55 protein-coding genes and 1 pseudogene (1 of these 56 cut by a window edge) are annotated in these 56385 nt (G+C 64.9%); 43 read left to right on the top strand and 13 right to left on the bottom strand.

Annotation, left to right across the window (positions count from 1 at the left end; translation table 11 throughout):
* The 4 genes from MKI86_RS03515 to MKI86_RS23785 form a co-directional block, all read left to right on the top strand.
* Positions 1-554, top strand: partial view of a peptidoglycan-binding domain-containing protein gene (locus MKI86_RS03515; RefSeq protein ID WP_241597263.1) — the 3' portion only. Its footprint begins 166 nt before the window's first position; only the last 554 of its 720 coding nucleotides appear in the window; its start codon lies beyond the left edge, outside the window; the stop codon is at positions 552-554.
* Between the two features lie 116 nt (positions 555-670).
* Positions 671-2113 (top strand): methyl-accepting chemotaxis protein, encoded by a 1443-nt coding sequence (locus MKI86_RS03510; protein WP_241597260.1) that lies wholly within the window; start codon positions 671-673, stop codon positions 2111-2113.
* A gap of 83 nt (positions 2114-2196) precedes the next feature.
* On the top strand, positions 2197-2568 hold the full coding sequence (locus tag MKI86_RS03505; protein ID WP_241597257.1) for a DUF1491 family protein: 372 nt from the start codon (positions 2197-2199) through the stop codon (positions 2566-2568).
* Positions 2569-2662: 94 nt separating this feature from the next.
* Complete coding sequence (locus MKI86_RS23785; RefSeq protein WP_256465724.1) at positions 2663-2794, top strand: hypothetical protein; 132 nt, start codon at positions 2663-2665, stop codon at positions 2792-2794.
* Positions 2795-2801: 7 nt separating this feature from the next.
* Here MKI86_RS23785 and MKI86_RS03500 read toward each other — a convergent pair whose 3' ends face one another.
* The gene (locus MKI86_RS03500; RefSeq protein WP_241597254.1) at positions 2802-3779 is read right to left on the bottom strand and encodes a hypothetical protein; all 978 of its coding nucleotides are present in this window, start codon (positions 3777-3779) and stop codon (positions 2802-2804) included.
* Positions 3780-4154: 375 nt separating this feature from the next.
* On the opposite strand from MKI86_RS03500, the gene MKI86_RS03495 reads away from it, so the two are divergent.
* Complete coding sequence (locus MKI86_RS03495) at positions 4155-4385, top strand: DUF4260 family protein (RefSeq protein WP_241597251.1); 231 nt, start codon at positions 4155-4157, stop codon at positions 4383-4385.
* 394 nt (positions 4386-4779) lie between these two features.
* Complete coding sequence (locus tag MKI86_RS03490) at positions 4780-4968, top strand: hypothetical protein (protein WP_241597249.1); 189 nt, start codon at positions 4780-4782, stop codon at positions 4966-4968.
* A gap of 45 nt (positions 4969-5013) precedes the next feature.
* Here MKI86_RS03490 and MKI86_RS03485 read toward each other — a convergent pair whose 3' ends face one another.
* From MKI86_RS03485 to MKI86_RS03475, 3 genes are read right to left on the bottom strand one after another with little or no spacing between them, the layout of a single operon-like run.
* On the bottom strand, positions 5014-5565 hold the full coding sequence (locus MKI86_RS03485; protein ID WP_241597246.1) for a DUF1254 domain-containing protein: 552 nt from the start codon (positions 5563-5565) through the stop codon (positions 5014-5016).
* Complete coding sequence (locus tag MKI86_RS03480) at positions 5558-6151, bottom strand: DUF1214 domain-containing protein (protein ID WP_241597243.1); 594 nt, start codon at positions 6149-6151, stop codon at positions 5558-5560. Before MKI86_RS03480 ends, MKI86_RS03485 begins: the two co-directional genes overlap by 8 nt.
* A gap of 29 nt (positions 6152-6180) precedes the next feature.
* Entirely contained in the window at positions 6181-8364 is a 2184-nt protein-coding gene (locus MKI86_RS03475) for a transglycosylase domain-containing protein (RefSeq protein ID WP_241597240.1), read from the bottom strand.
* 175 nt (positions 8365-8539) lie between these two features.
* Between MKI86_RS03475 and MKI86_RS03470 the strand changes: the two genes are divergently transcribed.
* From MKI86_RS03470 to MKI86_RS03315, 32 genes and pseudogenes are all read left to right on the top strand, one after another.
* Positions 8540-9025 carry a YcgN family cysteine cluster protein gene (locus tag MKI86_RS03470; protein ID WP_241597237.1) on the top strand — a complete coding sequence of 162 codons (486 nt, stop codon included), beginning with the start codon at positions 8540-8542 and terminating at the stop codon, positions 9023-9025.
* Between the two features lie 228 nt (positions 9026-9253).
* The gene (locus MKI86_RS03465) at positions 9254-9805 is read left to right on the top strand and encodes a hypothetical protein (protein WP_241597234.1); all 552 of its coding nucleotides are present in this window, start codon (positions 9254-9256) and stop codon (positions 9803-9805) included.
* Between the two features lie 73 nt (positions 9806-9878).
* On the top strand, positions 9879-11390 hold the full coding sequence (locus tag MKI86_RS03460; protein ID WP_241597849.1) for a DNA-packaging protein: 1512 nt from the start codon (positions 9879-9881) through the stop codon (positions 11388-11390).
* A 2-nt stretch (positions 11391-11392) separates the two neighbouring features.
* Entirely contained in the window at positions 11393-12004 is a 612-nt protein-coding gene (locus MKI86_RS03455) for a glycoside hydrolase family 19 protein (RefSeq protein WP_241597231.1), read from the top strand.
* Positions 12005-12052: 48 nt separating this feature from the next.
* On the top strand, positions 12053-13207 hold the full coding sequence (locus MKI86_RS03450) for a phage portal protein (RefSeq protein ID WP_241597228.1): 1155 nt from the start codon (positions 12053-12055) through the stop codon (positions 13205-13207).
* 257 nt (positions 13208-13464) lie between these two features.
* Positions 13465-13773 (top strand): DUF6107 family protein, encoded by a 309-nt coding sequence (locus tag MKI86_RS03445; RefSeq protein ID WP_241597836.1) that lies wholly within the window; start codon positions 13465-13467, stop codon positions 13771-13773.
* 114 nt (positions 13774-13887) lie between these two features.
* Positions 13888-14448: an HK97 family phage prohead protease gene (locus MKI86_RS03440; RefSeq protein ID WP_241597225.1), complete on the top strand. Its 561-nt coding sequence runs from the start codon at positions 13888-13890 to the stop codon at positions 14446-14448.
* Between the two features lie 17 nt (positions 14449-14465).
* Positions 14466-15716, top strand: a complete 1251-nt coding sequence (locus tag MKI86_RS03435; RefSeq protein ID WP_241597223.1) for a phage major capsid protein — start codon at positions 14466-14468, stop codon at positions 15714-15716.
* Between the two features lie 179 nt (positions 15717-15895).
* Positions 15896-16465, top strand: a complete 570-nt coding sequence (locus tag MKI86_RS03430) for a head-tail connector protein (protein WP_241597220.1) — start codon at positions 15896-15898, stop codon at positions 16463-16465.
* Complete coding sequence (locus tag MKI86_RS03425; protein ID WP_241597217.1) at positions 16465-16797, top strand: phage head closure protein; 333 nt, start codon at positions 16465-16467, stop codon at positions 16795-16797. The genes MKI86_RS03430 and MKI86_RS03425 overlap by 1 nt, the downstream gene beginning before the upstream one ends.
* The gene (locus MKI86_RS03420) at positions 16794-17201 is read left to right on the top strand and encodes a DUF3168 domain-containing protein (RefSeq protein WP_241597214.1); all 408 of its coding nucleotides are present in this window, start codon (positions 16794-16796) and stop codon (positions 17199-17201) included. The genes MKI86_RS03425 and MKI86_RS03420 overlap by 4 nt, the downstream gene beginning before the upstream one ends.
* A 26-nt stretch (positions 17202-17227) precedes the next feature.
* Positions 17228-17635: a phage major tail protein, TP901-1 family gene (locus tag MKI86_RS03415; RefSeq protein ID WP_241597211.1), complete on the top strand. Its 408-nt coding sequence runs from the start codon at positions 17228-17230 to the stop codon at positions 17633-17635.
* A complete protein-coding gene (locus MKI86_RS03410; protein WP_241597208.1) occupies positions 17635-17973 on the top strand; it encodes a gene transfer agent family protein in 339 nt (112 codons plus the stop codon). Before MKI86_RS03415 ends, MKI86_RS03410 begins: the two co-directional genes overlap by 1 nt.
* Entirely contained in the window at positions 17970-18191 is a 222-nt protein-coding gene (locus MKI86_RS03405; RefSeq protein ID WP_134647563.1) for a rcc01693 family protein, read from the top strand. Before MKI86_RS03410 ends, MKI86_RS03405 begins: the two co-directional genes overlap by 4 nt.
* 3 nt (positions 18192-18194) lie before the next feature.
* Complete coding sequence (locus MKI86_RS03400; RefSeq protein ID WP_241597206.1) at positions 18195-18743, top strand: phage tail tape measure protein; 549 nt, start codon at positions 18195-18197, stop codon at positions 18741-18743.
* 205 nt (positions 18744-18948) lie between these two features.
* Complete coding sequence (locus tag MKI86_RS03395; RefSeq protein WP_241597203.1) at positions 18949-19584, top strand: DUF2460 domain-containing protein; 636 nt, start codon at positions 18949-18951, stop codon at positions 19582-19584.
* The gene (locus tag MKI86_RS03390) at positions 19581-20465 is read left to right on the top strand and encodes a phage/gene transfer agent baseplate hub protein (RefSeq protein WP_241597200.1); all 885 of its coding nucleotides are present in this window, start codon (positions 19581-19583) and stop codon (positions 20463-20465) included. Before MKI86_RS03395 ends, MKI86_RS03390 begins: the two co-directional genes overlap by 4 nt.
* Positions 20458-20898, top strand: coding sequence for an NlpC/P60 family protein (locus MKI86_RS03385; RefSeq protein WP_241597197.1), 441 nt, complete (start codon positions 20458-20460; stop codon positions 20896-20898). The genes MKI86_RS03390 and MKI86_RS03385 overlap by 8 nt, the downstream gene beginning before the upstream one ends.
* Positions 20899-20901: 3 nt before the next feature.
* A pseudogene (locus MKI86_RS23950) lies at positions 20902-24691 on the top strand (baseplate multidomain protein megatron).
* Between the two features lie 9 nt (positions 24692-24700).
* The gene (locus MKI86_RS03375; RefSeq protein WP_134647551.1) at positions 24701-24907 is read left to right on the top strand and encodes a hypothetical protein; all 207 of its coding nucleotides are present in this window, start codon (positions 24701-24703) and stop codon (positions 24905-24907) included.
* Positions 24908-25000: 93 nt separating this feature from the next.
* Entirely contained in the window at positions 25001-25252 is a 252-nt protein-coding gene (locus MKI86_RS03370) for a hypothetical protein (RefSeq protein ID WP_241597194.1), read from the top strand.
* Between the two features lie 52 nt (positions 25253-25304).
* Positions 25305-25976 carry a response regulator transcription factor gene (locus MKI86_RS03365; RefSeq protein ID WP_119258894.1) on the top strand — a complete coding sequence of 224 codons (672 nt, stop codon included), beginning with the start codon at positions 25305-25307 and terminating at the stop codon, positions 25974-25976.
* Complete coding sequence (locus MKI86_RS03360; protein WP_241597191.1) at positions 25966-27384, top strand: ATP-binding protein; 1419 nt, start codon at positions 25966-25968, stop codon at positions 27382-27384. The genes MKI86_RS03365 and MKI86_RS03360 overlap by 11 nt, the downstream gene beginning before the upstream one ends.
* A 101-nt stretch (positions 27385-27485) precedes the next feature.
* Positions 27486-27920 carry an RT0821/Lpp0805 family surface protein gene (locus MKI86_RS03355; RefSeq protein ID WP_241597188.1) on the top strand — a complete coding sequence of 145 codons (435 nt, stop codon included), beginning with the start codon at positions 27486-27488 and terminating at the stop codon, positions 27918-27920.
* 93 nt (positions 27921-28013) lie between these two features.
* Positions 28014-29153 (top strand): c-type cytochrome biogenesis protein CcmI, encoded by a 1140-nt coding sequence (gene ccmI / locus MKI86_RS03350; RefSeq protein WP_241597185.1) that lies wholly within the window; start codon positions 28014-28016, stop codon positions 29151-29153.
* On the top strand, positions 29150-29599 hold the full coding sequence (gene ccmE / locus MKI86_RS03345; protein WP_241597183.1) for a cytochrome c maturation protein CcmE: 450 nt from the start codon (positions 29150-29152) through the stop codon (positions 29597-29599). Before ccmI ends, ccmE begins: the two co-directional genes overlap by 4 nt.
* Entirely contained in the window at positions 29596-31581 is a 1986-nt protein-coding gene (locus MKI86_RS03340) for a heme lyase CcmF/NrfE family subunit (RefSeq protein ID WP_241597180.1), read from the top strand. Before ccmE ends, MKI86_RS03340 begins: the two co-directional genes overlap by 4 nt.
* Positions 31578-32036: a cytochrome c-type biogenesis protein gene (locus MKI86_RS03335; protein ID WP_241597178.1), complete on the top strand. Its 459-nt coding sequence runs from the start codon at positions 31578-31580 to the stop codon at positions 32034-32036. The genes MKI86_RS03340 and MKI86_RS03335 overlap by 4 nt, the downstream gene beginning before the upstream one ends.
* A 122-nt stretch (positions 32037-32158) precedes the next feature.
* Entirely contained in the window at positions 32159-33724 is a 1566-nt protein-coding gene (locus tag MKI86_RS03330) for a Do family serine endopeptidase (RefSeq protein WP_241597176.1), read from the top strand.
* 115 nt (positions 33725-33839) lie between these two features.
* Entirely contained in the window at positions 33840-34523 is a 684-nt protein-coding gene (locus MKI86_RS03325) for a response regulator transcription factor (RefSeq protein ID WP_134647530.1), read from the top strand.
* A gap of 4 nt (positions 34524-34527) precedes the next feature.
* The gene (locus tag MKI86_RS03320) at positions 34528-35952 is read left to right on the top strand and encodes an ATP-binding protein (RefSeq protein WP_241597173.1); all 1425 of its coding nucleotides are present in this window, start codon (positions 34528-34530) and stop codon (positions 35950-35952) included.
* A 31-nt stretch (positions 35953-35983) separates the two neighbouring features.
* Entirely contained in the window at positions 35984-38935 is a 2952-nt protein-coding gene (locus MKI86_RS03315) for a bifunctional [glutamine synthetase] adenylyltransferase/[glutamine synthetase]-adenylyl-L-tyrosine phosphorylase (protein ID WP_241597170.1), read from the top strand.
* A 10-nt stretch (positions 38936-38945) separates the two neighbouring features.
* Here the strand turns inward: MKI86_RS03315 and MKI86_RS03310 are convergent, their stop codons facing one another.
* Both MKI86_RS03310 and MKI86_RS03305 read right to left on the bottom strand, forming a co-directional pair.
* The gene (locus MKI86_RS03310) at positions 38946-41303 is read right to left on the bottom strand and encodes a PAS domain-containing sensor histidine kinase (protein ID WP_241597167.1); all 2358 of its coding nucleotides are present in this window, start codon (positions 41301-41303) and stop codon (positions 38946-38948) included.
* 143 nt (positions 41304-41446) lie between these two features.
* Positions 41447-42160: a helix-turn-helix transcriptional regulator gene (locus tag MKI86_RS03305; protein WP_241597158.1), complete on the bottom strand. Its 714-nt coding sequence runs from the start codon at positions 42158-42160 to the stop codon at positions 41447-41449.
* Between the two features lie 74 nt (positions 42161-42234).
* Between MKI86_RS03305 and MKI86_RS03300 the strand changes: the two genes are divergently transcribed.
* A complete protein-coding gene (locus MKI86_RS03300) occupies positions 42235-42603 on the top strand; it encodes a VOC family protein (RefSeq protein ID WP_241597155.1) in 369 nt (122 codons plus the stop codon).
* Positions 42604-42612: 9 nt separating this feature from the next.
* Here the strand turns inward: MKI86_RS03300 and pepN are convergent, their stop codons facing one another.
* On the bottom strand, positions 42613-45261 hold the full coding sequence (pepN, locus tag MKI86_RS03295) for an aminopeptidase N (protein ID WP_241597152.1): 2649 nt from the start codon (positions 45259-45261) through the stop codon (positions 42613-42615).
* A 346-nt stretch (positions 45262-45607) separates the two neighbouring features.
* Here pepN and MKI86_RS03290 point away from each other — a divergent pair, with 346 nt between their 5' ends.
* Positions 45608-46546, top strand: a complete 939-nt coding sequence (locus MKI86_RS03290; RefSeq protein WP_241597149.1) for a DMT family transporter — start codon at positions 45608-45610, stop codon at positions 46544-46546.
* Here MKI86_RS03290 and MKI86_RS03285 read toward each other — a convergent pair.
* The 6 genes from MKI86_RS03285 to MKI86_RS03260 form a co-directional block, all read right to left on the bottom strand.
* A complete protein-coding gene (locus tag MKI86_RS03285; RefSeq protein ID WP_241597146.1) occupies positions 46537-47823 on the bottom strand; it encodes an MFS transporter in 1287 nt (428 codons plus the stop codon). The genes MKI86_RS03290 and MKI86_RS03285 overlap by 10 nt on opposite strands.
* Positions 47824-48181: 358 nt before the next feature.
* On the bottom strand, positions 48182-48325 hold the full coding sequence (locus MKI86_RS03280) for a hypothetical protein (RefSeq protein ID WP_160870912.1): 144 nt from the start codon (positions 48323-48325) through the stop codon (positions 48182-48184).
* Positions 48326-48377: 52 nt separating this feature from the next.
* A complete protein-coding gene (locus MKI86_RS03275) occupies positions 48378-48554 on the bottom strand; it encodes a hypothetical protein (RefSeq protein WP_241597143.1) in 177 nt (58 codons plus the stop codon).
* 212 nt (positions 48555-48766) lie between these two features.
* On the bottom strand, positions 48767-49627 hold the full coding sequence (locus tag MKI86_RS03270; RefSeq protein WP_241597140.1) for a uracil-DNA glycosylase: 861 nt from the start codon (positions 49625-49627) through the stop codon (positions 48767-48769).
* Between the two features lie 44 nt (positions 49628-49671).
* On the bottom strand, positions 49672-50964 hold the full coding sequence (locus tag MKI86_RS03265; RefSeq protein WP_241597137.1) for an Hsp70 family protein: 1293 nt from the start codon (positions 50962-50964) through the stop codon (positions 49672-49674).
* A 140-nt stretch (positions 50965-51104) separates the two neighbouring features.
* Positions 51105-51893, bottom strand: a complete 789-nt coding sequence (locus MKI86_RS03260) for an SDR family oxidoreductase (RefSeq protein WP_241597134.1) — start codon at positions 51891-51893, stop codon at positions 51105-51107.
* Positions 51894-52352: 459 nt separating this feature from the next.
* On the opposite strand from MKI86_RS03260, the gene MKI86_RS03255 reads away from it, so the two are divergent.
* From MKI86_RS03255 to MKI86_RS03245, 3 genes are all read left to right on the top strand, one after another.
* Positions 52353-54017 carry an electron transfer flavoprotein-ubiquinone oxidoreductase gene (locus tag MKI86_RS03255; protein WP_241597132.1) on the top strand — a complete coding sequence of 555 codons (1665 nt, stop codon included), beginning with the start codon at positions 52353-52355 and terminating at the stop codon, positions 54015-54017.
* Between the two features lie 254 nt (positions 54018-54271).
* The gene (locus MKI86_RS03250; protein ID WP_241597130.1) at positions 54272-54901 is read left to right on the top strand and encodes a L,D-transpeptidase; all 630 of its coding nucleotides are present in this window, start codon (positions 54272-54274) and stop codon (positions 54899-54901) included.
* A gap of 355 nt (positions 54902-55256) precedes the next feature.
* Entirely contained in the window at positions 55257-56255 is a 999-nt protein-coding gene (locus MKI86_RS03245) for an ABC transporter substrate-binding protein (RefSeq protein ID WP_241597128.1), read from the top strand.
* Positions 56256-56385: the final 130 nt, after the last annotated feature.

Here is a 56385-nt window from a genome sequence, read left to right as displayed (position 1 = left end):
CAGCCGCCTTCATCGTCGTCTTCTCCTTCGTTGCGGCCAATGCGCTGTGGTATCAGCCGGGCGGTCATCCGTCGCCGTTCCTGAAAACCCGTTCCGCCGACAATTCGCTGGGCTTCACCGCCACGCAGCCGGAGCCGAAGGACGTCACGACCTTCGTCATCGAGCGTGAGGGCGAGGAGGGCGACCTGCCCGAAGTGACCGGTGTCACACCCGCCGAGCGTCCGTTCGATGAGGTCGCCGCACTGGTGGAGAAGAGCTCCGCCGACGTGCCCGCCGCAAAGGACGAGGCCGATCCGGTTGCCGCCGCGATCCTGCGCGCCGAGGCGGATCCAGGCGTGACCTCGGCCGTGGCGAAGCCCGTTCCGAGCGAACTCGTCATGAAGATCCAGAAGGGGCTGAGCAACATCGCCTATGCCGATATCGCCGTGGACGGGCTGATCGGCGAGAAGACGCGCACCGCCATCCGACATTTCGAAAAGCACTATCGCCTGCCCGTGACGGGCGAGCCCAACGAGCAGGTGCTCGCCAAGCTCAAGGATATTGGCGCGCTCTGAGGGCGGATTAGACGAAAGTCTTAAGCCTACAATGTCCTGCCACGCCAGGTTGTCTTAAAGGAAGCGTTAACCCTATCCCCGGATGATTGCGCGATCATCGGGAGGATAGCCGAACCATGTCCAATGCCGCCTTGCGCGAAGAGACGCAGCTCTTTGAAGAGGAAACGCCGGCAGACGCGGCCGCGCTGCGCCGGGTCATCGGGGCGTTGGCGGGCGAGGCGTCAGACCTCGGCATGCATCTCGTCGACATTGCCGGGTCCATTCAGGACACCGCCGCGCAATCGCGTGAGCATGCCGCACTCTTCACCCGTCTTAACCAGTCGGCTACGGCGATTGCCGGCACCAATGGCGATATCGCCCGCGCCCTCGGCGAGACCGACGCGCTGGCCGGCAGTGCGCGCACGGTTCTGGGCGAGCAGGCGGCGCAGCTCGACGGCTCGATTGCTGCCATCGACCACATGGTGACCGCCTCCCACGAGATCGGCACGGAAATCTCCGCCTTTTCCGGCGCACTGGCCGATGTGGGACGGCTGGCGGACGCCATCGGCACCATCGCGCGCCAGACGAACCTTCTGGCCCTCAACGCAGCCATCGAGGCAGCCCGTGCCGGCGATGCCGGCAAGGGCTTCGCCGTGGTGGCCGCCGAGGTGCGTACGCTGTCGCTCCAGACCTCCGAGACCACCGCATCGATCCAGAAGACCTTGCAGGCCTTGCGCGCCCGCATCGACAAGCTGGAGGCGGCGGGCGAGGAGGCGCGTGTTTCCGCCGAGGATGTGAAGACGACGGCCGCCGAGGTGCAGGGATCGTTTTCGGGTGTCGAGCAGGTCATGTCGAAGATCCTCGACAGCGCCTCGTCGCTGGCCGCGACCGCCGGCGCGGTGGACCGGGAATGCAGCGAGTTCGCGCGTGCCATCGGCGCCGCCTCCACGGATATCATCCGCACCAACGAGGTCCTGCAGGGCGCGTCCGCCAAGGTGGGCGAGGTCGTGACGATTTCCGAACGCATCATCCAGGCCACGGCGCGGGCGGGCATCGATACGCCCGACAGTCCCTATATCCGCCTCGTGCAGCAGCTGGCCGACGAGGTCTCCGGCCGCTTCACCGCCGCCGTGCGCCAGGGCGAAATCGGCCTTGCGGCGCTGTTCGACCGCCAGTACCGGCCCATCCCCGGCACCGACCCCGTGCAGATGATGACCGCCTTCACGGACTTTACCGATAGGGTGCTGCCGGCGATCCAGGAGCCGATCGTGGCCGCAGATGCGCGCGTCGCCTTCTGCGCGGCAGTGGACGAGAACGGTTACCTGCCCACCCACAACCGCGCCTTCTCCGCGCCGCAGCGGCCGGACGATTCGGCCTGGAACACCGCCAACTGCCGCAACCGGCGCATCTTCGACGACCGCGTCGGCCTTTCGGCCGGCCGCAACACCGAACCTTTCCTCGTCCAGACCTACCGCCGCGACATGGGCGGCGGGCAATATGTGCTGATGAAGGACATTTCCGCCCCCATCACCGTCGACGGCCGCCATTGGGGCGGTCTGCGGCTGGCGATCCGGGTGTAGCGGGGCCGCGGGACGCGGCTTTACGGCTGACGTGTGGCGAGGGGCACCTTGCTCCACCTCACCGCGCCGTGTATGCCGCCGTGATGCGCGTTCGCACCGACATCTTCGTTTCCGCCCTGATGCGCCGGGTCTTCGCCCGCGGGGATTTCGCTGCCGTGGAGGTAAAGGGCGCTGAGGCGGCAGGCGCGGTCTTCGTGCGGCAGATGTTTCGCGACGGCACCGAGAGTCTGCACGCGCCGGCGCCGCAGAGCTTCTTCGACAGCGAAGAAAGCGACACGCGCCTGTTCGAGACGCGGCTGGAGCGCGTGGCGGCCCATGCGGTCGCCGAGGCGGTCGACCGGGAACGGCGCTTCGACAGCGATCTGTGGGTGGTGTCCGTCGAGACGGACGATCTCGCGGGCCTGATCGATTTTGCGGAAGACAGCCCGAAGGACGACGGTTTCTTCCGGCGTTAGGCTGCGCCTGTTCCAAAGGAAACAGCGGCGAACCGGCCGCCATGGGAAACAAGGTCACGCCGGTATGAGCCGGTGGTTCACCCTGGAGGACCCCATGTTCATCGTGCTGCCCGCTCTTGCACTGCTGATTTCGGTCATGTTCGTCGTGACGATGGTTGCGGCGCTTTCCGCCGGGCGGGATGACGCAGCGGTAATTCGCACACCGGGAAAACGCGGACTCTTCTGAGAAGCTGTCAACCGGCGGCGCGTTGCCGTCCCGTCTGAGAGGATTTGCCGTGGTTATCCAGCCCCTTCGCCTCCATGTCATCGGTATTGGCCGTCGCCGGAAGGCCGTCGCCATTCGTGTAGCTGTCTGCCCGCTGCCAGCTTTCGATGCGTCGCACCGCCTCGGCGGCATCTAGTGAGGCGAGCAGGGTGTCGGCCCCGCCATCGGCCAGGTGCGGATAGATCGTCGACAGCACGAACAGGCTGTCGGCTTCTGGCACGCGAAGCGCCAGCAATGTTTCGGCAAGCTGCCGCCCGGACACGTCGAGCAGGATGCGCTCGGACAGCCACTGGCTGGACGACAGCGCGTCGGCGAGCGTCACGGCGATCATGCCGACATCGCCGGTGCGCGCGAAGCGCACGAACAGCGACTGGTGAATCTCGGACGCCGGAAAGACGCGGATCGGTGCCTCGACGGCGGGTGTCGCGGCCCGCACGAGGGCGCGCAGCTCGTCGCGCATCTTTTCCTCGCGGTCGAGCCGTGCGGCTTCTTCCAGCGCGGCGTCGCGGTCCTTGCCGGTGCGGCGGCTGGCATGTTGCTGATGGGTGCCGACCAGCGCCTCGATGATGGCGGGGGAAAGATTATCGCGCCGCCCGATGGCGCGCGCATGTTCGGGGCCGGCGATGCGCAGGATGTGCTTGATCGTCGCATCGCTGAGCGTCTTCGCGCCCATGAGGAAGATCGCGGCAATGGCAATGGGCTGGCGGGCGATGAAGAGGGCGGTTTCCTCGGGGATCTGCGGGCAGCGCGACAGCGCCGCCACCGCCTGGCGCCGGGCCTCGTCGGAAGAAGCTATATAGAGCGGCTGGAAAAGCTCACCGAACTGGCGCAGGTCCGATTTCGACGGAAAGCGCAGGCTTTCGAAGCTGGAGACCGTGGCCATCAGAACGATGTCCTTCGGCCGCCCCGCCTGCGGTCTCTCCAGTTCGCGAAACCTGTCCGCCACGAAACACCTGTCATCCCCGGACCGGCAGCCCCTGGCCGGTCATACCGTCATTCACGAAAACCGAAGGAAAGAGGTCTGTCTGTTGCCGCGATGTGCATTTGGCGCAATCGTTTGAAAAACAATAGACTTTCCGAAAATAGCTCTCCTGCGAACGGCATTCGCCGCTCCCGCTTACTGTAGGTCCTTCATGATTAACGGACGGTAAAGGCAGCGTCCTCACCTGTGCACAATCGGGGCGGATGGCATCGCGGGTACAAGAGTGTGCCCGACGGCTGGGGTGGACGAGGACCGGCGGATAACAGCGCAACCGGCGCCGAACGTTGACATGACAGGTGGGGGCTGCTGGCACTTCTTATTCTGGCGCCGGATCTTTCGATGGTCGGCTATGCCTTCGGTCCCACGGCGGGCGCGGTGAGCTACAATATGGTACACAGCTATATTTTCGCCGCGGGCCTTGCGGCGCTCGGCTTAGTCTGGCCGCTTCTGCTTCCCGTCGCCTGCATATGGGCCGCCCATATCGGGATCGATCGGGCGCTTGGCTATGGCTTGAAGTCCGTCTCGGCCTTCAACGAAACCCATCTCGGCCCCATCGGCCGTCGCCGCTGAATGCGCCTGTAACCGCGGTAACTGCCATAATGCCGTGATCACGGTAGTGTTAACAGCGTGTTAACCAGACTGTCGTTAGTTTTGAGGATGTGGTTCGGTTCGTCTCCCGCAGGGGATGTGGTAGGTTCCGGCCATGGTGATGGTGGTGATCCCTCGGGATGCGCTGCCGTGCGTGGGAAAGGTGCGATGTTCCGGTTTCCGGTCGGTCGCCAGACACATTCCCGTGATGGGAAAACTTCTGGTCCCGTATCGCCGTTTTCTACCCGTATGCGACAGGCTCGATAGCAGGCTCATGTCGCATCCGGAGGACGGACCGGATGCACCGGCTCGAAAAACGGGCAGGGTGAGATTGTAGAGTACTTCATCCGTCTCGATTCTTCTTATGGAGGCGAGAATGGCAGACGTGGTACGATTGACGGAATGGGCAGGACGGACGCCAAGGCGCGATCATGTCCGGCCGGCGGAACCGGCACAGGTTCTTCTCTTCACGGGTGTGCGCTACGAGCGCCTTGCCCCCGTTTTGCCCGCGCCGCGCGGCAAGACGGCAAAACACGGCGGTCCCGACACGGCCCGTCGGACCTAGAGCGCGTCACGCGCCGAACGGTACGTGCGCCGGAAGCGCGCGTCCCTAGCGGTCGGCCGTGAACGGCTCGCAGCTTGCGCCCGCCAGAAGGGCGGCGGCCTCTTCCTGACGGCTGCGGGTCGGCACGAATGTCCGCAGCACCGCATAGCCTTCCTCTCCCCGCATCTCCACCAGAATGGACTGTTCCAGCTCCTGCGGCAGCGCCTTGCGGATCGCGATCAGCTGGACGGGCGTTGCGACCAGCGTATCGAGGGCGCCGCCGACAGAGGTGCGGTCGTTCATGCTGAACACCTCGTTGGAGGCGCTGTCATAGACAGCGAGCGACCAGAAGGGCACATCGCCTTCCGCGAAGAGACGGACGGGGCCGTTCTCCACCGAAAACGCGCAGACCGCCGTCAGCATGGACGGGTCGTCGTTGATCGGCAGCAGCGTGTTGCCGCTGCTGGCCAGCGGGAAGAAGCGGTTGGGCTCGTCGAAGGCTTGAACGCGGGTATAGGCATCGCGCCCGGTGAAGCTGGGCAGCGACAGGATGATGACGATGTGCAACAGGGCGGCCCCGACCAGCCCGATCACAATGGCATAGAGAAAGCTACGCATCCGCGCAGTCCAGCCGGTTGATGGCGGGCATGGCGAGGTCGATCACCCCGGAACTGCCGGCGGTGGGCGTGTCGAGCAGCGTCATGACGAGCAGGAAGGGCGCGCGCCCTTCCGGAATGGCCAGCCAATTGCCCGCAGACGCTGAGGACGAGATGCGGATGGAAAAGGCGCTGTCGGCACCGCGCAGCACGGACCAGGCGTTGACGCCGGTCGGCAGGCCATTTCCGGTGCCTTCGAGCGGATTGCCCGCGCTGTCGGCGGCATGCAGCGTCCACAGCCGTGCAGGCGGCGTCAGGCCCGCTATCTCGTAACGGCAGTTTTCCACCAGCGTGCGCTTCTCACTGTCGCGGGCGGCGGTGAAGGTCAGTCCCTCGGCGCTGCCGAGCAGAAGCTTGCCATCACGCGCGCGGTGCGCCTTGGCATAGGGATCGGCATCGATCGTCTGGGCATTGGGAAAGGCCGTCCACGGTCCAAGCGCGATCGCGCCGAAGCCGACCGTCGCGCGCAGCGCGTAGATCGAGCTCAGGATGCCGAACCCGAAGGCGACGGCGAGCGCTGTGGCGATGACGAGGGGTGTGCGAAACAAGACGATCGACCGTTGGAATCAGCTGCGGGTTACTCTGTCCGGTTCGCTCTAGGCAGGTCAAGCGCATCGTCGAGCGCGGCCACGCGGCCATCCGACTTGAGGGGCTTGGCCTCGGTGAACTGGCGGGCGACGTCTTTGAGGAGTTTCGTGACATCCGTGGACAGCGAACGCGGGCGAACGAGGGCGGGCAGGGCACTCTCGTCGGGATTGGTCTGCGCGACCTCCGTGGCCTGCTTGCCATCCGGCAGCGGATTTTCGATGCCTGGAATGGCGCGCAACTCGATGCCCTGGTGGGCATAGTCCATCAGGCGCTTGAAGGTCATGGCGGGCAGGGAGCCGCCGGTCATGTTGTTGGTCGACGTATAGTCGTCGTTGCCGAACCAGACGGCCGTCGTGTAGTTGCCGGTGAAGCCGACATACCAGGCGTCGCGATAGGCCTGTGTCGTACCCGTCTTGCCACCCGACACGATGCCGCGGTCGAGCGCGCCGCGCCGCGCCGTGCCGCTGACGGGAATGGTGACGAAGATGCGGTTCATCGAGGACGTCGCCTGATCCGACAGGATCTGCCGGGCGGGCAGCTCGTCACGGCCGAAATCATAGAGGATGTCGCCGTCGTAATTGATGATCTGGCTGATGCCATGGCGGCGCGCCAGCTTGCCGCCGGCCGGGAAGACGGCATAGGCCGTCGCCTGATCGAGCACCGTGACCTCGGTGGTGCCGAGCGGCATGGTCTTGTCGGTGCGCAGCGGCGTTTCCACGCCCATTTCCTTGGCGAGCGCGGCGATGCGCTTGGTGCCGAGCTTGTCCTTGGCGAGGCGGACCGGGACGGTATTGATGGACTTGGCCATTGCCGTCATCAGCGTGACGCGGCCGGCATAGCTGCGGCCGTAGTTCTGCGGCGACCAGCCGCCCCAGCTGATCGGCCCGTCGACGATGGTCGTTTCGGGCGTCATGCCGGCTTCCATGGCGGCGGCATAGGTATAGGCCTTGAAGGACGAGCCCGGCTGGCGCAACGCCCGGGTCGCACGGTTGAACTGGCTTTCGCCGTAATCGCGCCCGCCGACCATGGCGCGCACCGCGCCGCCGTTCTCCACCATCACCAACGCGCCCTGCTTGACGCGGTAGCTGTCGCCATACTGGCGAAGGCCGCTCTCCACCGCCTCTTCCGCGGCGGCCTGCAGACCCATGTCGATGGTGGTGCGCACGACCAGCGAATGCTGGGCGAAGGGCTTGGCAATGCGCTGCACCTCGTCGAAGGCCCAGTCGAGGAAGAAATCCGGTGCCGTCTTGTCCTTGCGGTCGATGACGGTGGCGGGATTGCGCCGCGCGGCGATCACCTGGCCCTCGGTCATCAGCCCGCCCTGAACGAGGTTGGTCAGCACCTCGTTGGCGCGGCCGCGCGCCGCCGGCAGGTTGACATGCGGCGCATAGCGCGCCGGCGCCTTGAACAGGCCCGCCAGCATGGCGGATTCGGCAAGGTTCACATCCGTGATGTTCTTGCCGAAATAGAACTGCGCCGCCGCCGCCGCGCCGAAGGTGCCGCCGCCCATATATGCACGGTCGAGATAAAGCCGCAGGATCTCCTTCTTGGAGAGATTTGCCTCCAGCCAGAGCGACAGGAAGGCTTCCTTGATCTTGCGCTCGAGCGTTCGCTCGTTGGTGAGGAAGAGGTTCTTGGCCAGCTGCTGGGTGAGCGTGGAGCCGCCCTGCACGACGCCGCCGGCGCGCGCGTTCTCGTTGAGCGCGCGGGCAAGGCCGAGGAAATCGATGCCGAAATGGCTGAAGAAGCGGCGGTCCTCCGTCGCCAGAACCGCCTTGATGAGGTGGTCGGGCAGCTCGTCGATCGGCACCGAATCCTCGTGGATGATGCCGCGATGGCCGATCTCGTTGCCGTAGCGATCAAGGAAAGTGACGGCGAAATCGCTCTGGGCGCGCCAGTTGCCCTTGGTCTCCTCGAAGGCGGGAAGGGCGAGCGCCAGAAGCAGCACGAAGCCGGCCGTGCCGAGGTTCATGCCTTCGCCAGCCAGCTCGAAAACCGCCTTCTTCCAGCCGCGCACATGAAAGCGGCGGGAGAAGATGGTGATCTCCTCCCAGATCTCGCCCAGCCGGAACCCGGCGTTCCAGACCGTGGAATCGATCCACGAATCCAGCCGCAGCAGGACATGCCGCTTGCGGCGGCCGGGTTGTTCGGGCTTAGGGCTGTCGTCTTCCACGTCTCTTACCTTGTCGGAGGCGGCCGCAGCCTGCCCGCATCCGGTTAACGTCCTGTGACCACCGGTTTATTCTTGCACGATACCAGTCTTTTCCAAGGCAAAGAACGGAATTTCCGCATGAAGGTTAGCGCGCACGCCTCTTGACCTTTCCGGCCGAGGGGTTCAGGGGTCGCGCATGACCAAGCCGATGACCGAAACCCCGCAGGACCTGCCGTTCTGGAAGACCAAGACGCTCGCCGAGATGAACGACGCGGAATGGGAAAGCCTGTGCGACGGCTGCGGGCTCTGTTGCCTCAACAAACTGGAGGACTGGGAGACCGGCGAGATCGTCTGGACCTCGATCCGCTGCACGCTGCTCGACGGCGAGAGCTGTCGCTGCTCGGACTACGAGAACCGGCAGGCGACCGTGCCGGACTGCATCCGCCTGACGGTGGAAAGCGTGTCGGAAATCCCATGGCTGCCGCCGACCTGCGGCTATCGCCTCGTGCGTGACGGCCTCGACCTCTACTGGTGGCATCCGCTGGTCTCCGGCGACCCCGACACCGTGCATCAGGCCGGCATTTCGGCGCGTGGCCGCACGATCAGCGAGGATGGCATCGATATCGACGACTACGAGGATTACCTCGTGACCTGGCCGCTGGAAGTGGGTGAGAAGACGTAGCGCCGCCAGGTGTTTACGCGAAAAATCGAAATAATAGGAAAATAGTCCTTGACGGCGTGACGGTCGTTTGATAGGGTTATGGCATAGTCGGAAAGGTGCGGGCGGATGGATCGCCGAGCTTTCCGGAGGCTTTATGGCTTCGGCGGCATCCGCCCGCAGCCGGCTTGAGAGAATTTTGTTAGGCGCTCGTTCCTATGGATCGGGCGCCTTTTCGTTTTCGGGTGTGCGATGGACCAGTTTTCGACGATCGATCTCGACCTTTTCGGCATTTCGCCTGACATGGCGGTTTATGATGGGCTCGGCGCGCGTCGGGCCGTTCTCGACGGCGGAGCGGCCCCGCTGCTCGACACCAAGGCCGCCGCGCCGGGCGACCCCTTTCTCGACATGCAGGCGATGCTTCTCGAAATGACGAAGGAGCTGCGCGAGCGCTTCCAGCGGTTCCAGAGCCAGAAGGTTCTGGCCGAAGAGGATGCGGCCGCGGCCGTGGACGACGCGGCGCGCAAGGTCGCCCAGACCGATGCCAAGGCGGCCATCGAGGCCGTGTCGCTCATCGTGCGCACGCTGGAGAAGATCGACAGCCTGCAGCGCACGCTGATCAATGAACGGGCTGAGGCCGCAGCGGCGGACGGTGACGACGAGGACGAGGCGGCGCTGATCGAGGAGTTTGATCGGCTTGTCGAGGTGCGCGTAAAGGAGCGGATGGATGCCGCCAAAAGCGAATGGATGCGCGAAATCCGGGCTGGCGGCGATGCTGCCGCGGGAATGGAAAGCGGGCCGTAAGGAGCGGCGCGCCTGCCGGGCAATCGGAAAGAAGTCGGACGGAAATTTGAGGGCGGCGGCCACGGGCTTGACGATGATCGAGGAAAATCGTGGGCTGGCGGCCTTGCGGAATGGAGCCGATACGCTCGAGGCGGGACTGGCGCGGCGCGGCGCGGATGGCGAAGATTGCCCCTCATCCCCCTGCCGGGACCCTCTTCCCGCGGGCGGGGAGAAGGGGCTGGAGGGCGTGTTTCATTCTCCAGCAACGACCGCTGGTGAAGAAAGCCCGGCATCTCTTCCTTCTCCCTGTTTGCGGGAAGACGATCCCGACAGCGGAACGACGGGCGCGTCGGAAGCGCTTTCGTCTGCCACAAAGCGGATCGTTCTGACCAATCGACGGCAGATCGGCCACTGGCACTGCAAAGCGCGGCTGGCGCAGATGCCGCCGAAGGGCGACTGGCGGGTGTGGCTGCTGATGGGCGGTCGCGGCTCCGGCAAGACGCGGGCCGGGGCGGAGTGGGTGCAGGAGATCGCCCTCAAATTGGCCGGCATCCGTATCGCGCTGGTGGCGGAAACGCTGGGCGATGCGCGCGAAGTGATGATCGACGGCGTCTCCGGCATCTGCCGGATCGCCGGGCGTGGCAGGCCGGAATTCGAGGCCTCGCGCCGGCGGCTCGTCTGGCCGAACGGTTCGATCGGGCAGATCTTCTCGTCCGAAGACCCGGAAAGCCTGCGCGGGCCGCAGTTTCATTTCGCCTGGTGCGACGAGCTCGGCAAGTGGAAACACGCGCAGGAGACCTGGGACATGCTGCAATTCGGTCTGCGCCTTGGCGAGGATCCGCGCGTTCTGGTGACGACGACGCCGCGGCCGGTGCCACTGTTGAGGGCGCTTGCGAGCGATCCGGCGACGGCCGTGCGGCGCATCCGCACCGACGACAATATCGACAATCTGTCCCCCGGCTTCCTGCGCGCCATGGCCGACCGTTACGGCGGCACGCGGCTTGGCCGGCAGGAACTGGACGGCGAGCTGATCGCAGACCGCGAGGATGCGCTGTGGAGCCGGCCGCGGCTGGAGGCGATCCGCCTTCGCAGTCCCGGGCCGCTGTCGCGCATCGTCGTGGCGGTCGATCCGCCGGCGACGGCCTCCGCGGCCTCGGTCTGCGGCATCGTCGTGGCCGGGCTCGACCAGACCGGGCGTGCCGTCGTGCTGGCCGACTGCTCGGTGACGGGCGCAAGCCCGGCGGGCTGGGCGGGCGCGGTGGTGCGCGCCTTTCGGCGCTTCGACGCCGACCGGGTGGTGGCGGAAGTCAACCAGGGCGGCGACATGGTGACGGCGATGCTGCGCAGCGTCGACGCCGATCTGCCGGTTTCGACGGTCCGGGCGACGCGCGGCAAATACCTGCGCGCGGAGCCGGTGGCCGCCCTCTACGAACAGGGCCGTGTGGCCCATGCGGCGGCCTTTGCCGAGCTGGAGGACCAGATGTGCGATTTCGGCCCGGACGGGTTGTCTTCCGGCCGCTCGCCGGACCGGCTCGATGCGCTCGTCTGGGCGTTGACGGCGCTGGTGCTCGACCGGCAGGGCGAACCGCGCGTGCGGGGGATCTGACGATGGAAATCGATCGCAAGCACTTCTTCGACGGCGTGCGCGGGCCGCTCTATGGCGGGCGGCTGACGCGGGCGCAGGTGGCCGGCATGAGCGCGCTCATCGACCGCTTCGAGGCGGGCGGCGAGACGGACGACCGGCGCTTGCTCGCCTATATGCTGGCGACGGCGCATCACGAGACGGGCGGGCGCATGCAGCCGGTGCGCGAGACCTTCGCCGCGAGCGACGACACCGCAATCGCCCGCCTCGACCGGGCCTTTGCCGAGGGGCGCCTGCCGCAGGTCTCCGCGCCCTACTGGCGACGCGACGCCGACGGGAAGACCTGGCTCGGGCGCGGGCTCGTCCAGATCACGCACCGGCGCAATTACGAGCGGCTGTCATCGCTGATTGGCGTCGATCTCGTGCAGCGTCCCGAGCGGGCGATGGAGATGGCGGTGTCGGTGGAAATCCTCGTCGCCGGCATGCTGCGCGGGGCCTTTACGGGCCGGCGGCTGGTCGACTGCTTTTCACCCGGCCGCGCCGACTGGATCGGCGCGCGGCGCATCATCAACGGACTGGACCGCGCCGAGCGCGTGGCGGGCTATGGGCGGGCATTTTTCGCCGCGCTGGGCGGGTAGGGGCGCTTCCGCCGAACCAACCGCATTTTGCAACGAACCGAGGGCATCATGAAACTGCCATCCATTTTCTCACGACGGCGCGCGGCGCCGGCGGAAACCAAGGCGTCGGGCTTCTTCACGCTGACGGCCGAGGGGCGGGCGCACTGGTCGAGCCGGTCCTATGCCTCTCTGTCGCGCGAGGGCTTCATGAAGAACCCGATCGCGCACCGCGCGGTGCGGATGATCGCGGAGGCCGCCGCCTCGGTGCCCTGGCTCGCCTATGAGGGCGAGAGCGAGCGGCCGGGCGATGCGCGTCTTACGCTGCTTTCCCGCCCGAACGGGCGCATGGCGGGCACGGATTTCTTCGAGACGCTTTACGGGCACCTTTTGCTTGCCGGCAATGCCTTCGTCGAGGGCGTGCGGGTGGGCGAGGACTTGCGCGAACTGCACTTGCTGCGGCCCGACCGGGTGCGCATCATCGAGGGGCGGGACGGCTGGCCTGAGGCCTACGAATACCGCACCGGCAACCATGTGCGCCGGCACCGCGCGGGCGACGGGACGGCAGGCGAGGGGCAGGCGATCCTGCATCTCAGGCTGTTTCACCCGCTCGACGACCAGCTCGGCTTCGCGCCGCTCGAGGCCGCCTCCATGGCGCTCGACCTCTCCAATGCCGCGGCGATCTGGAACAAGGCGCTGCTCGACAATTCGGCGCGTCCCTCCGGCGCACTCGTCTACCAGCCGAAGGAGGGGGGCAATCTTTCGCCCGACCAGTATTCACGGCTGAAGAGCGAACTGGAGGACGGCTATTCGGGCGCGGCGCGTGCCGGCAGGCCGATGTTGCTGGAAGGCGGGCTGGACTGGAAGGCGATGGGGCTTTCGCCGCGCGAGATGGATTTCGTGGAGGCCAAGAACGGCGCGGCGCGCGACATCGCGCTCGCCTTCGGCGTGCCGCCCATGCTGATCGGTGTGCCCGGCGACGCGACCTATGCCAACTACCAAGAGGCCAACCGCGCCTTCTGGCGGCTGACGGTGCTGCCGCTGGTGAGCCGCACAGCCGCAGCCTTCGCCAACTGGTTCTCCGAGGAAGGCGAGGCCGCGCTGCGGCTGGTGCCGGACCTCGACCAGGTGAGCGGCCTTGCCGCGGAACGTTCCGAACTCTGGGCGCGGGTGGGGGCGGCCGGTTTCCTGACGGACGAGGAGAAGCGGCGGGCGGTGGGGTATTGAAGGTGCGGTGCATCCCCCTCTGTCCTGCCGGACATCTCCCGAAAACGTCAGAGAAACAGATCGTTGCCCGGGGGAGCTGAATCGTTTTGCCGCCTTCCGGATTCAACATCTGAACGCGTTGAATCGGACTACGAGGAAAGCGCGCCAAGGGATTCAAAAGACTCAGCGTTTGCCGCGCCCGCCGCAGAGAAGCCGGCGTGTCCTCGGCCATTTGGCCGATGCTTCTGGATTTTCATAATAATCTGAAAGGCTTAACAATGGCTGACTTCGGAAACGATGGCGGGCTGTGGACGGCCCGTCTGATCGGGGCGTCGGCGGGAGCCGCCGTCTCGTTGATCTACCTGCTGCCCAAAAGCCGTCGCGAGGCGGCGTGCCGGTTCTTCACCGGCCTTGCCTGCGGGCTCGTCTTCGGCGGGCCGGCCGGGCTGTGGATTGCCGTTCGCCTGGGCATCGCAAGCTATCTCGGGCCGGTGGAAGTGCTGCTGACCGGGTCGGCCGCGGCGAGCCTCTCGGCGTGGTGGGGGCTGGGTGTACTGGCGCGCGCGGCGGAGCGGATGAAGCAGTAGCGCGTGGGAAATAGTCCGTGGGCAATAGGCAGTAGGCCGTGGGATCGGGCGCTCGCGTGGCGACCCTGCTGCGACTGCCGAATTCCAAATCCTCCTTTCACATCGGAGCAACCAATGACAACCGACGACCTGCCGGTCTGGCGGACGAAGAAGTATGCCGATCTGACGCTGGCCGGCGTTTCCGGCGACGGGGCGTTTTCGGGTTATGCCAGCCTGTTCGGCGAAGTGGACCTGGGCAAGGACGCGATCGCGCCCGGCGCCTTCGTGCAATCGCTCACCAGGCGCGGCGCGTCTGGCGTGCGCATGCTTTTCCAGCACGATCCGGCCGAGCCCATCGGGCGCTGGCGCACCATCCGCGAGGACGAGCGCGGGCTCTATGTCGAGGGCGTGCTGTCCCCGGGCGTGGCGCGGGCGCGCGAGGTGCTGAACCTCATGAAGTCGGGCGCGCTCGACGGCCTCTCCATCGGCTTCCAGACAGTGCGTTCCAGGACCGACCGCTCGAGCGGCGTGCGGCGCATCCTCGAGGCCGATCTCTGGGAAATCTCGATCGTCACCTTTCCCATGTTGCCTTCGGCGCGGGTGTCGAACGTGAAGAATGCGCGGTGGTTCCGCGACAAGGAAACGGAGCTCGTGCGCACCATGCGCCGGGCGGCCCGGATGATGATGCAACGCTAACAGGAGCACAGCACGACATGACGGATACCCTCAAGACCGCGCCGGAAATCAAGGCGGTGCCGGAAACCATGACCGCTGCCTTCGACGACTTCATGGAGGCCTTCGAAGCCTTCAAGGAGACCAACGACCGCAGGCTGGGCGAGATCGAGCAGAAACTGACCAGCGATGTGGTGACCCGTGAGAAGGTGGACCGCATCAACCGCGTCATGGACGACCATAAGCGCGTGCTCGACCAGCTGGCGCTGAAGAAGGCGCGGCCGGCGCTTGGCGGCAGCGGCGCTGTGAGCCTGGAAGCGGCCGAACACAAGGCGGCATTCTCCGCCTATATGCGACGCGGCGATGAAAGTGCCCTGCGCGCGCTGGACGAAAAGGCCATGTCCGTCGGCTCGGCGGCGGACGGCGGCTACCTCGTGCCGCCGGAGACCGACACGGAAATCGGCCGCCGGCTTTCCGCCGCCTCGCCGATCCGGGCGCTCGCCACGGTGCGTCAGGTTTCAGGCGCGGTGCTGAAGAAGCCGTTTACCACATCGGGCATGGCCTCAGGCTGGGTGTCCGAAACGGCGTCGCGGCCGCAGACCGGAACGGCGCAGCTTGCCGAACTCTCCTTCCCGACCATGGAGCTCTACGCCATGCCGGCGGCGACGGCGGCCCTGCTCGACGATGCGGCGGTGGACGTGGAAAGCTGGATTGCCTCGGAGGTGGACATCGTCTTCGGCGAGCAGGAGGGATCCGCCTTCGTTTCCGGTGACGGGACCAACAAGCCGAAGGGTTTCCTCAGCTATACCAACGTGGCGGATGCCGGCTGGAGCTGGGGCAATATTGGCTATATCGCCACGGGGGCGGCCGGCGCCTTTAAGGCGAGCGGCCCGTCCGACACGCTGATCGACACGATCTATGCGCTGAAGGCGGGGCACCGGCAGAATGCCAGCTTCGTGATGAACCGCAAGACGCAAGGCGCGATTCGCAAGTTCAAGGATGCCGACGGCAACTATCTCTGGCGCCCGCCGGCAACGCCGGGCCAGGCGGCTTCGCTGATGGGCTTTGCCATCGCCGAGGCCGAGGACATGCCCGACGTGGCGGCCGACAGCTTCTCCATCGCCTTCGGCGATTTCCGCGCCGGCTATCTCGTCGTCGACCGCACAGGCGTTCGCGTGCTGCGTGATCCCTATTCGGCCAAGCCATACGTCCTCTTCTATACGACCAAGCGCGTGGGCGGCGGCGTGCAGAACTTCGAGGCGATCAAGCTGGTGAAGTTCGCGGCGAGCTGAGGTCTCGGTCGCCAGCGTATCCGCTCCCTCTCCCTGCCTGCGGGCAGAAGGGGTCGCGGGGCGCTGCTTTACTTCCTCCATTCTTCTCGCACAGGCGGTCGTCCCCTGCCGCCGGTGCCGGCGGGCGCGGCTCTTCCTCCCGGCCGCGCCCGCATCCCTTTCACCGCAAGAGGACGACCATGACCATTGCCGAACTTCTGCCGCCCGCGGCCGAGCCGATCACGCTTGCCGAGGCGAAGGCGCATCTGCGCCTGGAGACCGACGACGAGGATGCGCTACTTTTCGCGCTCATCCGCACCGCCCGCGACCATCTGGAAAGCGAGACGGGGCTCTGCCTCATCACGCGGACGCTGAGGCTCTATCTCGATGGCTGGCCGGACGGTCAGATGATTCAGATTACCAGAGGGCCGGTGCAAACCATTGAAACCGTAACGGTTTATGATGAACTGGGTGATCCTGTAGAGGTGGCGCTTGCAGGCGCCGTGCTCGACGGAACCGCCCGCCCGGCGCGGCTCTTCCTGCCGGATCGCCCGGAGAGCAGACGCGCGCTGAACGGCATCGAGATCGATTTCACCGCCGGCTTCGGCGAAAGCGGCGCTGATGTACCCGATACGCTGAAGCGGGCGCTGCTGCTGCATGTGGCGGCGATGTTCGAGTTGCGCGGCGTCGTCTCGCTGGACGACCAGCCGGGCGCGGTGCCGCAAGGCTACGACCGTCTCATCGCACCCCATCGCCTGCGGAGGCTGTGATGACGAAACCCATCGATCCCGGCGCGCTGAGCGTGCGGCTGGTGCTGGAGCGCCCGGTGGAAACGTCGGACGGGCAGGGCGGCGTGGAGACCGGGTTCGCCGCGCTCGCGACGCTCTGGGCGCGCATCGAGCCGGTATCGGCCGGCCTCAGTGAGGCAGCCGGCGCGCTGCAACGGCGGGTGACGCACCGCATCTGGCTGCGCGCGCGCGGCGATCTCAACGGCGGCATGCGGCTGCGCAAGGGCGCGCGTATTTTCGCGCTCGTCGCCTTCCGCGATCCGGACGAAACGGGGCGCTACACGCTCTGCGACTGCGAGGAGTTGAGCCCATGAGCGCGGCATCCGCCTTGCAGAAGGCGGTCTTCGGACGGCTTTCCGCCGATGCGGCGCTGACGGCACTCGTCGGCCCCGACGGCATCACCGACCGCAGGCTTTCCCAGCCGGCGGCGCCGCTTCTGGTGATCGCCGGCATCGACAGCACCGATCATTCGACGGCGAGCGAGCCGGGCGAGCAGCACACGGTGCTGCTGGAGGCCTGGAGCGAGGCGGCGGGCCACAAGACCGTGCAGGCCATCGCGGCGGCGGTTCGCGCCGCCCTGCATGACGCGCCGCTCGCGCTGGATGGCCATCACCTCGTTTTGCTGCTGCACCGCGACACGCAGCTGCGGCGGGACGGCAAGTCGCGCTTCCACCGCGCCGAAATGCGCTTTCGGGCCGTGACGGAGCCCGTTCTCTAACAACGTTTCATGGAAAGGATCGGGCCATGGTGGCACAGAAGGGGCGGGATCTGCTGCTCAAAGTCGATAACGGTACGGGCTTCGCGACGGTCGCGGGGCTGCGCTCGAAACGGCTGTCGTTCAACACGCAGCTCGTCGACGTGACCGATGCGGAGTCGGCGGGACGCTGGCGTGAACTGCTGGGCGGTGCGGGCGTGCAGCGCGCGGCCGTTTCCGGCAGCGGTATCTTCAAGGACCAGGCATCGGACGCGCTGGTGCGCTCGCTGTTTTTCGCCGGCACGATCGTGCCATGGCAGGTGGTGATCCCAGATTTCGGCAAGGTCTCCGGCGCCTTCCAGATCGCGGCGCTGGAATATTCCGGCGCGCATGACGGCGAGGTGGTTTTCGAGATCGCGCTTGAATCTGCGGGACAACTGACCTTCGAGGTGGTGTGATGGGCGCGCGGGCAAACCGGCATCGCGGCGAGATCGAGGCCGACTTCGACGGCATCCGGCGGGTGCTGTGCCTGACGCTCGGCGCGCTCGCCGAGCTGGAAACGGCCTTTGCCGTCGACAGCCTGACCGGGCTTGCCGAGCGCTTTTCCTCCGGGCGGCTGAAGGCGGACGACCTGATCCGCATCATTGGTGCCGGGCTGCGCGGCGGCGGCAACCTTTTCAGCGACGAGGAGGTGGCGGCCATGGCGGTGGCGGACGGGCTGGCGGGTTTCGCGCGCATTGCCGCCGAACTGCTGCAGGCGACCTTCGGCGGGGCGGCGCAAAACGAAAACCCTTGAGGGCCGCATCCGGCGCGTCCGGCGCGGCACCTGCCTTCCCCTGGGAGGCAGTGCTGCATGCCGGGCTGTGCCGCATGCGGCTTTCCGCACGTGATTTCTGGGCGATGACTCCGCGCGAGCTTGGCTTCGCTCTCGGCCTGCTGCGGCCTTCGGCGGTGGTGCCGGGGCGCGGGGCTTTGACCGCCCTGATGCAGGCCTTTCCCGACGAGATGGAGTGAAACATGGCGACTTCGGACGACAATGCACGATCCGCCTCGCTTGCCGACACGCGGCAGCAGGCCGAGGCGCTGACAGACGTGTTCGACGATCTGGAGGCGCGCTCGCGCTCCTTCGGCTTTGCGCTGACCTCGGCGCTGAAGGGCGCAGTGGTGGACGGGCGCGGGCTCGATAGCGTGCTGCGCGGGCTGGCGCTGCGCATGAGCGACATCGCGCTTTCGGTGGGCCTGAAGCCGCTGGAGGGGTTGCTGTCGTCGGGCATTTCCAACCTGCTCGGCGGCGCGACCCCCTTCGCCAAGGGCGGCGTCGTTTCTGCGCCGACCTATTTCGGCAGCGGCGGCGGACTGGGATTGATGGGCGAGGCGGGCGCGGAAGCGATCCTGCCGCTGAAGCGCGGGCCGGACGGTTCGCTTGGCGTTGCCGCCGGCGGTGGTGGTGCAGGGCAGATCGTCTTCAACGTGACAACGCAGGACGCGGCGAGCTTCCGCAAATCCGAGGGACAGATTGCCGCCATGCTGACGCGTGCGGTGGGGCGCGGGCAGCGGAGTTTGTGAGCGTTTGTGAGCGTTTGTGAGGTCGTGCAGGCCCCTCATCCGCTGCCGGGACCTTCTCCCCGCAGGCGGGGAGAATGGGCTTGGGTTTCCCAGATCGCCGACGCCCACGGTTGGCGATGGCGTTGTTGCAATCTTTGTCTCCCTGGTCGCGGTGAGAGATGCCGGCAGGCGGATGAAGGGCAGCCATATTTATGGAGATATCGAGATGGCGGGATTTCATGATGTGCGGTTTCCCTTGCGGGTCGCGCTCGGTACGAGCGGCGGGCCGGTCAGGCGCACGGATATCGTCAGCCTTTCCAACGGCCGGGAGAACCGCAATCGCCGCTGGCAGGACGCGCGCCGGCGCTATGACGCCGGCTCGGGCGTGCGCTCCGTGGACGATCTATACGCGGTGCTGAACTTCTTCGAGGCGCGGGCGGGGCAGTTCAACGGGTTCCGCTTCCGCGATCCCGTTGACCACAAGTCCTGCGCGCCCGGCGCGACCGTGAGCGCGACCGATCAGTTGCTCGGCACCGCGGACGGGACGACGGCGATGTTTCGGCTGGTGAAGCGCTATGCGGATGCGGGCGGCGCGACGATGCGCCCGATCGAGAAACCCGTGGCGGGGACGGTGGTGGTCTCGGTGGCGGGTGCGGTGGTGCCGACGGGAGACTATGTTGTCAACCATGCGGCGGGTCTCGTGACCTTCAAGCCGGACAATATCCCGTCTGCCGGTACGGTGCGGGCGGGTTTCGAATTCGACGTGCCGGTGCGTTTCGATACCGACCGCATCGATATCGACCTTGCCCAGTTCAATGCGGGCCGCATCCCCTCCATTCCGCTGGTGGAGATCAGGCCATGAGGACGATTCCGGCAGGGCTGCAGGCCCATCTCGACGGCGAGGCGACGACGCTGTGCAATGCCTGGCGCGTCGTGCGCCGCGACGGCGTCGTTCTCGGCTTTACCGATCACGACCGCGACCTGGAATTCGACGGTCTCACCTATCTCGCGGCGAGCGGCTTCGAAGCGAGCGAGACGGAGGACGGCAACGGCCTTTCCGCCGAGGGCGGCGATGTCTCCGGCGGTTTTTCGGCGGATGCGATCACGGCGGAGGACCTGTCGGCCGGGCGCTATGACGGCGCGAAGGTCGAGGTGTTCCTGGTCAACTGGCAGGAGACCGGTCAGCGGCTTCTCATGCGCACCGCCGAGCTTGGCGAAGTGCGCCGCGAGGGCGGGCTTTTCCGCGCCGAGCTTCGGCGCCTCACGCACAAGCTCGATCAGGTTAAGGGCCGTATCTATGGCCGGCAGTGCGACGCCGTGTTGGGCGACGGACGCTGCGGCGTCAATCTTGCCGCCTACCGCGCGACCGCGACGGTCAGCGCGGTCACTGATGACATGCACATCGAGGTGACCGGCCTTTCGGGTTTCGCGGAGCGCTTCTTCCGCTATGGGGTGCTTTCCTTCACCGGCGGGGCGGCGGCCGGGCTTTCGGCCGATATCGAGGATCACCGTAAAGGTGCCGGCGCCGATTCTCTCACGCTCTGGCTGCCCATGGCGGCGGGTGTGGCCGTTGACGATACGCTGCAGGTGACGGCCGGCTGCGACAAGCGCTTTTCCACCTGCAAAGCGAAGTTCAACAACCGGCTGAATTTCCAGGGTTTTCCCCATATGCCGGGCAGCGATTTCAGCTACGGCTATGCCGACGGCCAGACCGTGCATGACGGGAGGCCGCTCTATGGCTGATGATTTCGGGGACCGGATCGTGGCCGTGGCGCGCGGTTTCATCGGCACGCCGTATCGGCATCAGGGCTCGCTGAAGGGCGTCGGTTGCGATTGCCTCGGGCTGGTGCGCGGCGTTTGGCGCGAACTCTATGGCGCCGAGCCGGAGGTGCCGGCACCCTATGCGCCGGACTGGGCCGAGCGGGCAGGCGAGGAGCGGTTGCTGCTCGCCGCCGCACGGCATTGCGGACCGGCGCTGCCCCTCTCGGCGCTCAGGCCGGGCGATCTTCTGATCTTCCGATGGCAGGAGGGGGTGGCAGCCAAGCATGCCGGCATCGCCGCGCCCGATGCGCGCTTCATTCATGCCTATGAGCAAGCGGCGGTGATCGAATCGCCGCTCATTCCTTCCTGGCGCCGGCGCATTGCCGGCGTCTTCCGTTTTCCGGAGCGTTCCTGATCCATGGCGACCATTCTCTTCCAGGCGGCGGGTGCCGCCTTCGGCGGCGTGTTCGGGCCTGTCGGCGCCATCGTCGGGCGCGCTGTGGGCGCGCTTGCAGGCTCCATCGTCGACCGCTCCCTCATCAACGGTTCGAAGACGATCACCGGCCCGCGGCTGGGCGACGCGCGCCTGCCGGGTGCCGATGAGGGAACGGCGATCGGCCGCGTCTACGGCACCATGCGGGTGGGCGGCACGCTGATCTGGGCGACGCGCTTCGAGGAGGAGGTTACGGTCGAGCGGCAGGGCGGCAAGGGCCGCGGGCCGCGCGTCGAAACCTATCGCTACTATGCGAACCTCGCCGTGGGCATCTGCGAAGGGCCGATTGCGGCGGTGCGCCGCGTGTGGGCCGACGGCCGCGAACTGGACCTGCGCTCCGTCGAGATGCGCATCCACAAGGGCACGCGCACGCAGCAGCCCGATCCGCTGATCGAAGCCAAGCAGGGTGCAGGCAACACGCCGGCCTATCGCGGGCTCGCCTATGCGGTTTTCGAACGGCTGCCGCTCGACAGCTACGGCAACCGCCTGCCGGTGCTGCAATTCGAGGTGCTGCGGCCGGTCGGCGCGCTGGAAACGGATATCCGCGCGGTGACGATCATTCCCGGCTCGAGCGAGCACGGTTACGATCCCGGCCTGGTGACGGAGAATTTTGGCAACGGCTCGGCACGCCATGTCAACCGCAACACGCTGACCGCCTCCACCGACTGGCAGGCCTCCATCGATGAATTGCAGGCCCTTTGCCCCAACCTCAAGCGTGTCGGGCTGGTGGTGGGCTGGTTCGGCACGGACCTGCGGGCAGGCCAGTGCCGGATCGTGCCGGGCGTCGAGGTTTCCGCGCGTGGGCAGGAGACACGGCCGTGGCGCGTTTCAGGCATTGCGCGCGGCAACGCACATGTGGTGAGCCGCAACGGCGGCTCGCCCGCCTATGGGGGCACGCCGTCCGATGCCGGGGTGATTGCAGCGATCCGCAATCTGAAGGCGCGGGGACTGGAGGTCTATCTCTATCCCTTCCTCCTGATGGACGTTCCCGCCGACAATACCCTGCCGGACCCCTATGGCGCGGCCCGACAGGCGCCCTATCCGTGGCGCGGCCGCATCACCTGTTATCCGCCCGGTGCGGACAAGACCAATGCCGCGCGTAGCCAGGTGCAGGCATTCCTCGGCAACGCCCAGGCCGGCCATTTCTCCATATCGGGCGAGACGGTTACGGGGCCGTCAGGCGACAGCGGTTTCCGCAGGCTCATCCTGCACTACGCGCATCTGGCGGAAGTGGCGGGCGGCGTGCATGGCTTTCTTATCGGTTCGGAAATGCGCGGCCTGACCTGGCTGCGCGATGCGACCGGGCGCTTTCCCTTTGTCGACGGCTTGTGCGATCTGGCGGCCGATGTGCGCGCGGTGCTGCGTACCAGCACGAAGATCACCTATGCGGCCGACTGGAGCGAGTATTTCGGTTTCCAGCCGGCCGATGGAAGCGGCGAGGTGCGGTATCACCTCGATCCGCTCTGGGCCTCGCCTGCCATCGACGCCGTCGGCATCGACAACTATATGCCCCTTGCCGACTGGCAGGACGGCGACACCGTCGCCGGCAATCCAGACGACTTCCGCCATGCGGAAGACGTGGCCCAGCGCCGCGGACCGCCGGGCGCGCAGCCGCACGCCGATCACCGACGGCATGGCCGGCAAGCCATGGGTGTTCCGCTACAAGGATATCGAAAGCTGGTGGGCGAACCGCCACTATGAGCGCGGCCCCGGTGGCACCGAGCTTGCGAGCCCGACCGCCTGGGTGCCGCGCTCCAAGCCTGTCTGGTTCACGGAGCTGGGTTGCCCGGCCGTGGACAAGGGCGCAAACCAGCCGAACGTATTCGTCGATCCGAAAAGCGCGGAAAACGCGCTGCCCTATCATTCGGGCGGCGCACGCGCCGATTCGATCCAGCGCCGTTTCCTCGATGCGCATCACGGCTGGTGGCAGGGTGCAGGACCGGAGCCGGGCATGGTGGATCCCGGCCGCATCTTCCTGTGGACCTGGGACGCGCGGCCGTATCCGGCCTTCCCGCAGAAAACCGGGCTTTGGTCCGACGGTAGCAACTGGCAGCGCGGTCACTGGCTGAGCGGGCGGCTGGGTGCCGGCACCGTCGCCGATGTCATCGCCGCCATCCTGCGCGATCACGGCTTCTCGGATTTCGACGTGTCCGGCGTTTCCGGTGACCTGCCGGGCTTCGTGCAAGGCGAACAGGCCTCGGCGCGGGCGATGATCGAGCCGATCATGGCGGCATTCCAGATCGACGCGCTGGAGGCGAACGGGCGGCTGACCTTCCGCTCGCGGCTGAAATCCGCGCTGCCGCCCGAGGATCTCGATGTGCTCGCCGAGCGGCCGGACGAGGCGCTGTTCGAGGAAAGCCGCGCGCATATCAGCGAATTCGCCGGCGAGGCGATCCTCGATCATTTCGACGATGCCGGCGCCTATGCGCATGCCACGACGCGCTCGCGCCGCATGGCCGGCGGCACGGACCGGGTGCTGCGGCTCGGCCTTCCGGCCGTGCTTCATGCGGGGGCGGCTGCCTCGGCGGTGGAGACGGCCTTGCGCGATCACCGGGCCGCACAGCGGCGCTTGACATTTCGTCTGCCACCGACGGCGCTTAACATCACGCCTGGCGACGTAGTGCGGCTGGCGGCCGGCCCGGCGGGGCGCTTCCTGATCACCGACATCACCGACGGGTTGGTGCGCGAGGTGGAGGCGCGGGCGATTGCGGCCGGCGACAACGGCGCGCCGACGCTGGGCGAGGGGGGCGGGGAGCCCGTGAACGGTCCGGGCCCATCGGATGCCTTCGCGCCCGAAATCGTTCTGCTCGACCTGCCCGTTCTCGGCTCCGGCAGCGCGCAGGATTTCGCGCGCGCCGCCGCCTATGCCAAGCCGTGGCGCGCCATGGTTCTCTCGAGTTCCGAAGGATTGGAAGGGTTCAGGCCGCGGGCGCGGCTGGACCGGCCGGCGCGCATCGGCCGGCTCGTCGAACCGCTTGCGCCCGGGCCGGTGGGACTGTTCGACCTCGCCAATGTTATTGTCCTCGATCTGCCCGGCGGCGAGCTTGCCTCGGCCGATACGGTGAGCGTGCTCAACGGCGCGAACCGGATCGCCGTGCGGGGCGACAACGGGGCATGGGAGGTGATCGGCTTCCAACAGGCGAGCGAAATCGCCCCGGCCCGCTGGCGGCTATCAGGCCTGCTGCGCGCCCTGCATGGCACGGAAGACGCAATGGTCTCGGGGCATTCATCCGATGCGCAGGCGGTGGTGCTGGATGAAACGGTACGGCCGCTCGGGCTCGATGTCGAGGAGGTGGGGCGGCTCGCCAACTGGATCGTCGATGCGGTAGGTGCGCCGCAGGGGCAGGCCGGTCCCTATGCTTTTGCCGGTGGCGAACGGGCGCTGACGCCGCTTGCCCCGGTGCATCTACGCGGCGAGCGGGGATCGGACGGAGCAGCGCGCTTTACATGGACGAGGCGCGGGCGGATCGATTCGGACACCTGGCTTGCGACAGAGATCCCGCTCGACGAACCGAACGAGGCCTATCGCCTCGATATCCTCTCCGGTTCCACGGTAGTGCGGAGCTTTGAGGTGACGGCGCCGGCCTGCCTCTATCCATCTGCTAGCGAACTTGCCGATTTCGGTGCCACGCAGGCGTCGATCACCATTCGCGTGCACCAGCTCGGGCGGGCCATTCCGCTTGGCATCGCCGCGCAGGCAACCCTGAACCTCTAGGAGAAGACCATGAACGACGTGAAAGCCTGGTATCAGTCCCGTACCGTCTGGGGCGCGCTGATCGCGATTCTCGCCTCCTTCGCTCACGCTCTGGGGATCGAGGTGACGGCTGGCGACGAGGGTGAACTTGCCGACCTGATCGTCGCCGCAGTCGGCGTCGTAGGCGGGCTCGTGGCGCTGATCGGCCGCCTTTCGGCACGCCGGCGCGTCGGATGACGCTTTGCAGAAAGTCTGCCCGGCATTCATTTGCCATTCAGCGAGGATCGTTTATTGCTTGCGTCACACTGATGAGCACCTGAAAGTATGTCGATGGCTTCGCCAATTCTCATAACCGCACTTGCGGCCAGCCTGATGCACCCGGTCCCGTTCGATGCGGGCGTCCAGCGGGATGTCGTCTCGGTTTCGGGCGACTGCAGTAATGCGGCTGCGCAGGTGGTGTCGCAGACGGGCGGTGAACTGCTTTCGGCGGAGCCGAGCGGCGACAGCTGCGTGGTGACCGTGCTGGTTCCGGGCAAGGACAATGCCCGGCCGCGCAAGGTGACGGTACGCGTACCGATGTAAGACCGTCGGGCCAGCCGGCCCGGCGAGGGGATTGCTGATAGAAAGAGGGCGCATGCGAATCCTGGTGGTCGAGGACGACGTCAACCTGAGCCGACAGCTCAGCGAGGCATTGAAGGAGGCCGGCTACGTGGTGGACCAGGCCTTCGATGGCGAGGAAGGCCATTATCTCGGCGATACCGAGCCCTACGACGCCATCATCCTCGATATCGGCCTGCCGGAAATGGACGGCATCACCGTGCTGGAAAAATGGCGCGCCGACGGCAAGGCCATGCCCGTGCTGCTTTTGACGGCGCGCGACCGCTGGAGCGACAAGGTCGCCGGCATCGATGCCGGCGCCGACGACTATGTCGCCAAGCCCTTCCATGTCGAGGAGGTTCTGGCCCGCATCCGCGCGCTCATCCGCCGGGCGGCGGGTCATGCCAGCCCCGATATCGTCTGCGGCCCGGTGCGCCTGGATACCAAGGGATCGAAGGCGACGGTCAACGGCGAGACCCTCAAGCTGACCTCGCACGAATACCGGCTTCTCTCCTATCTCATGCATCACATGGGCGAGGTCGTCTCGCGCACCGAACTGGTCGAGCATATGTACGATCAGGATTTCGATCGCGATTCCAACACGATCGAGGTTTTTGTCGGCCGGCTGCGCAAGAAGATCGGCGTCGATCTGATCGAGACCGTGCGCGGCCTCGGCTACCGGATGCAAGCCCCCGCCAATGGCAAATAACGCCAGGCGCTCCCGTTCGCTAACCGTTCGCGTCCTCTTTCTCGCCTCCCTCTGGGCCGCGGTGGCGCTCGTCGTCATCGCAGTCGTCATCTCGACGCTCTACCGGCAGAGCGCGGAGAAGAGTTTCCGCGACCTGCTCCGCGCGCAGCTCTACAACGTCATCAACTCGATCTCGACAAGCGAGAACACGCGTCTGGCCGGCACGCCGCAGCTGGGCGATCTGCGCTTCTTCCAGCCGCAATCGGGCTGGTACTGGATCGTCGAGCCGATCGGCGGCACGCTGGAGGGCGAGGCGCTGACCTCATCCTCGCTCGGCACGGGCAGCATTCCCATCCCGGACACCGACAGCATTCCCTTCGATACCCGCTACGAGCGCTTCTACACGACCATCGATTCCTTCGGGAACGAGGTCGAGGTGGGCGAGACGGAAGTGGTGCTCGACGACGAGGGGCGAACGGCGCGCTTTCGGGTCGTCGGCAACCGCGACGTGCTGGAAAGCGATATCAGTGACTTCTCCGGCAGCCTCTATCTGGCGCTTGCCGGTTTCGGTGTGGGAAGCCTGTTGCTCAACGCGGCGGCGATCCTGATCGGTCTGCGACCGCTCGACCGCGCCCGAAAGGCGCTGGAAAAGATCCGGGCCGGGGAGAGCGAGCAGCTCGACGGGGAATTTCCGCGCGAAATCCTGCCGCTTGCCAGCGAAGTGAACGCGCTGATCGACAGCAACCGGCGTATCGTGGAGCGGGCGCGCATGCAGGTGGGAAATCTCGCCCATTCGCTGAAGACGCCCATCGCCGTGCTTCTCAACGAATCGCGGTTGATCTCTGCGCCGCAGGGCGAGCTGGTGAAGACGCAGGCCGAGGCGATGCAGAGCCAGGTGCAGTCCTATCTCAACCGCGCCCGCATCGCAGCCCAGCGCGAATCGGTGCTTGCCCGCACTGAGGCGCTTCCGGTGCTGGAGCGCCTGGTGCGCGTGATGCGACGGCTAAACGCCGACAAGCAGTTTCCCCTCCATGTCGATCCGCCCGGTATGATGCTGGCGATGGAGCAGCAGGATATCGAGGAAACCGTCGGCAACCTTCTGGAAAACGCGGCGCGCTATGCCAGAAACACCGTCAGCCTGCGCGTCTTCATGGCGCCCGCCGACCTACGCGGGACCGACGATGCGCGCAAGAGCTGGGTCATCGTCGAAGTCGAGGATGACGGGCCCGGACTGGAGCCAGACGAGATCCGCGAGGCGATGAAGCGCGGGAAGCGGCTTGACGAGAGCAAGCCCGGCACGGGCCTCGGCCTTTCCATCGTCAGCGAAATCGCGTCGGAATATCAGGGCGTTTTCGGGCTGTCCCGCGGGCCGGGCGGCGGGCTTCTCGCACGTCTCGTTCTGCCTGCCGTTACAAAGGATGTTGCTTGACACGGCGGACAATGCAACAAGGGATGGTCCGCGATATGAGGATCGCGGGATTGAAAAATGACGGCGGCTTGCCGCCCTTGCGTGAGAGACGGTTCCAGCGGATGAAGACGGGTTTGCGCGGCGCCTTTTTCCCCCTCCTTCTGGCGACAGTGACGGTTTCGGGATGTACGACCACATCAGGTGGAAAAACCGCCCTCGGCGGCTCGGCATCGGGCGGCCTTTCGGGCCCTGCCGCCTATATCACGGCGCTGCAGGGCGGCCTTGTCAGCCGCAACACATCAGCGCAGCTTTCCAAAGCCGACATGCAGCGGGCGCTCGAGGCTGAATATCGTGCACTTGAAGCCGCACCCGGCGGCCAGCCCGTCGTATGGCAGGGCAAGGGCGTCGGCGGCTCTGTGGTCGCGGCCGCACCCTATCAGGTCGGTTCACAAAACTGCCGGCAGTACAGCCACACGCTGACAGTCGACGGCCGCGAGACCGCGACGCGCGGCGCCGCCTGCCGCAATGCAGACGGTGCCTGGGCGCCGTTGTCCTGAGCCTGACGGCCCGTTGCGGCGAAACGCCTCAAATTCGCGTCATCGTTCCCTGGGGAATTGGAAACGCCCGCATGTTCCAGTAATGGAACGAGCATGCTTTTCTGGATTCTCGTCGCCATTCTGACGGCAGCGGTCGCCGCCGTCCTCCTTCTGCCCCTGCTGCGCCGGCCACCGGCCGCCGCGGGCGATGCCAGCCATGATGTCGAGGTCTATCGCGACCAGCTCGAGGAGTTGAAGCGCGACGAGGCCACCGGGCTCATCGCGCCGAACGAGGCGGAGCTCGCCCGCGCCGAAGTTGCGCGCCGGTTGATTGCGGCAAGCAAGGCCGAGGCCAAGGAAAAGGCTGCCCCCGCGACACGGAGCAACCGGCTGGCGCAGGCCTTCGTCATCGCGATCCTTCCGATCACCGGTCTCTGTCTTTACATCGCGAACGGCCGCCCGGACCTGCCGGCGCAGCCGCTGGCGGAGCGTCTCGCCAATCCCGGAAACGACGTCAATATCCTGATTGCTCGGGCGGAAGGCCATCTGGCGCGCAATCCAGACGATGGTGCTGGCTGGGATCTCCTGGCGCCGATTTATTATCGCAACGGACGCATGGAAGACGCGGCCAATGCCTTCTCGCAGGCAATCCGGCTGCTCGGCCCTACCCAGGAGCGGCTTGATGGCTATGCCGAAACGCTGATCGCCCAGGCGAACGGCATCGTGACGGCGGATGCGCGCGCGCGGCTCGAGCAGTCGCTGGCGCTGCAGGCCGACAATCCGCGTGCGAAATATTATCTGGCGCTGGCGCTGGAACAGGACGGGCGACGCGATGAGGCGCGCGCCGCCTTTGAGGCCATGGCGAAGGATGCACCGGCGGATGCTCCCTGGCTGCCGCTGGTCAACCGACATATAGCGGCGCTCGCTGATGGAACGGAAACCGGCCCGGGCGGTGCGCTCGGCAATCCCACGGCGGGCGATGTGGCAGCAGCCGAAGAAATGTCGGCTGGTGACCGCCAGCAGATGATCGCCGGCATGGTCGACAGTCTTGCCGCCAAGCTGGCCGAAGACCCTGATAATTTCGAAGGATGGATGCGCATCATCCGTTCCTATGTTGTGCTGGATCAAAGGCCGAAGGCTGAGGCCGCGCTACAGACGGCGCTCAAGACGTTCCCGGCGGACAGCGAAAACGGCAAACAGCTCGTGGCGCTCGCCCGGGATCTGTCGATCTCGACCGGGGGAGGCGGACAATGACACGCAAGCAGAAGCGTCTGGCGGTTATCGGCGGCGGCGTCGCTTTTCTGGTGGCGGCGGTGCTGCTGGTGATGTTCGCCTTCAGCCAGTCCATCGCCTATTTCTATGTGCCAGGCGATCTGGCCAAGGCGAGCGTGCCGCCCGGCACGCGCATTCGCCTCGGCGGCCTCGTCGAGGACGGCACGGTCAAGCGCGGCGAAGGATCGACTGTTACCTTCACGGTGACGGATACGCTTTCAACGGTGCCAGTGACCTATACCGGCATTCTGCCCGACCTCTTCCGCGAAGGGCAGGGCGTGGTAGCAGAAGGCACCTTCGGCGCCGACGGGCTCTTCATCGCCGATACGGTGCTTGCCAAGCATGACGAGACCTATATGCCGAAGGATGTGGCGGACAGGCTCAAGGCGCAGGGCGTAGAACTCTCCGGCAAGGAAACGATCAAATGATCATCGAGCTTGGCCACTATGCCCTCATTCTGGCGCTGGCGACCGTCATCATACAGTCGGTATTGCCGCTCATCGGCACGATCCGCAACGACCGGGCGCTGATGGCCGTGGCGCCGGCCGCGGCCTTTGCCGGTTTCCTGCTCGTGCTGTTTTCCTTCTCGGTGCTGACCTTCGCCTATGTCGTTTCGGATTTTTCCGTCGCGAATGTCTGGGAAAACTCGCATTCACTGAAGCCGATGATCTACAAGATCTCCGGCGTGTGGGGAAACCATGAGGGCTCCATGCTGCTCTGGCTCCTCATCCTCGTCTTCTTCAGTGCGCTGGTCGCAAGCTTCGGCGCCAACCTGCCCGAGCGTCTGCGGGCCAATGTGCTGGCCGTGCAGGGACTGATCTCCACGGCCTTCGCGCTCTTCATCCTCCTGACGTCGAACCCGTTCATCCGCCTGTCGCCGGCGCCCGCCGAGGGGCAGGACCTCAACCCGGTCCTGCAGGATATCGGCCTCGCAATCCACCCGCCGCTGCTCTATCTCGGCTATGTCGGCTTCTCCGTCTGTTTCTCCTTCGCCATCGCCGCGCTGATCGACGGCCGTATCGATGCGGCTTGGGCGCGCTGGGTGCGACCCTGGGCGCTCACCGCCTGGTCGTTTCTCACCGCAGGCATCGCCATGGGCTCGTACTGGGCCTATTACGAGCTGGGCTGGGGCGGCTGGTGGTTCTGGGATCCGGTGGAAAACGCTTCGTTCATTCCCTGGCTTGCCGGCACCGCGCTCCTGCATTCTGCGCTCGTCATGGAAAAGCGCGAGGCGCTGAAGATCTGGACCGTGCTGCTCGCCATCCTGACCTTCTCCATGTCGCTGCTCGGCACCTTCCTGGTGCGCTCAGGCGTGCTGACCTCGGTGCATGCATTCGCGACAGACCCGACGCGCGGCGTCTTTATCCTCGCGATCCTCATCTTCTTTATCGGCGGCGCGCTGTCGCTTTTTGCCTTCCGGGCGGCGACGCTGAAGGCCGGTGGCCTGTTTGCGCCGATCTCGCGCGAAGGCGCGCTCGTTCTCAACAACCTCATCCTCACCACGGCCGCCGCGACAGTCCTGACAGGCACGCTCTATCCGCTCGTGCTGGAGGCCTTGACCGGCGAGAAAATTTCCGTTGGGCCGCCGTTCTTCAACCTGACCTTCGGCCTTCTGATGCTGCCGCTCCTGCTGGCGGTGCCGTTCGGACCGCTGCTGGCCTGGAAGCGTGGCGATATCCTAGCAGCGGGGCAGCGGCTGTTCGCGGCTGCCGCGACCGGTCTCGTGGTGGCCGCTGCGGTGATGTATTCCTATAGCGGCGGGCCGGTGCTTGCCTATTTCGGCATTGCCATCGGTTTCTACATGATCGCGGGTGCGGTCACGGACCTGTGGCTGCGCGCCGGTATCGGCAAGGTAGCCGGCAACGTCGCGTTTCGACGGTTCGTCGGCCTGCCGGGCTCGGCTTTCGGCACCGCGCTTGCGCATATCGGCATCGGCGTCACGGTCATCGGCATCGTCGCCGTCACGGCCTTCGAGACCGAGCATGTGGTGGAAATGAAGCCGGGCATGCAGGTTGAGGCGGGCGGCTTCACGCTGACCTTCGACGGCATGCGCCGCGGGCAGGGGCCGAACTATTCCGAAGAATCCGGGCACTTCACCGTCGCACGCGCAGGTGCGGTCGTGACCGACATCTGGTCGTCGAAGCGGTTCTACACGGCGCGGCGCATGCCGACGACAGAGGCGGGTATCCGCACATTCTGGTTCAGCCAGCTCTATGTTTCGCTTGGAGATGCCATGGCGGATGGCGGCATCGTCGTGCGGGTATGGTGGAAGCCGATGATCCTATGCATCTGGATCGGCACGCTCATCATGATGGCGGGTGGCGCGGTATCATTGTTCGACCGGCGTCTTCGCGTCGGTGCGCCGCAAAAGGCCCGCAAGGTTAAGGCGGCTCTGGAGGCGGCCGAATGATCCGCCGCCTGCTCATGGCCGTAGCGCTCCTGCTCGCCGCGTTTCCCGCCTTTGCGGTCAATCCCGACGAGGTGCTTTCCGATCCGGCGCTGGAAGCCCGCGCCCGGGCGCTGTCCGCCCAGCTTCGCTGCATGGTCTGCCAGAACCAGTCGATTGACGATTCGAATGCCGAACTGGCCCGCGACCTGCGCCTTCTGGTGCGAGAACGGCTGACGGACGGTGACAGCGACGAGGCTGTCATCGATTATGTCGTCTCCCGCTACGGCGAATTCGTACTGCTCAATCCGCGACTGCGAGGCGAGACGCTCCTTCTATGGGGCGCGCCGATCGTGCTGTTTCTGGCGGGCGCCGCAGCCATGGTGCTTTTCGTGCGCAAACGCGGCGGCAAGCCCACGGGAACGCCGCTGTCCGACGCCGAAAAGGCCGAGCTGGATCGTGCCCTGCGACGCGACTGACAGGAAAATTCCAACATTACGAAAAATTCATGCGGCGGATAGTGTGCCGTAATGTGCGACCGCCTATCTCTTCTTCATCGGCTGCCTGGCGCAGCCCTGAAAGAAGAGAGAAGGTGCACAGAATGGCCAAGATTTCCGCGTTCCGTCCGAGCCTCAAGGCTGCGTTGCAGACGACCACCGTCGCAGGGCTTGCAGCGGTCATGCTCGCGACCGGCATCCCAGCGCGCGTTACTGAAAGCTATGCAGAAGCCGTTTCCGTCCAGGCGCCGCAGGTTGCGAGCTTCGCCGACGTGGTTCAGGCCGTTTCCCCGGCCGTGGTTTCCGTCCGTGTCGAATCCGATGCCAAGCCGTCCAACGATGAAAGCAATTTCTCGTTCAATTTCGGCGGCCGCGGCTTTGACGAGCTTCCCGATGATCACCCGCTGAAGCGCTTCTTCCGTGAATTCGGCGGCCAGGACCAGTTCCGCGGCGACCGTGGCCCGGATCGACGCTTCGGTGACCGCCGTGGTCCCGGCCGCAAGCCGCATCTTCGCCCGACTGCACAGGGCTCCGGCTTCTTCATCTCCGAAGACGGCTACATTGTCACCAACAACCACGTCGTCAGCGATGGCTCGGCCTTCACGGTCGTCATGAATGACGGCACCGAGCTTAAGGCCACGCTTGTCGGCAAGGACAGCCGCACCGACCTCGCCGTGCTGAAGGTCGACGAGAAGGACAAGCGCAAGTTCACCTATGTCAGCTTTGCCGATGACAGCCAGATCCGCGTCGGCGACTGGGTCGTGGCGGTCGGTAACCCGTTCGGCCTCGGCGGCACGGTGACGGCGGGCATCATCTCCGCCCGCGGCCGTGACATCGGCTCCGGCCCCTATGACGACTACCTGCAGGTGGATGCCGCCGTGAACCGCGGCAATTCCGGTGGCCCGACCTTCAACCTCAACGGTCAGGTCGTCGGTATCAACACCGCCATCTTCTCACCGTCGGGCGGCAATGTCGGCATCGCCTTCGCCATCCCCGCATCGGTCGCCAAGGGCGTCGTTGCCAACCTGATGAAGGATGGCAAGGTCGACCGTGGCTGGCTCGGCGTCCAGATCCAGCCGGTCAGCCGTGATATCGCCGACTCGCTCGGCCTGGCGGATGCCGCCGGTGCCCTCGTCGTCGAGCCGCAGGCCGACTCGCCCGGTGCCAAGGCCGGCATCAAGAAGGGTGACGTGATCACCGCGCTCGAAGGTGAGCCGGTCAAGGATCCGCGTGACCTCGCCCGCCGTGTGGCCGATATCGCGCCCGGCAAGACGGTCGATGTCGCCGTATGGCGCGATGGCAAGTCGCAGACCATCAAGGTCGAGATCGGCACGCTGGCCGGCGAAGCCATACAGGCGGCGACGACCACGGATGACGCTGCCCCCGCCGACGAATCCAGCGAGCAGGCGCTTGCCGATCTCGGTATCTCGGTCACGGCCGGCGACGACGGCTTGACCGTCTCCTCTGTCGATCCGGACTCGGATGCCAGCGATCGCGGCCTCAAGGAAGGCGACCGCATCACCTCCGTCAACAACCAGACCGTCAAGTCTGCGGACGAGGTGATGAAGGTGATCGAAGCCGCCCGCAAGGATGGCCGCTCCAAGGCGCTGTTCCAGGTCGAGACCAAGGATGGCAGCCGCTTCCTGGCTCTGCCCATCGACCAGGGCTGACCGGCTCCGTAAATCTTCGCATTGACGGCGCCGCGGGATCGAACGATTTCGCGGCGCTGCCGTATCCGGTGCGTGCTGCTGGTAAATCCCGCCGAACATGCTGTAAGGTTCCGCCATGAAGTTATTGATTGTGGAAGACGATCTGGAAGCAGCCGCCTATCTCGCGAAGGCCTTTCGCGAGGCAGGCATCGTTCTCGATCATGCCAGCGACGGTGAGAGCGGCCTCTTCCTAGCCACGGAAAACAGCTACGACGTGCTGGTCATCGATCGCATGCTGCCGCGGCGTGATGGCCTTTCGCTGATCTCAGAGCTGCGCCAGCGCAACATCCACACGCCCGTGCTCATTCTGTCCGCCCTCGGGCAGGTCGATGACCGCGTGACGGGCCTGCGCGCCGGCGGCGACGACTATCTGCCGAAGCCTTATGCGTTCAGCGAGCTGCTCGCCCGTGTGGAGGTCCTCGGCCGCCGCAAGGGCACGCCGGAACAGGATATGGTCTACCGGGTGGGCGATCTCGAACTCGACCGTCTGTCCCACACCGTCAAGCGCGCCGGCAAGGAAATCCTGCTCCAGCCGCGCGAGTTTCGTCTGCTCGAATATCTCATGAAAAATGCCGGGCAGGTCGTGACGCGCACCATGCTGCTCGAGAACGTCTGGGACTATCATTTCGATCCCCAGACGAACGTCATCGATGTGCATGTTTCGCGGCTGCGTTCGAAGATCGAGAAGGATTTTGATCAGCCGCTGCTGCGCACCGTGCGCGGCGCGGGATACATGATGAAGGAAGAGGCGGCGGTCTGAACCGATGCAACGACTGCTTGGCCGGCTGACCGCACTCTATCGCACGACCGCCGTGCGCCTTTCGGCGGTCTATCTCCTGCTGTTTGCCGCCTGCGCGGCCGTTCTCGTCTTCTACGTTTCCTCCATGTCCGAAGGCCTGCTGCAACAGCAGATGCGCGAGGCCGTGGCCCAGGAGGCCGAGCAGATCGAGCGCATCTTCGACAACAACGGCATGAACGGCCTACTGCGCACGCTCGAGCGGCGCGCGCGCCAGCCGGGTGCCAATCTCTACATCATCGCGAGCCCCACGGGCGAGGTGCTGGCCGGCAACGTGGCCTCCATCCAGCCGGGCGTGCTGGACACGGAAGGATGGACGACAATACCCTTCCGTTATCAGCGCTACCAGGAAGAGGCGCGCGGCACAAACCGCCCCATGGCCTATGCGCAGGTCAATGTCTTGTCGAACGGGCTTCGCATCCTGGTTGGTCGCGACCTCGGCGAACCGGAAAACTTTCGCAAGCTGGTGCGGCAGGCCCTGATGGTGGCGCTTGGCGTCATGGGCGTCGGCGCGCTTGCCATCTGGTATCTCATCGGGCGCAATGCGCTGAAGCGCATGGATCGCATGTCGGACGCCAGCCAGCGGATCATGGCCGGCGACCTTTCACAGCGTTTGCCGACCAGCGGATCCGGGGACGAATTCGACCGCCTTTCCGAATCGCTCAACACCATGCTCGGCCGTATCGAGAAACTCGGCGAGGGGCTGAAGCAGGTTTCCGACAACATCGCCCACGACCTCAAGACGCCGCTGACACGGCTGCGCAACAAGGCTGAGGCTGCGCTGGCAGTTGGAGACGGGGCTGATCACCGCAGCGCTCTGGAAGAGATGATCGTCGAATCCGACCAGCTTATCCGCACCTTCAATGCGCTCCTGATGATCTCCCGCGTCGAAGCCGGGCAGGCGCCGGCGGAAATGAGCGCGGTGGATATCAGCGGCATTACACATGACAGCGCCGAGCTCTACGAGCCCGTTGCCGAGGATTGCGGTCTGAAATTTACTACCGACATTGTCGAAGGTATCGAGGTCAAGGGCAATCGTGAGCTCGTCGGTCAGGCGCTCGGAAACCTCATCGACAACGCGATCAAATATGCCGAGGGCAGCGACGGCGAGCCGGATATTCGCATCTCGCTTGCACGGCGGGACAACGAGATCGTGCTTGCCGTGGCGGACAGCGGCCCGGGCGTGCCGGAAGAAAAATATGGCGACGTGATCGAACGCTTCGTGCGGCTCGATGCCAGCCGCTCCAAGCCGGGAACGGGGCTTGGCCTTTCGTTGGTCGCGGCAGTCATGGAAATGCACCAGGGTCGTCTGGAACTCGACGCCACCCATCCCGATCGGGAAAACAACCGTGGCCTGACGGTCAGGATGGTTTTCCCCGTCCTGCCGGACTGATACATCTCCTCCTCAAAAGCGAGGAGACATCATGAGCGTGACGACGGCAACGCGGCTATCCGATCTTACGGCATCTCCGATCCGGCCCCTGAGCCAGACGGACGCCAAGTCGGTCCTGTCCGATCTGAAGGACTGGGGCCGCGACCACCCCGCGATTGCCGGCCTTCTCTCCACGGATGGGCCGCTCAAGGATTTCATCGTCGCGGCTTTTTCTCTGTCTCCCTATCTGCGTGATACGGCCCGCATCGATCCCGCCTTGCTGGTCCGGGCGGTGGAAGAGCCCGTTCTGCCCGTCATCGAGGCGGCCATTGCCCGCGCCCGTGCCGCCTGGCAGCCGGGCGAAGGAGAGGTGACGGAGGCGGTGCTGATGACGCGGCTTCGCGTTGCCAAGCGCGAGGTTGCCTTCCTTACCGCGCTTGCCGATCTTGCGCGCATCTTCGATGCCCGCCGGACGACGGCGCTTCTGACCGAGCTTGCCGAAGCCACGACATCTGCTGCCATCGATCATCTGCTCCTGTCCACCCATGAAAGCGGCAAGGTAAAGTTGCCGGACCCTGCCCATCCCGGCGAGAAATCCGGCCTCATCGTGCTTGGCATGGGCAAGCTCGGTGCCGCGGAACTGAACTACTCCTCCGATATCGACCTCGTCGTTTTCTTCGACCCGATGGCGAATATCGCGACGGATCCAACGGAGGCGGTGGAGACGTTTTCCCGCCTCGTGCGCCGCCTCATCCGTATCATGCAGGAGCGCACCGCCGACGGTTACGTCTTCCGCACCGACCTGCGCCTGCGGCCCGATCCGGGGGCCACGCCGCTCGCCATCTCCTTCGATTCCGCGATGCTCTATTACGAGAGCCGAGGCCAGAACTGGGAGCGCGCCGCCTTCATCAAGGCCAAGCCCGTTGCTGGCGATATCGAAGCAGGCCGCAACTTCCTCAAGGGCCTCATTCCCTTCGTCTTCCGCAAATATCTCGACTATGCGGCAATCTCCGATATCCACTCGATCAAGCGGCAGATCCATGTCCACAAGGGGTATGGCGAGATCGCAGTGAAGGGGCATAACGTCAAGCTTGGCCGCGGCGGTATCCGCGAGATCGAATTCTTCGTACAGACCCAGCAGCTTATCGCGGGCGGGCGCGTGCCCGCACTGCGCCTGCGCGCGACTGAACCGATGCTCGCAGAACTCGCCAATGCCAACTGGATCGACACGGCGACGGCCGACGAGTTGACGGAGGCCTACTGGTTCCTGCGCGACGTCGAACACCGCCTGCAGATGGTCCGCGACGAGCAGACCCACGTCCTGCCCGAGACCGAATCGGAACTGAAACGCATCGCCTTCATGCTCGGCTTTGCGGATACGGCGGGCTTCTCCGAAAAGCTCGTGTCCGTGCTCAAGACCGTAGAGCGCCGCTACGCCGCCCTGTTCGAGCAGGAGGCAAAGCTGTCGTCGGAGGCCGGCAATCTCGTCTTCACCGGTCAGAAGGACGATCCCGATACCTTGGAGACGTTGAAGAAGCTCGGCTTCGAGCGTCCCGCCGACATTTCCCGCACCATCCGCACTTGGCATTACGGCCGCTACCGCGCCACGCAGTCCGTCGAGGCGCGCGAGCGGCTGACGGAACTGACGCCGGAACTGCTGCGCGTCTTCGGCCAGAGCAAGCGGGCCGACGAAGCGCTGCTGCGCTTCGACAGCTTCATTTCCGGCCTGCCTGCCGGCATTCAGCTGTTCTCGTTGCTCGGTAACAATCCCGCGCTGCTCTCCCTTATCGTCAACATCATGTCGTCCGCGCCGCGCCTTGCCGAGGTGATCGCGGCAAAGCCGCATGTCTTCGACGGCATGCTGGATCCCAGCCTTCTGGCGGAGCTGCCGACGCGCGCCTATCTTGCCGATCGCATAGAGGGTTTCGTCTCGGGCGCGCGCCACTACGAGGAAATTCTCGACCGCCTGCGCATCATCGCTGCCGAGCAGCGCTTTCTGATCGGCATTCGCCTGTTGACGGGCGCGATTACCGGAAAGCAGGCCGCGCGCGCGTTCACCCATGTCGCAGACCTCATCGTCGCGGCGGCGCTGAAGGCGGTGCTCGACGAGGTCGAGGCGGCGCACGGCAAGTTCCCCGGCGGGCGTGTAGCGCTGGTCGGCATGGGCAAGCTCGGCAGCTTCGAACTGACGGCGGGTTCCGATATCGACCTCATCCTCCTCTACGATCACGACAGCGACGCCTTCGAGTCGGATGGTGCAAAGCCCCTCGACAATATCCGATACTTCACCCGCATCACCCAGCGCCTGATCGCCGCCCTCTCTGCGCCCACCGCGGAGGGCGTGCTCTACGAAGTGGACATGCGCCTGCGGCCTTCCGGCAACAAGGGCCCGGTCGCCACGCGCATAACCTCCTTTGCCAAGTACCAGGCGGAGGAGGCATGGACCTGGGAGCACATGGCGCTGACCCGCGCGCGCCTTCTCTGCGGCGATGAAAGCCTGGTGGCAGAGGCGGGAGAAATCTTCCGCGGCGTGCTGGGCCGCAAGCGCGATATCGCCAAGACGGCAAAGGACGTTGCCGAGATGCGCGCGCTCATCGATCAGGAAAAGCCGCCGAAGGACATCTGGGACCTTAAGCTGATCGCCGGTGGCCTGATCGATATCGAGTTCATCGCCCAGTTCCTTGCGCTGGTCGCACCGGCGCGCGGCGCGGCCCAACCGGAAGGGGCGCTCCCCACCGCAGAGGCGCTTGCCGAGCTCGGCCAAGCCATGATGGATCCGAACGATCTCGAGACCGTGCAGGGCGCGCTGTCGCTCTATACGGAAATCTCGCAGATCGTGCGTCTGTGCGTGGATGGCGGCTTTGATCCGAAGGAGGCGCCCGCCGGGCTGATCGATCTCGTCTGCCGCGCCGGCGAGTGCCCGGACCTGCGCACGCTGGAGGCGGAAATCCGGCGTGTCTCCAAGGCGGTGCGCAAGATCTTCCATGCGACGGTCAAGGGCTGACCGTCGCGCCCTAGGCCGCCGCCAGATGCAGCGCGGCGAGCCGTTCGCGGTCGGGAATGCGCACGGAGATGATCGTGCCCTTGCCTTCGTCGGAACGGATGCGCATGGCGCCGCCATGCAGGTGGGCGAGCGAACGCGAGATGGCGAGACCGAGCCCCGATCCCCCCTTGCTCTTGGCATACTGGCTCTGCACCTGCTCAAAGGGCTGGCCGATCTTCTGGAGGGCGGATTTCGGAATACCAATGCCGGTGTCGGCGATCGTCAGCGTAACGGCGCCATCCACGCGCCGCGCCCGAACTTCCACCTTGCCGCCCTCGTTGGTGAACTTCATTGCGTTCGACAGCAGGTTCAGCAGGATCTGCTTCATCGCGCGGCGGTCTGCCACGGTGACGAGGTTGCAAGGGCAGGCTTGCTCGACCGTGATGTTCTTCTTCTCGGCCTGCAACATGGTGAGGCGCAAGGTTTCCTCGATCAGTGGCGCGAGGTCGACCGCCTCGCAGCTGATGCGCATGTGCCCCGCCTCGATCTTCGACATGTCGAGAATGTCGCTGATGACGTTGAGCAGGTGCTTTCCGCTCTCGTGGATGTCACGGGAATATTCGCGGTACTTGTCCGAGCCGATCGGGCCGAACATCTGGTTCTGCAGGATCTCGGAGAAGCCGAGGATGGCGTTGAGCGGCGTGCGCAGCTCATGCGACATGTTGGCGAGGAATTCCGACTTGGCGCGGTTCGCCGCCTCGGCTCGCTCCTTCTCTGCCTGGTAGTTGGCATTGGCGAGCGAAAGCTCGGTCTTCTGCCGCTCCAGCTTGGCACGCGAGGCCGAAAGGTCGCCGATGGTCGCCATCAGGCGGCGTTCGGATTCGCGCAGGCGCACCTGGTGGCGCTTCATCATCGTGATGTCGGTGCCGACGGAGACACGTCCGCCGTCGCGCGTGCGACGCTCGTTGATCTGCAGCCAGCGTTCGTCGGCGAGCTGCACTTCGGTGGTCTGGGAAACGCCAGTGCCGTCAGCATCAGCAATGCGTCGCTCGATGACAGGCCGGGCAGCAGCGGCATTCACCACGGCGCGGTCGGTGCCGGGCACCAGCACCTCGTCCGGCAGGCCATAGGCCTGCTGGTAATGCGCGTTGCACATCACGAGCCGGTCGTTCTTGTCCCATAGCACGAAGGCTTCCGACGTGCATTCGATGGCGTCGGCAAGCCGCTCGTCGGCTTCCTGATAGCGCTGGGCGAGGCGGTGCTGTTCCGTCACGTCCATGGCGATGCCGATCATGTGCATCCGGCCGGAGGACATGCGTATGAGCTGGGCGCGCGCCCGCATCCAGACATAGTGTCCGTCGGCATGGCGCATGCGGAAGACCTGGTCCACCTGCTTGGCCTCACCGCGGGCAACCGCACGCGCCACCTGGTAGATGCCGTCGTCATCTGGATGCATCAGCCGCGCGGCGTCACCGAAGGACAGCACGCTGTCGCGGGCCGGCATGCCGAGCATCTCGTACATCGAACTCGACCAGAACAGCCGGCGGTTCGCCAGGTCGAAGTCCCACAGGCCGCAGCGGCCGCGTGCCAGCGCCGTTTCCACGCGCAGATTGGACTCCGCGAAGATGGCATCGGCGTCGCGGGCGCGCTTAGCCTGGATGTAGTAGGCATAGAGAATGACGAGCAGGATCGCCGAAATCCCGGTGAAGAGTGTCACGTTCAGCGCGATCTCGTCGCGCCAGAAGAGCGCTGTCTGGCCCAGCGGATTGGCGACCACGATGAAGCCGCCCTTGCGCGGCATCTCGACGAGCGAGGCGTAATAGTCGTCGCCGCCGATACGGGTGCGGAAGACCGTCGCCGGATCACCGAAATACTGGATGGCGGCAAGTTCTGGCGAGAAGCGCGCGAGCGACTGGCCGACATAGCGAGAGGCGGCCAGCGAGCTGCCGAAGACGCGGCCGTTTTCTGCAACGAAAAGCACAATGCCGCCCGGCTGCATGCGATCCTGCGGCAGGTTGACGGACAGCGTAGCCTCCACCGCCATGCGGTCGGCTTCGGCGAGGCTTTGCGCCATCGTGCCGGAGAAGGCCGCGCCGACAGCCAGCGCCGTCAGCGAGGTCGTGTCACGCACACTCGTGTCCATCCGGTCGTGTTCGACCAGAATGCCGACGACCCGCGATATCGCCACGACAAGCAGGAATGCAATGATCAGGATCGGTATCGACCGCTTCAGCACGGGCTCCGCCCGTGACAGATGCCGTGCGGTCGGCCCCGCGAAAATTTTCGCTGGCCCTGTCGCCTCGGATTTCCAGGCCGCCATTCCCGGAAACTTGAGACGAGTCCACCCGCCGGCTGCGCGTCCTCGTTGCGCGTCCGCCATAGTCTTCAAACCTTGTAACCCTCTCGTGATTCGGCGCGCCGCTCGCCCGAATCTGCCCTAATGAATCAATTGTGATTCGGCTTGTCCATAGAAAAAGGTAAAACTTTTTTAACCATTTTTGACGGGTGCGATTTGGTAGACCAAACCGGCACTTAAGCGCAGCTCTGGCCGTCTTCGGGCCGCCGTGGCCTGCTGTCCTGCTCGTGCCACTCCTTCAGCAACAGGGCGCGCCGGCGCGGATAGCGTGTTTCCATGAGCGCGATTTCGCGCATCCGGTCTGTGCGGAAATGCCGGAAATCGTCCCGCGTCTCGCACCACGCGACGAGCATGCGCGTTTCTTCAAAATAGCCGAGCGCAACCGGCCAGACGACGCGTTCCGTAAAGGTGCCGGCACCGTCCGCATAGGCAAGACGCAGCTTTCGCTCGCGGCGGATGGCGCTGCGCAGCAGCACGAGATCCACCACTTCCGCATCGACGACCCGGCGCGGCCCGACCAGCAGCGCCGTGTTTTCCAGTTCATCGCGCAGTTCCGCCGGCAGTACGGCCGAAATCTTGGCGAGCGCATCCGATGCCGCCTTGGTCACGGGCATGTCTGCGAACTTCTGCACCCAGCGAAAACCGAGCATCAGCGCTTCCAGCTCGCTTTGCGAAAACATCAGGGGCGGCAGCATGAAGCCGGGGCGCAGCACATAGCCTACGCCCGGCTCGCCCTCGATGTCGGCGCCCTGTGTCTGCAGCGTGGCGATGTCACGGTAGAGCGTGCGGATGCTGACGCCGAGTTCATGGGCGAGCGTCGCGCCGCTCACCGGATGCCGATGGCGCCTGAGAAGCTGGAGGAGGGCGAGCAGTCTTTCCGAACGGGCCATGGAACGATACTGCCATTTTCTGGCAGTGGTGTCGCCTAGTATCCCTTCGTCAACACAGCGAAAGGACGCTTCCCATGCCCTCTCCCAACCTCCTGATCCTCTATGTCGAAGATCCTGCCCGTAGCGGCGGCTTCTATGAAAAAATTCTGGAACAGGCGCCGGCCTTCCAGTCGCCCGGATATGTCGGCTTCGCGTTCGAAAGCGGGCTCAGCCTCGGTCTCTGGTCGACCAGTTCGCCGGAATTCGTCTCCGCGGGCACGGGGCATCGCTCGGAAATCGCCATCGCCATCGACGGCGACGACAAGATCGACGCATTGCATGACACGTGGAAGGCGGCGGGCGTTGCCATCGAGCAGCCGCCGTTTACAGCTGTCTTCGGACGCACCTTCGTGGCTCTCGATCCCGACGGGCACCGCATCCGCGTTTGCCCGCCGGATAAATAAGCAAAGGTTTCAACCCTTCAGCATGCGCTCCACGATGTCGGAGACGTCGGAGGAGAGCTTCTCGCCCGCAGCGATGGTGCGCAACGCGTTGCGGGCGTGATCGGAACGGACCTCCTCCAGCGCGCGCCAGGAGCGCATGGAGGTGAGGATGCGCGCGGCCAGCTGCGGGTTCTTCGGGTCGATCTCGAGGATCTGCTCGGCGAGGAAACGGTAGCCCGCGCCATCCGCCCGGTTGAAGCCGGTCGGGTTCGAGAAGGCGAAGGTGCCGACGAGGGCGCGAACGCGGTTCGGGTTCGACTTGGCGAAATGCGGGCTCGTCATCAGCGCCTGAACGCGCGCAAGTGCTCCATCGCCCGGAATGGTCGACTGGATGGCGAACCATTTGTCGATGACGAGCGCATTGTCGGCAAAGCGGGCGCGGAAGGATTCAAGCGCCTCCGCCGTTTCCGGCGCTGCCGGGAAGCGGTGTGCCAGCACCGTCAGGGCTGTGCTGCGGTCGGTCATGTTGTCGGCGCTTGCAAAGGCCTCGGCCGCGCGCGCCGGTGTGCCGTCGCTGACGGCGAGATAGGAGAGGGCGGCATTGCGCAATGCCCGGTGGCCTGCACTTGCCGCATCCGGCGTGAAGGTGCCCTGTGTGCGGTGACGTTCGAACAACGTCGCAAAGACCGCCGCACCACGGTTGGCGACGAAAGCCAGTACGGCTTCGCGGCCAGTTCGGATGGCATCGGGGTCGTTGTTGCTGCCCAGTTCCCGGGCGATATCGGATTCCGACGGCAGCGCCAACGCCTGCGCGCGGAAGGCGGGCTCCAGATTTTCGTCGCCGGCGATGGCGATCAGCGTGTCGGCGAGCACGGCACTCGTCTCGACCGTCTCTCCGGCGCGTGCCCTGCGGGCCGCCTCGACGAGGCTTGGCAGGGCCAGGTCGTTCAGCGCCTGCCAGCGCGAGAAGAGATCGCTGTCATGGCGCGCGATATGGGCGAGATCGGCCGGAGCCTGCTCGAAATGCAGGTTGACGGGCGCGGAGAAGCTGCGGTTGAGCACCAGGACCGGGCGTGACGGAATGCCGGAGAACGTCACCGTCTGGCGGCGCTCCTTCAGATGCAATACATCACCCGTGATGTCGGCACCGCTCACAGCTGCGGCTTTTGCCTCCGAACCGTCCCCCAGCAGCAGGCCGAAGCGCAGCGGAATGTGCATCGGTTCCTTGACGCTCTGGCCGGGCGTCGGCGGTATCATCTGCTCAAGCGAAAGCGTGAAATCGCCCTTCGCCTGATCGTAGGCGCACGAAACGCTGACGAGCGGCGTGCCGGCCTGATGATACCAGAGCGAAAACTGTGTGAGATCGACGCCATTGGCATCCTCGAAGCACTTTACGAAGTCCTCGATGGTGGCGGCATCGCCGTCATGGCGCTCGAAATAGAGATCCATGCCCTTCTTGAAACCGTCAGGTCCGACGATGGTCGCGATCATGCGCGTCACCTCGGAGCCCTTCTCATAGACAGTCGTCGTGTAGAAGTTGTTGATTTCGCGGTATTTCGTCGGCCGTACCGGATGGGCGAGGGGGCCGGCATCCTCCGGGAACTGCTCCGATTTCAGATGGCGCACTTCCGCGATGCGCTTGACCGGGCGCGAGCGCTGGTCGGCGGAGAATTCATGGTCGCGGTAGACCGTGAGGCCTTCCTTCAGGCACAGCTGGAACCAGTCACGGCAGGTGACGCGATTACCGGTCCAGTTGTGGAAATATTCGTGGGCGATGATCGCCTCGATATTCGCATAGTCCTGGTCGGTCGCCGTTTCCGGGTCGGCCAGCACATATTTGTCGTTGAAAACGTTGAGCCCCTTGTTCTCCATGGCACCCATGTTGAAGTCGGAGACGGCGACGATCATGAAGATGTCGAGGTCGTATTCGCGGCCGAACACCTCTTCATCCCATTTCATGGAGCGTTTCAACGCGTCCATCGCATAGGCCGCACGCGCTTCCTTGCCGTGCTCGACATAGATCTTCAGCGTGACCTCGCGCCCGGACATCGTGGTGAACGTGTCCTCCACGACGCCGAGGTCGCCGGCAACGAGCGCGAAGAGATAGGACGGCTTCGGGTGCGGATCGAACCAGGCGGCGAAATGCTTGCCCTCGCCATAGCCGGCGCCGCCGAGGAAGTTGCCGTTGGAGAGCAGCAGCGGGCAACTCGCCTTGTCGGCGATGATATTGACCGTGTAGACCGCAAGAACATCCGGCCGGTCGGGGAAATAGGTGATGCGGCGAAAACCCTCGGCCTCGCACTGCGTGCAATAGACGCCGTTCGAGCGATAGAGGCCCATCAACTGGGTGTTGGCCTCCGGGTTGATCATCGTGGTGATGGTGATTTCGAAGGGCTCGCTTGCCGGCAGGTCGCGGATGGTCAGGCTGTCCGGCGTGGCGTCATAGCGTGCCGCGTCGATCTCCATTTGGTCGAAGAGCAGGCCGGTCATGACGAGCTCGTCGCCGTCGAGAACCAACGGGGCGGCCACATCGGCGCCCTCGCGGCGGTGGAAAATCAGGCGTGCCTCGACCTTGGTTTCCGTGGGGTCCAGTTCGAAAGTCAGGTCGACGCGCTCGAGAACGAAGTCAGTCTGGCGATAGTCCGCCAGATGAATGATCTGGCCGTTCTCAGTCCGCATGGATATGTCCTGTTTCTATCGCTCCGGCCTGTCCCGTTCGTGCATGACGCGACATCCCGCCGGGCGCATTGCCCCCAAATTCCACCGATTGATATGCTTATTCGCTTAACATCTCATTTCCACGCGCCCGCCGTTCACAACTTTGTGCTGACTTGAGACAGGTTGGCATGCAGGCTGCACCAGCAAGCACGGCGCATCGCTCAGGCTGCGCGCATATTTTTCCGCAACATATCATCATATTTGATGCCCACGGGCCGGTTTGTCCCGCTAGAGTGGCCGCGTCCGGATCGATTCCCGATGCGCCAAACATCTGACGCTGCGACCTGCCGGTCGCGCAGAGCTTTTCATGGATATGCCGCACCACGACCCCATGAGGGGTATTTTCCTCAAGATCGCTTCCGTTGTGATCTTCCTGTGCATGTCCACGCTGATCAAGGCGGCGGGCAAGGATATGGCGGCCGGGCAAATCACCTTCCTGCGTTCGGCCTTCGCCATGGTGCCGATCGTCGTGTTCCTGGCGTTCAAGGGGCAACTCGTCGATGCTTTCCGCACCCGTGACGTCATGGGCCACCTGAAGCGCGGTTTCGTTGGCATTCTTGCCATGGGATTCGGCTTCTACGGCCTCGTCCACCTTCCGCTGCCGGAGGCGATTGCCATCGGCTATGCCATGCCGCTCATCGCCGTTGTCATCGCGGCGGTTTTCCTCAAGGAAAAAGTCGGCATCTATCGCTGGTCGGCGGTGCTCGTCGGGCTGACGGGCGTCTTCATCATCACATGGCCACGGCTGACCCTGTTCCGCGAGGGCGGCGTGGGCTCGGTGGAAGCGATGGGCGCGCTCGCGGTGCTGCTTTCCGCCACGCTGGGCGCTGTGGCGATGGTGCTGGTCCGCAAGCTCGTCAAGACGGAGCGCACGCATACGATCGTGCTCTACTTTTCGCTCTCGGCCTCCGTCTTTTCGCTGGCGACGCTTCCCTTCGGCTGGAATGCTCTCGGCTGGGAGGCGCTCGGCCTTCTGGCAATGGCCGGTTTTTGTGGTGGAGTGGCGCAGCTCCTGCTGACGGCAAGCTATCGCTATGCCGACGTCTCCACCATCGCGCCCTTCGAGTACACCTCGATCGTTCTCGGGCTGGCGGTCGGCTATTTCCTGTTCGATGACATCCCGACGTCAGCGATGCTGATCGGCACGGCCATCGTGGTGAGCGCCGGCATCTTCATCATCCTGCGCGAACACCGTCTGGGTCTGCAGCGGCGCGCGGCGCGCAAGCACGTCACGCCTCAGGGCTGACGCCACTCCGGCGTCGTGGTGTCTTCCATCGGCTCCTCCGTCGGCGCGTCGGGCTGCAAGGCGGCAGCGGCGGCGTCGGCGCCAAGCGGCTGTACCGCCATAGCCTGGAAGTCCGTCTTGGCAACAAGGCCATCATTCTCCTCGCGGCGGCTGATGCGCCAGGCGGCATAGGCGCTGTAGAGGGCAAAATAGCAGGCCAGCACGACAAAGAGGGAGCCGGGGCCGAACCGGTCCATGATCGGCCCCACCATGATCGGAGCCGAAATCGTGCCGACGCCGTAGACGATCATCATGCCTGAGGAAACCTCGACATATTCGTCCGGCTGGGCAAGGTCATTTGCATGGGCGACATTCAGCGCGTAGATCGGGAAGATCACCGCACCGACGCAGGCTGCCACCGCGTAGAGCAGCACCGGCGGCCCGCCGGAAACAGCGGCCATGACGGCGCAGGAGAGCGCACCGAACGCTCCGCAGGCGACCATGACGCGCCGTCGGTCCATCCGGTCGGATGCGCGTCCGATGGGAATTTGTGACAGGGCGCTGCCGATGAGCACCGAGGCGAGTAGCGTCGCACCCTCGGCGGTGGAAAGTCCCGTGCGCTGCGTGAACACGCCGCCGAGATTGAGCCACGCGCCAGAAAGCGCACCGGCGAGAAAGGCGCCGATGACAGCGACTGGCGAGCGCCGATAGAGTGTCGGCACGTTGAAACGTGCCTGCGTCGGCGGGGCCGGCAGCGGTGAGGAGGTCAGCGCGGTCGGCAGCAGCGCCACGGAAAAGATGATGCCGCAAAGAATGAACAGCGAGGTATTGGTGGGATCGCCGAGCGGCACGAGATACTGTCCGCCGATCGTTCCGACCATAGTGGTGATGAGATAGACGGAGAAGATCGAGCCGCGGTTGTCGTTCGTGACGCGCTCGTTGAGCCAGCTTTCGATGATAAGATAGCTGCCGGCGATGGCGAAGCCCGATACGGCGCGAAACAGCATCCACGCTCGCCAGTCCACCACCAGCGCGCAGAGCAGGATGCCGATGGCGAGAAGCGTGATGAGCGCCACGAAGACGCGCACATGGCCGACGAGCAGCACGAACTTCGGCGTGACGATGCATGAAAGCGTGAAGCCGACCGTGTAGCCGGTAGCGATCATGGCGATGGTCTGCGTCGACCAGCCCTCTGCAACCGCGCGCACCGGCACGACATAGCTTTGCAGGCCGAAGGCCACCATCATCAGGAGGGTGGACAGCATCAGGCTCAGAATGGAGACAAGGCTTGCCAGCATGGGGGCTCCGCGAAAGGCATCCAGTTTCAGAATGTCGCTCTATTGCGCCGGCCATGCTCTGTCCATGGCGACAATCGCTGGCGTAACCAGGAAGATTTTCCGGAGTGCGGAGGGTTTCGCGGAGGAGCAATGTTGTGAAGGAAGTGCCGGATGCATGCCCGGCATACCGAAAGGAGGTTAGACGCTTGAGAATCCGGGTTTCGGTTATTGTCAGACTGTTCGGTTGGCGCCTGACTCTGACAGTAAGCCGATAACAGAACGGAGATCGGGCTTCGGCCTGGTCTCTACCGGAAGGAAAGGCGTCTCACCTCCTCACGGCAGAGATCATATCACGGCTTTTGGCCATGGACAAAGCCGGTCAGTTCGGCAGGAAGGCCTTCAGCGGATCATGCCGCTGGGCAGCGTCGCGCGGCAGCGATGCCAGGACCGAATATTCGCGCGCGGCATTCACGGCCGCACGGATATCGGCGATGTCGGAGACCAGTCGGCGAAATTTCAGCATGGCTTGCTCCTGTGTGCATCTGCCGGGCGCGCTCTCGCGCACCTGATCCGCATCAGCGTGTGACGAACTCGGCGAAGAGCTGGGCAGGACGGTTGATGCGGGAAAAGCCGATGGCCGTAAGCTGCTCGTTAGCCGGCGCGCAGATGCCGCCGAAGCCACGGCCGGTGCGAAGACCGGAATGGCGGAGCGTCTCAAAGCTCGAGTGGATGGGCCGAAAACGGGCGGTCATGGGTTCAGTTCCTTAAATCCTGTCCCTCCCATGTCTGTATATTGCGCCGCAACATGGATTTTGCAATGCGACATTCCGCCCGGCAGATATGTGCAATTCGCATGGCTGGCGAAACATTTTGTTCATGCTTGAGGCAGAATCGCGGCACCGCGATTGATCCTCATTCAGCGTATACCGTTAAGTAATTGAAAAATATGGCATGCATGAAATGCCTAGGCTTGCAGCCCTGCACGAAAAGCGAGCAGGTCCAGCCAGGCCAGCCGCTTGCTGATCGGCGCGGTGACCAGATCCTGCGGATGCAATGTCGCAAAAGCGGGGATGGTGCTGCCCGAAACTTCGATTTCACGCCATTCGCCACGGAGTTGATGGATCGTATCGTTCGACCGGAACAGGAAACGGGCAGCGAAATTGCCGAGAACGAGCAAGTGATTCGGCTCGGCCAGCTCGATCTGGCGTTCGATGAACGGCCGGCAGATATCGGCTTCGCGCTGCGATGGCGGGCGGTTGCCCGGCGGCCGCCACGGCACGATATTGGTCAACAGGATCTCGGCACGCGTCAATCCGATACCGGCGAGCATGCGGTCCAGCATCGCGCCCTGCCGGCCGGAGAAGGGTTGGCCGTCGCGGTCGTCTTCGGCATTCGGCATGGCGCCGATCACCATGACGGCGGGCTTGGCATTGCCCTCGGCAAAGACGAGGCAGCGCGCGCTGGTCTTCAGGTTGCAGCCGTTGAAGGCTTCCATCGCCGTGCGCAGTTCCTCCAGCGAGCGGGCGCTGCTGGCGGCAAACTCCGCTTCCGCGACCGCCTGGCCGTCCGGGATCGCGACATTCGGCATGGGGGCCGGCGCGGCGGGGCGGGGCTGCTCCTGCCGTTGCGGCGCCTGCCTTGTAGGCCGCTGCGGCTCCGGTGCGGCCTCTTGCCGGGCCGGCATGCCGCGTGCCGCGCGCATCGCCTCGAATTCGGCTATGCGGTCGACAGCCTCTTCCTCCAGCAGCCAGTCGACGCCCGCATCCGCATAGAAATGCAGAAGCGCGCGAAGCTGCTCGGGATGAAGGTCGCTGGCGGTGTTCATGGCCGCACCTTAGCGAAGCGGCGGCGCGGAGGAAAGCACCGCCCTCATGCTACCCACGTTGCGATGTCGTCGCTTTCGCCGATCAGGGCGAGACCGTGGGCGATAGACAGAAGCTCGCCGCCGCTTTCGATCTTGTCGCCGTCGAAGCGGCGCGTGAAGATCCCGCGCACCGCAGGCACGAAGGATGTGCCGCCGGTGAGAAACACCTTGTCGACGGCCGAAGCCGGCGTTTCGGTCTTCTCCAGCACTTCGTCGAGCGCACCCTCGATGCGGGCAAGGTCCGGTGCAATCCATTGTTCGAAATCGGCGCGCATCACCGTCTTGCGCCCCGCGGCTCCGAGCGGCGGGAAGTGGAATGCCGCTTCCTCGTCTGCCGATAGCGCCATCTTCGTGGCAGAAATCGCCTGATAGAGCGGGTAGCCCTCGTCATGGTCCACGAGATCGATGAAGAGTTCCAGCTTTTCAGGCTCCAGTGCCGAGCGCACCAGCGACTTGAGGTCAGAGAATTCGCGCGTCGTTTTGAAGATCGACAGCTGGTTCCACCGCGAGAAGTTGGCATAGTAGCCCGAGGGCACTTCCAGCACCTTGTCGAAACTCTTGAAGTGCGAGCCCTTGCCGATTTCCGGTGCCACGAGATGCTCGATCATGCGGGAATCGAAATGGTCGCCCGCGACGCCGACGCCGGAGTGGCCGATCGGCGTTGCCGTCAGCCGTCCTGCCTGCCGCTCGAAGCGGATGAGCGAATAGTCCGTGGTGCCGCCGCCGAAATCCGCGACGAGAACGGTGGCATCGTTTTTCAGCGTCTGCGCGAAATAGTAGGCGGCCGCGACGGGCTCATAGACATAGTGGATTTCCGGAAAGCCGAGCTTCGTCAGCGCCGCGTTGTAGCGCTCGATTGCGAGGTCCGGGTTGGGGCTTGCACCGGCGAACTGTACCGGTCGGCCGGCGATCACGCGCGATACGTCCGCAGGCCATCCGTCGCCGGCGTAGGTCTTCAGACGGCGCAGGAAGATTTCCATCAGGTCGTCGAAGCTGTGGCGGCGCGCGTGGACGAGCGTACCCTGGAAGAGCGCGCTTGCCGCAAACGTCTTGATCGACTGGAGAAAACGACAGTCGCCGGGATTGTCGATGAACTGGCGGATCGCCGCCTGGCCGGCCTCGACCTTCAAAGCCTGCGCTCCAACCACCGGATCCTTCATGAAGGAAAGCGCCGTGCGCATTGTGTCGGTAACGCCGGCGCTGCTTTCGAAGCGCATGGATTGTGTGTCGTTGTCGCCGGTGGCCAGCGCCATGACGGTATTGGTCGTGCCGAAATCGAGGCCGAGTGCCCGTGCCATTGCCGTGCCCCTGTCATTGCAAAAATGGATTGAACCGGGGCAGTTGGCCCCGTGCGAGGAGGCGCGTGAGGTGCGCCCTGATTTTGGAGAGCGCGCCAGATGGCACAGGCCGCGGCCGATGGCAAGGGGAGGGCGGCGGCTCAGAGCGAGCTTGCCGCTCCGCCGTCGCAGCGCACCAGGCTGCCGGTGACATAGCTTGCCGGCGCGCTGCACAGGAAGGCAGCGGTGGCGGCGAACTCCGCCACGGTGCCGTAGCGCCGGGCCGGGATGGCGGCTTCCGAGGCGGCGCGCACCTCTTCCACGCTCTTGCCGCTGCGCTCGGCGGCCGCGGCATCGAGGCTTGTCAGGCGGTCGGTCATGATGGAGCCGGGCAGCAGCAGGTTGCTGGTGATGCCGTATTGCGCAACCTCGCCCGAAAGCGTCTTCGACCACCCGGCCAGCGCCGCCCGCAGCGTGTTGGAAAGCGCGAGCCCCGGGATCGGCTCGATCACGCCGGAGGAGGCGACGGTCAGGATGCGGCCCCAGCGCTGCTCCTTCATGCCGGGAAGCAGCCGGTTCGTCAGCGTGATGATGCCCAACACCATGGACTGGAAATAGGTGGTGAGCTTTTCCACGCTCATGTCTTCGGTCGAACCCGGCGTCGGGCCGCCCGAATTGTTGACGAGGATGTCGACGCCGCCGAGCTTCTCCGCAACGGCATTCGCCACCGTCTCGACGAAACCGTCGTCCGAAAGATCGGCCTGCACCCAGTCCGCGCGGCCTGGGCCTTCGGTGTTTATGGCCTCGCAGTTCGCCTTCAAGGTTTCCGCACTGCGGCCGCACAGCAGCACATGCGCGCCCTCGCGGGCAAGCGCAACGGCGATGCCTTTGCCGAGGCCGCGGGAAGAGGCGAGAACGAGGGCGCGTTTGCCGGCGATGCCGAGATCCATGGTATTGTCCTTTTATTGAGCGCCCGCTCGGCGCGATCGGCCTGTTTTGTTGTGATTTGACGGATTTTCGCGGTGAGGGTGGCTCTGATACCGCAGGCGCGCCGTAAGCCGGTGTCTCGACCTTTGCCTCCGATATGGTGGAGCATGCCGCCGAAATCGTTCAAGTCTCGTACGGACATTCGGATAATCTCGTACATGGAAAGGTCCCGGGCGAACGGCTTGGCTGCGCATGCCTAGTCCCGCGGCATGCCAGAATCAAGTACAGGCCGGCTTGGATCCGTCACAGCGGTTGACGTTTACGTTAAAGTCAATAAAAATTCGACCGGTGTCATCACCTCATGCGCAAATGCGGGGACGCTCTGTCGCAGAACGGCTCGACAAGATTTCTGGTATTTGTCATGAGAGGGTCCACCAGAGGGTATTTCCGCGGCTTTCGAGGGTTGCGGCGAGGAGAGAAAAATGAGCGAAGAAATGGAACTCCCCGAACGCGAAAGCATGGAATTCGACGTTGTGATCGTCGGTGCGGGTCCTGCCGGCCTTTCGGCGGCGATCCGGCTGAAGCAGGTCAATCCTGATCTCACCGTCGTCGTGCTGGAAAAGGGCTCGGAGGTCGGCGCGCACATTCTTTCCGGCGCCGTGGTCGATCCCATCGGCATCGATCGCCTGCTGCCGGACTGGCGAGAGGATGCCGATCATCCCTTCAAGACCGAGGTCACGGACGATCGTTTCCTGTTCCTCGGCCCGGCCGGCTCGGTGCGCCTGCCCAACGCCTTCATGCCGCCCTTGATGAACAACCACGGCAACTACATCGTCTCGCTCGGCAATGTCTGTCGCTGGCTGGCGACCAAGGCGGAAGGGCTCGGCGTCGAGATCTATCCCGGCTTTGCCGCCACCGAAGTGCTCTACAATGACGAAGGCGCCGTCATCGGTGTGGCCACCGGCGACATGGGCATCGAGCGCAATGGCGAGCCCGGCCCGAACTACACGCGCGGCATGGCGCTGCTCGGCAAGTATACGCTGATCTCCGAGGGCGTGCGTGGTTCGCTCGCCAAGCAGCTGATCGCGACGTTCGACCTCCAGAAGGGTCGCGAGCCGCAGAAGTTTGGCATCGGCCTCAAGGAACTCTGGCAGGTCAAGCCGGAGAACCACAGGCCCGGCCTCGTGCAGCACTCCTTTGGTTGGCCGCTTGGCATGAAGACCGGCGGCGGTTCGTTCCTCTATCACCTCGAAGACAACATGGTCGCCGTCGGCTTCGTGGTACATCTCAACTACAAGAACCCCTATCTTTATCCCTTCGAGGAGTTCCAGCGCTTCAAGACGCATCCGGCGATCCGCGGCACCTTCGAGGGCGGCAAGCGGCTGTCCTACGGCGCGCGTGCGATCACCGAGGGCGGCTACCAGTCGGTGCCGAAACTGTCCTTCCCGGGCGGTGCGCTGATCGGCTGCTCGGCCGGCTTCGTCAACGTGCCCCGCATCAAGGGCAGCCACAATGCGGTGCTGTCGGGCATGCTGGCAGCCGAGAAGCTGGCGGATGCGATTGCGGCCGGTCGTGCCAATGACGAGCCGATCGAGATCGAGCAGGGCTGGCGCGACAGCGCCATCGGCTCGGACCTCAGGAAGGTGCGCAACGTCAAGCCGCTCTGGTCGAAGTTCGGCACGGCGATCGGCGTGGCACTGGGTGGTCTCGATATGTGGACGAACACGCTTCTCGGCTTCTCGTTCTTCGGTACGCTGAAGCACGGTAAGACCGATGCGGCCTCGCTGGAACCGGCGGCGAAGCATCAGCGGATCGATTATCCGAAGCCGGATGGCGTGCTGACCTTCGACCGCCTGTCCTCGGTGTTCCTGTCGAACACCAACCACGAGGAAGACCAGCCGGTCCATCTGCAGGTCAGGAATCCCGAGCTGCAGAAGACATCCGAACTCGACGTCTATGCCGGCCCGTCGACGCGCTACTGTCCGGCAGGCGTCTACGAGTGGGTCGAGAAGGATGGCCAGGACGTCTACGTCATCAACGCGCAGAACTGCGTGCACTGCAAGACCTGCGACATCAAGGACCCCAACCAGAACATCAACTGGGTGCCGCCGCAAGGGGGCGAAGGGCCGGTCTATCCGAACATGTAATGTTCGCGGAGACGGCCGCACGGACCCCCGCAGGCAAGAGCGCGGCGAAGGGCCGGTTATCCGAACATCTAAATCCCGCAGCGATTACCGAGACCGAAAGGCCGCCCTCCAGGTGGCCTTTTTCGTTCGATCTCGCCTTTTTCCGGCCACGCTGGTTAATCCGTCTTGCAACCGCAACTGGCCGTTTAACCTTCGATTAACCATAACTGCATAGTTTTCGCCCCGACGGATCATATATTCAGGGGGCTTTAACCATGTCGATTTCCCGCCGCGGATTCCTGCTAGGCGCATCCGCGCTGCTCGCAGGCTGCGCTACCAACGGCAACAGCGACCGCGCCAATTACGGCGACCGTCTGGATGAGCGTCATCCGTTCAAGGCGATGCCGCTCGACAAGATCAAGCCGGAGCTGCGGCGTCAGGAAGTCGCGTATGCCACGACCCATGCCCCCGGCACCGTCGTGGTGGATACGCCGGCCCGGCGGCTCTACTACGTGCTCGGCGGCGGCAGGGCGGTGCGCTATGGCATCGGCGTCGGCCGGCAGGGCTACTCGCTGGCCGGCAGCGCCTATATCGGCCGCAAGGCGGAATGGCCGAGCTGGACGCCGACCCCGAACATGATCCGCCGCGATCCCCAGAAGAACCTGAAATATGCCGGCGGCGTTCCCGGCGGCCTGAACAACCCGCTCGGTGCGCGCGCGATCTATCTCTACCAGAACGGCAACGACACGATGTTCCGAATCCATGGCACGAACCAGCCTTGGTCGATCGGCCAGGCCATGTCGAGCGGTTGCGTGCGCATGCTCAATCACGATGTGATCGACCTCTATGAGCGTGTGAAGACCGGTGGCCGCGTGCACGTTATCCAAGGTCGCCGGGAGGCCTGAGTTTCCAGCGCACACAGCATCGTCGCAAAAGGTCAAAAGGCCGGCGAAAGCCGGTCTTTTCCTTTTTAAGGTTGAAAAAGCTGTTCGTTATCATAGGATTGCGAGCATCCCCGCGGGGCCCGGTCTGCTCTCGGTGGTATTAATAATTTGATACCACATGACGCATCGGGTTTAGTGGCAGACGCATTCATACCGGCATTCGATGCAGTAGCTGCAAAAGTCGAGAATGCGGTAATCGCGGATCAGGCGCTGCATCTGTGCCTGTCCGAATACGATCCGCGGAGGATAACGGGCTCGGCGGCGGTGCAGCGGGTCCGATGGGGCACAACGACACCGCCATAAAAAGGGAACCATCATGAAACATCTTCTCGCTTCCACCTGCCTCGTCGTCGGTCTCATGGCCATGACGGGTGCGGCGCGCGCCGAATGCGGCAACGTGACCATTGCCAGCATGAACTGGCAGAGCGCCGAGGTTCTCGCCGCGCTCGACAAGTTCATCCTGAGCGAAGGCTATGGCTGCAATGCCGAGGTTATCGTCGGCGATACGGTTCCGACCATCACCTCCATGACCGAGAAGGGCGATCCTGACCTCGCGCCGGAAGGCTGGGTCGACCTGCTGCCTGACGTCGTCAACCGCGGCATCGAGGAAGGCAAGCTAGTCGGTGCGGCTGTCGCGCTCTCCGACGGTGCCGTTCAGGGTTGGTGGATCCCGAAATACATCGCCGACGCGCATCCCGACATCAAGACCATCGATGACGTGTTCAAGCACCCGGAACTGTTCCCCGATCCGGAAGACAAGAGCAAGGGTGCCGTGCACAATGGCCCGCAGGGCTGGGGCGGCACGGTCGTAACGAGCCAGCTCTATAAGGCTTACGGCGGCGAGGCGGCCAACTTCACGCTGGTCGACACGGGTTCTGCGGCCGGCCTGGATGGCTCCATCGCCAAGGCCTACGAGCGCAAGGAAGGCTGGGTCGGCTACTACTGGGCGCCCACCGCGCTGCTCGGCAAGTACGACATGGTGAAGCTCGAGCACGGCGTTGCCTATGACGAAGCCGAGTGGAAGCGTTGCAACACCGTAGCCGATTGCCCGGATCCGAAGAAGAACGACTGGCCGAAGGACAAGGTACAGACGCTCGTCACCAAGAAGTTCTCCGAACGCGCTGGCGAAGACGTCATGGGCTACCTCAACAAGCGTGCGTGGACCAACGACACCGTCAACAAGCTGATGGCCTGGATGACCGATAACCAGGCGAGCGGCGACGACGGCGCCAAGCATTTCCTCGAGGAAAACGAGGCGATGTGGAAGGAATGGGTCTCGCCGGAAGCTGCCGAAAAGATCAAGGCAGCACTCTGATCGCCTGACACGATGCGGCGGCGCGCAATGCGTGCCGCCGCTCACGTTTCGTTTCGATGCATGCCCATGGCGCAAATCGATGCGCACTTTCCTTCGGCATGCATCAGGGTTGGGCTCGCAAACCGGCACA

This window comes from Shinella sedimenti (genome assembly GCF_022601905.1).
Classification (GTDB): domain Bacteria; phylum Pseudomonadota; class Alphaproteobacteria; order Rhizobiales; family Rhizobiaceae; genus Shinella; species Shinella sedimenti.
The sequence above is the reverse complement of the archived record's forward strand: the minus strand, read 5'-3'. Positions and strand labels throughout refer to the sequence as shown.

Coding starts and splice junctions, on each gene's coding strand:
- MKI86_RS03245 (WP_241597128.1), top strand. CDS start 55,257: ATGAAACATCTTCTCGCTTCCACCTGCCTCGTCGTCGGTCTCATGGCC.
- MKI86_RS03440 (WP_241597225.1), top strand. CDS start 13,888: ATGACAACCGACGACCTGCCGGTCTGGCGGACGAAGAAGTATGCCGAT.
- MKI86_RS03415 (WP_241597211.1), top strand. CDS start 17,228: ATGGTGGCACAGAAGGGGCGGGATCTGCTGCTCAAAGTCGATAACGGT.
- MKI86_RS03330 (WP_241597176.1), top strand. CDS start 32,159: ATGGCCAAGATTTCCGCGTTCCGTCCGAGCCTCAAGGCTGCGTTGCAG.
- MKI86_RS03390 (WP_241597200.1), top strand. CDS start 19,581: ATGAGGACGATTCCGGCAGGGCTGCAGGCCCATCTCGACGGCGAGGCG.
- MKI86_RS03430 (WP_241597220.1), top strand. CDS start 15,896: ATGACCATTGCCGAACTTCTGCCGCCCGCGGCCGAGCCGATCACGCTT.
- MKI86_RS03420 (WP_241597214.1), top strand. CDS start 16,794: ATGAGCGCGGCATCCGCCTTGCAGAAGGCGGTCTTCGGACGGCTTTCC.
- MKI86_RS03450 (WP_241597228.1), top strand. CDS start 12,053: ATGAAACTGCCATCCATTTTCTCACGACGGCGCGCGGCGCCGGCGGAA.
- MKI86_RS03270 (WP_241597140.1), bottom strand. CDS start 49,627: ATGAACACCGCCAGCGACCTTCATCCCGAGCAGCTTCGCGCGCTTCTG.
- MKI86_RS03505 (WP_241597257.1), top strand. CDS start 2,197: ATGCGCGTTCGCACCGACATCTTCGTTTCCGCCCTGATGCGCCGGGTC.
- MKI86_RS03335 (WP_241597178.1), top strand. CDS start 31,578: ATGATCCGCCGCCTGCTCATGGCCGTAGCGCTCCTGCTCGCCGCGTTT.
- MKI86_RS03355 (WP_241597188.1), top strand. CDS start 27,486: ATGAAGACGGGTTTGCGCGGCGCCTTTTTCCCCCTCCTTCTGGCGACA.
- MKI86_RS03455 (WP_241597231.1), top strand. CDS start 11,393: ATGGAAATCGATCGCAAGCACTTCTTCGACGGCGTGCGCGGGCCGCTC.
- pepN (WP_241597152.1), bottom strand. CDS start 45,261: ATGCGGACTGAGAACGGCCAGATCATTCATCTGGCGGACTATCGCCAG.
- MKI86_RS03395 (WP_241597203.1), top strand. CDS start 18,949: ATGGCGGGATTTCATGATGTGCGGTTTCCCTTGCGGGTCGCGCTCGGT.
- MKI86_RS03465 (WP_241597234.1), top strand. CDS start 9,254: ATGGACCAGTTTTCGACGATCGATCTCGACCTTTTCGGCATTTCGCCT.
- MKI86_RS03260 (WP_241597134.1), bottom strand. CDS start 51,893: ATGGATCTCGGCATCGCCGGCAAACGCGCCCTCGTTCTCGCCTCTTCC.
- MKI86_RS03490 (WP_241597249.1), top strand. CDS start 4,780: ATGGCAGACGTGGTACGATTGACGGAATGGGCAGGACGGACGCCAAGG.
- MKI86_RS03265 (WP_241597137.1), bottom strand. CDS start 50,964: ATGGCACGGGCACTCGGCCTCGATTTCGGCACGACCAATACCGTCATG.
- MKI86_RS03435 (WP_241597223.1), top strand. CDS start 14,466: ATGACGGATACCCTCAAGACCGCGCCGGAAATCAAGGCGGTGCCGGAA.
- MKI86_RS03425 (WP_241597217.1), top strand. CDS start 16,465: ATGACGAAACCCATCGATCCCGGCGCGCTGAGCGTGCGGCTGGTGCTG.
- MKI86_RS03360 (WP_241597191.1), top strand. CDS start 25,966: ATGGCAAATAACGCCAGGCGCTCCCGTTCGCTAACCGTTCGCGTCCTC.
- MKI86_RS03285 (WP_241597146.1), bottom strand. CDS start 47,823: ATGCTGGCAAGCCTTGTCTCCATTCTGAGCCTGATGCTGTCCACCCTC.
- MKI86_RS23785 (WP_256465724.1), top strand. CDS start 2,663: ATGTTCATCGTGCTGCCCGCTCTTGCACTGCTGATTTCGGTCATGTTC.
- MKI86_RS03280 (WP_160870912.1), bottom strand. CDS start 48,325: ATGCTGAAATTTCGCCGACTGGTCTCCGACATCGCCGATATCCGTGCG.
- MKI86_RS03485 (WP_241597246.1), bottom strand. CDS start 5,565: ATGCGTAGCTTTCTCTATGCCATTGTGATCGGGCTGGTCGGGGCCGCC.
- MKI86_RS03300 (WP_241597155.1), top strand. CDS start 42,235: ATGCCCTCTCCCAACCTCCTGATCCTCTATGTCGAAGATCCTGCCCGT.
- MKI86_RS03470 (WP_241597237.1), top strand. CDS start 8,540: ATGACCAAGCCGATGACCGAAACCCCGCAGGACCTGCCGTTCTGGAAG.
- MKI86_RS03510 (WP_241597260.1), top strand. CDS start 671: ATGTCCAATGCCGCCTTGCGCGAAGAGACGCAGCTCTTTGAAGAGGAA.
- MKI86_RS03275 (WP_241597143.1), bottom strand. CDS start 48,554: ATGACCGCCCGTTTTCGGCCCATCCACTCGAGCTTTGAGACGCTCCGC.
- MKI86_RS03410 (WP_241597208.1), top strand. CDS start 17,635: ATGGGCGCGCGGGCAAACCGGCATCGCGGCGAGATCGAGGCCGACTTC.
- MKI86_RS03400 (WP_241597206.1), top strand. CDS start 18,195: ATGGCGACTTCGGACGACAATGCACGATCCGCCTCGCTTGCCGACACG.
- MKI86_RS03460 (WP_241597849.1), top strand. CDS start 9,879: ATGATCGAGGAAAATCGTGGGCTGGCGGCCTTGCGGAATGGAGCCGAT.
- ccmI (WP_241597185.1), top strand. CDS start 28,014: ATGCTTTTCTGGATTCTCGTCGCCATTCTGACGGCAGCGGTCGCCGCC.
- MKI86_RS03340 (WP_241597180.1), top strand. CDS start 29,596: ATGATCATCGAGCTTGGCCACTATGCCCTCATTCTGGCGCTGGCGACC.
- ccmE (WP_241597183.1), top strand. CDS start 29,150: ATGACACGCAAGCAGAAGCGTCTGGCGGTTATCGGCGGCGGCGTCGCT.
- MKI86_RS03325 (WP_134647530.1), top strand. CDS start 33,840: ATGAAGTTATTGATTGTGGAAGACGATCTGGAAGCAGCCGCCTATCTC.
- MKI86_RS03365 (WP_119258894.1), top strand. CDS start 25,305: ATGCGAATCCTGGTGGTCGAGGACGACGTCAACCTGAGCCGACAGCTC.
- MKI86_RS03495 (WP_241597251.1), top strand. CDS start 4,155: ATGGTCGGCTATGCCTTCGGTCCCACGGCGGGCGCGGTGAGCTACAAT.
- MKI86_RS03255 (WP_241597132.1), top strand. CDS start 52,353: ATGAGCGAAGAAATGGAACTCCCCGAACGCGAAAGCATGGAATTCGAC.
- MKI86_RS03250 (WP_241597130.1), top strand. CDS start 54,272: ATGTCGATTTCCCGCCGCGGATTCCTGCTAGGCGCATCCGCGCTGCTC.
- MKI86_RS03290 (WP_241597149.1), top strand. CDS start 45,608: ATGGATATGCCGCACCACGACCCCATGAGGGGTATTTTCCTCAAGATC.
- MKI86_RS03370 (WP_241597194.1), top strand. CDS start 25,001: ATGGCTTCGCCAATTCTCATAACCGCACTTGCGGCCAGCCTGATGCAC.
- MKI86_RS03375 (WP_134647551.1), top strand. CDS start 24,701: ATGAACGACGTGAAAGCCTGGTATCAGTCCCGTACCGTCTGGGGCGCG.
- MKI86_RS03305 (WP_241597158.1), bottom strand. CDS start 42,160: ATGGCCCGTTCGGAAAGACTGCTCGCCCTCCTCCAGCTTCTCAGGCGC.
- MKI86_RS03445 (WP_241597836.1), top strand. CDS start 13,465: ATGGCTGACTTCGGAAACGATGGCGGGCTGTGGACGGCCCGTCTGATC.
- MKI86_RS03320 (WP_241597173.1), top strand. CDS start 34,528: ATGCAACGACTGCTTGGCCGGCTGACCGCACTCTATCGCACGACCGCC.
- MKI86_RS03315 (WP_241597170.1), top strand. CDS start 35,984: ATGAGCGTGACGACGGCAACGCGGCTATCCGATCTTACGGCATCTCCG.
- MKI86_RS03385 (WP_241597197.1), top strand. CDS start 20,458: ATGGCTGATGATTTCGGGGACCGGATCGTGGCCGTGGCGCGCGGTTTC.